Here is a 57,671-nt window from a genome sequence, read left to right as displayed (position 1 = left end):
TTGATAGCCATCATCACGTGCATATGATTGAAGGAATTTTCCCAATAGTCGTGGGTTTTGCACAAGAACAGGGAGTTGCATTGCGTGTAGACCGCCAATTAGAAAAAAATTGGCCGCCATTGTCATATCAAGTGGCAAGCACTGACTGTTTCAGTAGTGAGTTTTATGGTGATGAAATTTCAGAAGCATTGTTTTTGAAGATTATTGATGAAGCCAAAGCACAGGGCCATCATTCTATTGAGGTCATGAGTCATCCCGCTTTTATTGATAATGCGTTATTAAAAAGCAACTACGCTTATCCACGTTTAAATGAGCTAGAAGTATTAACATCGGAAAATTTAAAATCACAAATAATAGCACGTGGTTTTAAAGTTGGTTCCTACCGAGATATTTAAAGAAAAAGGCCCAAATTCAATATGACTGGAATTTGGGCTCTATTTTTTGGCTTTTAACCTAACTTATTTGCCGAGCTTACCTTTAAGGAAACTAACGACATTTTCTAAGCCAACCAATTCTTTATCATCACTGCGGCGTGATTTATATTCAATCTGGTTGTTATCTAAGTTACGGTCACCAATCACGATAGTGTATGGAACGCCAATCAGCTCCATATCCGCAAACATCACACCTGGGCGTTCTTTACGGTCATCAAAAATCACATCAATGCCGTTTGCTTTTAAGTCTGCATACAGTTTTTCAGCGACTTCTTTAACGCGGTAAGATTTGTGCATGTTCATTGGCAAAATTGCAACTTGGAAAGGTGCAATTGCATCTGGCCAAATAATCCCACGTTCATCATGGCTTTGCTCAATAGCTGCGGCGACGATACGTGTTACACCAATACCATAACAACCCATGGTGACGATTTGGTTGTGGCCTTCTTCGTTCTGTACAGATGCTTTCATCGCTTCTGAGTATTTGGTACCTAATTGGAAAATATGACCAACTTCGATACCACGTTTAATTTGTAGTACACCTTTACCGTCTGGGCTTGGATCGCCTTCGACGACATTGCGTAAATCATAAGCTTCAGGCAATGCTAAATCACGTTCCCAGTTGATGCCAAAGTAGTGTTTACCATCAACATTTGCACCTGCACCAAAGTCACTCATTACTGCAACACTGCGATCGATAACAATCGGTAGTGGCATATTGATCGGGCCTAGTGATCCTGGGCCTGCATTCACTGCATTTCTGATCTCAGCTTCTGTTGCAAACTCAAGTGGGCTAGCGACTAAAGGATGTTTTTCAGCTTTAACTTCATTCAGTTCATGATCACCGCGGATTAATAGTGCCACTAACGTATGACCTGAATCTTTTTCGGCATGAACAATGAGAGTCTTAACTGTTTTCTCAACAGGTAAGTTAAATTGCTCAACCAACTCAGCAATTGTTTTTGCATTTGGTGTATCGACTAAACGAAGCTCTTCGGTTGGTGCCCCGCGTGGCGAGGTTGGTGCTAATGCTTCGGCAAATTCGATATTTGCGGCATAGTCAGACTCAGTGGAGAAAATAACGTCATCTTCACCGTTTTTCGCTAACACTTGGAATTCGTGAGATGCACTACCGCCGATTGAGCCAGTGTCCGCTTGAACCGCTCGGAAATCAAAGCCAATACGCGTGAAAATTTTGCTATATGCTTCGTACATTGCATCATAGGTTTCTTGCAATGATTCTTGGCTAATGTGGAAAGAGTATGCATCTTTCATAATAAATTCGCGTGAACGCATGACGCCAAAACGCGGGCGAACTTCATCACGGAATTTGGTTTGAATTTGGAATAAATTCAATGGCAGTTGTTTATAAGATGTGATTTCGTTACGCACTAAATCAGTGATCACTTCTTCATGGGTTGGACCAAGGACAAATGGGCGCTCACCACGGTCAACAAAACGCAGCAACTCAGGGCCATACTGTTCCCAACGTCCACTTTCTTGCCATAAATCTGCGGGCTGAACGACGGGTAAAGATACCTCGATAGCGCCTGCATTTTCCATTTCTTCACGGACGATGTTTTCGACTTTACGCAGAACACGCACGCCTGTGGGTAACCAGTCATACAGACCAGAAGCAAGTTTACGGATCATTCCTGCACGCAGCATCAGCTGGTGGCTGATAACTTCTGCATCCGCAGGGGTCTCTTTTAGAGTTGAGAGCAGATATTTGCTAGTACGCATTGTATAGGTTCCATTAGAACAACAAATTATGGCAAGCCGCTTGCTTACCAAAGTATATAGAGAGCTAGTCTACCAGTGACTGAGACTCGCCAAAAGGGGTTAACACGTTTTTTCATAGGGTTCGATAGCGAATACTTCAGTCACACCATTAAATACTCGCCAACGAATATTAAAATCTAATAAATGAACCGCATAGTCACGAATTTCAGTAGATTGTTTTTTATACGCAGGGCGAGGGTCTTGCATCAAAATTTGTTCAATAAATTGTTTTAGCGCAGGGTATTGGTGTTGATAAGACACTAATTGATTTTCAACGGCTGGCGTGAATATAACCTGCATATTATCTGAAGGTGCAGCCTGTGCATATCCCGCGGTAGCCTCTGGTATTGCCTCAGCAAAAGGTAAATAAGGCTTTATATCAATCACAGGAGTACCATCAACCAAATCCAGGCTACCAAGCTCGAGTATAGCTTGGTTGTTTTTTATAGAAACCCCTTTTAATTCAACAAGGGACATACCAATTGGATTTGGTCTAAATGTTGAACGAGTTGCAAACACACCCATTTTATCATTACCACCGAGACGAGGTGGACGAACTAATGGTTTCCAGCCGCCTTTCATTGTTTGATGAAAAACAAAAATTACCCAGATATGACTAAACTGCATTAAGCCACGAACGGTATTCGCATCATTGAAAGGGGGATGGAGGTGTAGACGTCCTACACCACCTGGAACAAGCCCAGGTTGGCGCGGGATGGCAAACTTTTCTTTATATGGTGATTCGATATGACCAATAGTATCAAATTGAAAAGATTGCATATGACGGTTATTCAACAATTTTTAATGCGCTACCTTCACAAATCGTTGCTTGATAACAACCAGGAGCGGTCATTGTCTGGCATTGGTGCAAAAGGACGGCATCAGCAGCGATAAAAGCAGCTTGTGATAACATACTGTTTTTCGCTGTATTTAGATTTGCAGGGGGGCTTTGAACGCTTTCTCTGCAAGACTCGCCAGAAACAATACCTAAATCTTTGAAAGGCATCCCTAGGAGTTCTTCAGGGCTATTCATTAATTTAACATTTGCTGTTTCTGGTTCTTCAGTCACACTCGGCACAGGCTTAGACAATTTCATACTCGTGAAACCTTTGTTTGCCCCTGGACTCGTGTATTGGTTAATCCCACACCCAGCTAACGTAAACGCTACTAAGGTGAGCAATAACAGTCTCATAAGTTATTACCTTTCTTATATGATTCAATAAAATATCGTTATTTTTATAGTCTATAAATTGCAAAAAATACCAGATGGCACGGAGCCATCTGGTATTTTAATCGTTTTTTTAATAATAAAAAAGATTACCAGCCTTTAACTGCACCACCATCAAAGACTTCGTTAGCTTTGTTAGCAACTTCATCTGATTGATAAGCTTGGATAAATTTCTTTACATTTTCGTTATCTTTATTGTCTTCACGGGCAACAATAATATTCACATACGGAGAATCTTTATCTTCAACAAATAAACCATCTTTTGCTGGCGTCAGTTTAGGTGTAGCGCTGCTTGCCCAAGTGGTGTTGATGATAGCTAAAGCAATTTTTTGGTCGTCAAGTGCGCGTGGTAACTGTGGCGCTTCTAGTTCAACAAATTTCAGATTTTTTGGATTCTCAACAACATCCAGAACAGTAGGCATTAAGCCTGTGCCATCTTTTAGTTTAATTAAACCTTGTTGTTGCAGTAGCAGTAAAGAACGACCTAAGTTTGTTGGGTCATTCGGTAATGCGATTTGTGAGCCATCAGCTAATTCATCAACAGATTTGATTTTTTTAGAATAAGCAGCAATTGGGTAAATAAAAGTATTGCCAACTGGCACTAACTTATAATTACGATCTTTAATTTGTTGATCAAGGTATGGCTTGTGTTGAAAGGCGTTTAAATCGATATCGCCTTTGCTTAATGCTTCGTTTGGCAATACGAAATCATTAAATGAAACTAGCTCAACATCTAAACCGTATTTTTCTTTAGCAACTTTCTGTGCGACTTCAGCAACTTCTAACTCTTTGCCCATGATCACACCAACTTTAATGCTGTTAGCATCTTTTTCTTTTTCGCCACAACCCGCTAAAACGAGTGTGCCTAATAGCGCGCCGACAACTGCGATAGATTTTAACTTAATAGACATTGGTAGTACCCCTTTCATACTGACTTTATAAGCACCCTAATGGCGCCGCTATTTTACTGACTATCGATGTGAAACTTTTTTCATTAAGTACTCGCCACCAAACTGGATTGCGTTTACTAAAATGACAAGAAGAACAATCACGGTATTCATCACAACAGGGTTATAGGTTTGATAACCATACTGCAGCGCGATTTGACCCAAACCACCCGCTCCCACTGCGCCGCCCATTGCTGAATAACCGACTAACATAATTAAGGTAATGGTTGCAGCATTGATCAGGCTTGGCATTGCTTCAGGGATCAATATTTTACGAATGATCTGAAGAGGCGTTGCCCCCATGGCACGTGCTGATTCAATCAAACCACTTGGAATTTCTAATAGCGCATTCTCTACCATACGTGCAATAAATGGCGCAGCACCAATGGTTAAAGGGACGATCGCGGCTTTTAAACCAATGGTTGTACCCACTAAAAATGACGTTAATGGAATAATCCAAACGAGTAAAATAATAAATGGTACTGAACGGAAAATATTAATTATAACGGCAAGTGCACGATATAAACCGACATTTTCCATCACTTGGTCTTTACGCGTAATATAAAGTAAAACACCTAATGGTAAGCCTAAAACAAAGCCTAAAAAGCCAGAAACAAAGGTCATTGTGATAGTGTCGATGGTGCCGTTAATCAGCAAATAAATCATTCTCTCAGACATAACCCAAAACCTCTACTTTCACGTGGTGCTCTTTCAAAAATTCAATTGTGGACTCAACACCACCATTAATGCCATGCAGCTCAGCTAGCATCACACCAAATTTTACGCCGCCTGCGTAATCAATCTGAGAGCTTAAAATATTAATATCAATATCAAACTTACGTACTGCCATCGAAATTAGCGGCGCATCAACGGATTGACCTGTAAATTCTAATTTCACTAATGGCGATAAATCTTTACCTGCCTCTGTACTCATACGCTCTTTATAGTCATCTGGAATATCAATAATTAATGTTGACTGAATAAAAGCCTGTGCAACAGGTGTTTTCGGGTGAGAGAACACTTCGCTCACTTTATCTTGTTCAATTAATTGACCACCACTAATCACTGCGACTTGGTCACAAATACGTTTTACGACATCCATTTCGTGAGTGATTAATAAGATGGTTAACCCTAAACGACGGTTAATGTCTTTTAATAGTTCTAAAATGGAACGCGTTGTTGCAGGGTCTAATGCGCTAGTCGCTTCGTCACACAATAAAACTTTGGGTGAATTAGCTAAAGCACGCGCGATTGCAACACGTTGTTTTTGCCCACCCGATAAATTAGCAGGGTAAGCATCTTTCTTTTCACTTAAACCGACTAACTCTAATAGCTCATCAACACGTTCTTTAATTTTTTCTTTGGGCGTATTGTCGAGTTCCAGTGGCAGTGCCACGTTATCAAAAACAGTGCGCGAAGATAATAAGTTAAAATGTTGGAAAATCATGCCAATACCGCGGCGTGCTCTCGTCAACGCTTTTTCTGTCATTAATGTTAAATCTTGCCCATCAACAACAACTTGGCCTGACGTTGGGCGCTCTAGCATGTTTACGCAACGAATTAACGTACTTTTACCTGCGCCTGAAGCACCAATAACGCCATATATCTGACCAGCAGGTACATGCAAGCTAATATCAGTCAGCGCTTGAATGCTACGGCTTCCTTGCTGGAAAACTTTATTTATATTTGAGAGCTTTATCATTTATGTTTTCTAACTTTTATCTGAATTGTTCTTTAGATAGTGTATCTAATATGGTTGGATGTTAAGGCGTCTAGACGTCTAAGTCAACAAAGATTGTGCGATTTATTCTATTCTCATTTCATTTCTTTTCGTGAGATACTAAAAAGATATTTGGTTTGAGGAGTAAACAGGTGAGTAACGGGATACCAGCAGTCTTTTTAGACAGAGACGGAACAATTAATATCGATCATGGCTATGTACATAAAATAGATGACTTCGAATTTATTGAAGGCGCTATTGAAGCCATGTTGGAATTAAAAAAAATGGGTTATGCATTAGTGGTTGTCACAAATCAATCGGGTATTGGTCGTGGCATTTATACCGAAGACCAGTTTATGCAATTAACCGAATGGATGGACTGGTCACTTGCAGATCGTGGTGTTGACCTAGACGGCATTTATTTCTGCCCACATCACGCTGAGTCAGATGTTGAAGAGTATCAGCAAGACTGCAATTGCCGTAAACCAAAACCTGGCATGCTATTAGATGCTCAGTCTTTCTTAAATATAGATATGGCAGCTTCTATAATGGTCGGTGATAAACTCGCAGATATTTTAGCAGGTAAAGCAGCAAACGTTGGGGCGACAGTGTTAGTTAAAAGTGGCGAACCTGTGACAGAAGAAGCAATGAATAGTGCCGATTTCGTGATTAATAGCATTGCAGACCTGCCAGCAACGCTAAAAAGAATCAAAAATAGTCATTTTGGGTGATAAGCGAGCAGTCAGAAAAAAGTTTTAAAAAAACACTTGCCAGATTTTTCTGACTCCCTATAATGCGCATCCACTGACCGGGAACAAGACAACGCAAAGCGCGGTGAACACTGAAACGGCAGCGAGAGATTCTGAAAAGAAAAAGCAAAAAATTGCTTGACTCTCACGGAGGAAAACGTATTATACGCCTCCTCGCAGCAACGACCCAGAAGGTCAATTTCACGACGAAATGCTGCAACGCTCTTTAACAATTTATCAGACAATCTGTGTGGGCACTCACAGGACACTATCAAAAAAATATTTGATTTTAAGTCTTGAAGAGTGACTAACACGTTAATTCATATATATGAACTAATAGGTAATATGTTTTCGTAAGAAGACATACGACAGTAAACATTCTTTGAGCATCAAGCTTTTTAATTGAAGAGTTTGATCATGGCTCAGATTGAACGCTGGCGGCAGGCCTAACACATGCAAGTCGAGCGGTAACAGGGGAAGCTTGCTTCCCGCTGACGAGCGGCGGACGGGTGAGTAATGTATGGGGATCTGCCCGATAGAGGGGGATAACTACTGGAAACGGTAGCTAATACCGCATAATCTCTAAGGAGCAAAGCAGGGGAACTTCGGTCCTTGCGCTATCGGATGAACCCATATGGGATTAGCTAGTAGGTGAGGTAATGGCTCACCTAGGCGACGATCCCTAGCTGGTCTGAGAGGATGATCAGCCACACTGGGACTGAGACACGGCCCAGACTCCTACGGGAGGCAGCAGTGGGGAATATTGCACAATGGGCGCAAGCCTGATGCAGCCATGCCGCGTGTATGAAGAAGGCCCTAGGGTTGTAAAGTACTTTCAGTCGGGAGGAAGGCGTTGATGCTAATATCATCAACGATTGACGTTACCGACAGAAGAAGCACCGGCTAACTCCGTGCCAGCAGCCGCGGTAATACGGAGGGTGCAAGCGTTAATCGGAATTACTGGGCGTAAAGCGCACGCAGGCGGTTGATTAAGTTAGATGTGAAATCCCCGGGCTTAACCTGGGAATGGCATCTAAGACTGGTCAGCTAGAGTCTTGTAGAGGGGGGTAGAATTCCATGTGTAGCGGTGAAATGCGTAGAGATGTGGAGGAATACCGGTGGCGAAGGCGGCCCCCTGGACAAAGACTGACGCTCAGGTGCGAAAGCGTGGGGAGCAAACAGGATTAGATACCCTGGTAGTCCACGCTGTAAACGATGTCGATTTGAAGGTTGTTCCCTTGAGGAGTGGCTTTCGGAGCTAACGCGTTAAATCGACCGCCTGGGGAGTACGGCCGCAAGGTTAAAACTCAAATGAATTGACGGGGGCCCGCACAAGCGGTGGAGCATGTGGTTTAATTCGATGCAACGCGAAGAACCTTACCTACTCTTGACATCCAGAGAACTTAGCAGAGATGCTTTGGTGCCTTCGGGAACTCTGAGACAGGTGCTGCATGGCTGTCGTCAGCTCGTGTTGTGAAATGTTGGGTTAAGTCCCGCAACGAGCGCAACCCTTATCCTTTGTTGCCAGCGATTCGGTCGGGAACTCAAAGGAGACTGCCGGTGATAAACCGGAGGAAGGTGGGGATGACGTCAAGTCATCATGGCCCTTACGAGTAGGGCTACACACGTGCTACAATGGCGTATACAAAGAGAAGCGACCTCGCGAGAGCAAGCGGAACTCATAAAGTACGTCGTAGTCCGGATTGGAGTCTGCAACTCGACTCCATGAAGTCGGAATCGCTAGTAATCGTAGATCAGAATGCTACGGTGAATACGTTCCCGGGCCTTGTACACACCGCCCGTCACACCATGGGAGTGGGTTGCAAAAGAAGTAGGTAGCTTAACCTTCGGGAGGGCGCTTACCACTTTGTGATTCATGACTGGGGTGAAGTCGTAACAAGGTAACCGTAGGGGAACCTGCGGTTGGATCACCTCCTTACCATTGAAGTGTTTTTGTGAAGTGCTCACACAGATTGTCTGATGAAATTAAAGTGCGGTATCGATAGGCTTGTAGCTCAGGTGGTTAGAGCGCACCCCTGATAAGGGTGAGGTCGGTGGTTCAAGTCCACTCAGGCCTACCACTTTTCTCTTATGCTGCGTTATGGTTCAGCTTGTTTACCCAAAAGTAAACGTCGCTAATCCACGCCTTGCCTAAGAAAAAAGACCTCCGAGTAAGAAAGAATCTTATCAGGAGATTAATCGATACTAAAAAAACCTTTATGGGGCTATAGCTCAGCTGGGAGAGCGCCTGCCTTGCACGCAGGAGGTCAGCGGTTCGATCCCGCTTAGCTCCACCATAAATTTTTCTGATTATTCAGAATAGATTAGTCAAATAGTCTATTGCGAATAATTATGCTCTTTAACAATCTGGAACAAGCTGAAAATTGAAAACAACGCACATTGTTTATCGCTTAAACAATGTGAGAGTCTCTCAAAATTTCAGACCTGAAATTTTCGGTCACTAACTCGAGCGGCATGCGCGAGCAGTGTGAAATTCAAGGCGGACAGCGCACAGCCAGCGCAGCGTACATAGGTACGTGAGCATGGCGAGCACTGCCCAACGAAGAAGTTCACCACGCACAGCCATGACAGTAAAGTGAACGTTGAAACAATTTCGGGTTGTGAGGTTAAGCGACTAAGCGTACACGGTGGATGCCTAGGCAATCAGAGGCGATGAAGGACGTGCTAATCTGCGAAAAGCGTCGGTAAGGTGATATGAACCGTTATAACCGACGATATCCGAATGGGGAAACCCAGTGCAATTCGTTGCACTATCGTTTGATGAATACATAGTCAAACGAGGCGAACCGAGGGAACTGAAACATCTCAGTACCTCGAGGAAAAGAAATCAACCGAGATTCCCCTAGTAGCGGCGAGCGAACGGGGAGCAGCCCAGAGTCTTAATCAGCATTAGCATCAGGAGAACAGTCTGGAAAGGCTGGCAGTAAAGGGTGATAGCCCCGTATCCGAAGGTGTTAGTGTTGTGAACTCGACGAGTAGGGCGGGACACGTGTTATCCTGTCTGAATATGGGGGGACCATCCTCCAAGGCTAAATACTCCTGATTGACCGATAGTGAACCAGTACCGTGAGGGAAAGGCGAAAAGAACCCCGGCGAGGGGAGTGAAATAGAACCTGAAACCGTGTACGTACAAGCAGTGGGAGCACCCTTTAGGGTGTGACTGCGTACCTTTTGTATAATGGGTCAGCGACTTATATTCTGTAGCAAGGTTAACCGTATAGGGGAGCCGTAGGGAAACCGAGTCTTAACTGGGCGAATGAGTTGCAGGGTATAGACCCGAAACCCGGTGATCTAGCCATGGGCAGGTTGAAGGTTGGGTAACACTAACTGGAGGACCGAACCGACTAATGTTGAAAAATTAGCGGATGACTTGTGGCTGGGGGTGAAAGGCCAATCAAACCGGGAGATAGCTGGTTCTCCCCGAAAGCTATTTAGGTAGCGCCTCGTGAACTCATCTTCGGGGGTAGAGCACTGTTTCGACTAGGGGGTCATCCCGACTTACCAACTCGATGCAAACTACGAATACCGAAGAATGTTATCACGGGAGACACACGGCGGGTGCTAACGTTCGTCGTGAAGAGGGAAACAACCCAGACCGCCAGCTAAGGTCCCAAAGTCATAGTTAAGTGGGAAACGAAGTGGGAAGGCTCAGACAGCCAGGATGTTGGCTTAGAAGCAGCCATCATTTAAAGAAAGCGTAATAGCTCACTGGTCGAGTCGGCCTGCGCGGAAGATGTAACGGGGCTAAACTATGCACCGAAGCTGCGGCAGCGACATTTAGATGTTGTTGGGTAGGGGAGCGTTCTGTAAGCCTGTGAAGGTGTACTGTGAGGTATGCTGGAGGTATCAGAAGTGCGAATGCTGACATAAGTAACGATAATGCGGGTGAAAAACCCGCACGCCGGAAGACCAAGGGTTCCTGTCCAACGTTAATCGGGGCAGGGTGAGTCGACCCCTAAGGCGAGGCAGAAATGCGTAGTCGATGGGAAACGGGTTAATATTCCCGTACTGGTGATAATTGCGATGGGGGGACGGAGAAGGTTAGGCTGGCCGGGCGACGGTTGTCCCGGTTTAAGGATGTAGGCAGGTGAATTAGGCAAATCCGGTTCACTATATGCTGAGGTCTGATGACGAGTCACTACGGTGGCGAAGTAGCTCATACCCCGCTTCCAGGAAAAGCCTCTAAGCTCTAGATTATCATTAATCGTACCCCAAACCGACACAGGTGGTCAGGTAGAGAATACTCAGGCGCTTGAGAGAACTCGGGTGAAGGAACTAGGCAAAATGGTGCCGTAACTTCGGGAGAAGGCACGCTGGCATTAGGTGAAGTGGTTTACCCATGGAGCTGAAGCCAGTCGCAGATACCAGCTGGCTGCAACTGTTTATTAAAAACACAGCACTGTGCAAACACGAAAGTGGACGTATACGGTGTGACGCCTGCCCGGTGCTGGAAGGTTAATTGATGGGGTTATCCGTAAGGAGAAGCTCTTGATCGAAGCCCCAGTAAACGGCGGCCGTAACTATAACGGTCCTAAGGTAGCGAAATTCCTTGTCGGGTAAGTTCCGACCTGCACGAATGGCGTAATGATGGCCAGGCTGTCTCCACCCGAGACTCAGTGAAATTGAACTCGCTGTGAAGATGCAGTGTACCCGCGGCAAGACGGAAAGACCCCGTGAACCTTTACTATAGCTTGACACTGAACATTGAGCCTTGATGTGTAGGATAGGTGGGAGGCTTTGAAGCGTGGACGCCAGTCTGCGTGGAGCCAACCTTGAAATACCACCCTTTAATGTTTGATGTTCTAACGTTGCCCCGTTATCCGGGGTGCGGACAGTGTCTGGTGGGTAGTTTGACTGGGGCGGTCTCCTCCCAAAGAGTAACGGAGGAGCACGAAGGTTGGCTAAGCATGGTCGGACATCATGCGGTTAGTGCAAAGGCATAAGCCAGCTTGACTGCGAGAGTGACGGCTCGAGCAGGTACGAAAGTAGGTCTTAGTGATCCGGTGGTTCTGAATGGAAGGGCCATCGCTCAACGGATAAAAGGTACTCCGGGGATAACAGGCTGATACCGCCCAAGAGTTCATATCGACGGCGGTGTTTGGCACCTCGATGTCGGCTCATCACATCCTGGGGCTGAAGTAGGTCCCAAGGGTACGGCTGTTCGCCGTTTAAAGTGGTACGCGAGCTGGGTTTAGAACGTCGTGAGACAGTTCGGTCCCTATCTGCCGTGGGCGTTGGAAGATTGAAAGGGGCTGCTCCTAGTACGAGAGGACCGGAGTGGACGCACCACTGGTGTTCGGGTTGTCATGCCAATGGCATTGCCCGGTAGCTAAGTGCGGAAAAGATAACCGCTGAAAGCATCTAAGCGGGAAACTTGCCTTGAGATGAGTCTTCCCTGACCCTTTAAGGGTCCTAAAGGAACGTTTAAGACTAAGACGTTGATAGGTTGGGTGTGTAAGCGTAGCGATACGTTGAGCTAACCAATACTAATGAACCGTGAGGCTTAACCTGACAACACCGAAGGTGTTTTAGAGAGACGAGATAGTTTTCGAATATGCGTGAGAAGCCGAAAGGTGACGGACACAGCAGCTTGTTCAAGATTGATGTTCTGGTTTAGCGAAGAAAAGCGCTGAACGGGAACGAACCGAATTTGTCTGGCGGCAATAGCGCGGTGGTCCCACCTGACCCCATGCCGAACTCAGCAGTGAAACGCCGTAGCGCCGATGGTAGTGTGGGGTCTCCCCATGTGAGAGTAGGGAACTGCCAGACATTAATTAAAAGTTTATTGCTCAATAGCAGTAAGCTGCCGAAAGGCAAAAAGAATAAGTGGAGCGGTAGTTCAGTTGGTTAGAATACCTGCCTGTCACGCAGGGGGTCGCGGGTTCGAGTCCCGTCCGTTCCGCCACTTATCGAAACCCCGTGATGAAAATCACGGGGTTTTTGTTTTATATGTTTATTTAAAAATCCTATCTTAAATAGCTTTATATTAGTAATTCCATAATCTTTATCGAACTGTTTCACGATTAAATAAACTGGTCATAAAAATATTCGCTATTAATTTAAAGTAGTGAAAATAGTTCGTGCATTTAATTATGTTAGCGATTTATACCGATCTTTCTAGACCGCCGCAGTTATCGCTATAGTGAATGTAACGACAAGGTATAAAGTAGTGAGTAACAACTCACATCGTTATGGAAACAGTGGGATGACACCAGAGGACAAGGTGTTATAACTAAGCTATTAATTCAGTGAGTGTAATTTCAGATATAAAATACGCGAGTAGCAGCTTGGGACTTTATTTTTTTGGATGACAGTGGGAACGGCTTACTGAATACCGTTTGTTAAGTTTATCATTTAAATGAATACAGTTGAGGAGTACAAAGTAGTGAGCAACGCATAGAATTATGGAAGTATACCCACATCGCATAAGACTGCGAATAATCACTCACCACTTGGTGTATTAGAACAATATAGCGAAACGTAAAAGTTATATACGTCTCTAGTGATGAAGTTTATACGATATCAATGCCAAAAATGCGTTTTAGAGCTTTTTTGCCACTTGTCGTAAACGTAACCTCACGGTAGCCTGCTGTTTTTACTATCCATTCGTTTTGCTCAAAAGCGTGTAATAATGCAGCACCTGCGCTTCCACCTAAGTGCATACGTCTTTCACTCCAATCTAGGCAAGCACACGCCATTTTGCGTTTAGTGTGCATTGGAATATTGATATTGAGGTTGTGAAATTGCTCAATACCAATCATTGATAATTTATTTTCTTTAGATGTAAACCAGCCATTTTTATCCATAAAATCATAAATCTGAACTGCTATTTCCCCCGCTAAGTGGTCATAGCAAGTACGCGCTTTTCTTAAATGAATAGGGGTCGAGATTGGAGCCTGATATTCTAGCTTCATCGAAACCCCCATTAATATTTCCAGCAATTCAGCAATGTCCGATCCTGCAAGCCGGTAATAACGGTGTCTGCCTTGAGACAAACAACTAATTAAGTGGTTATTCAAAAGTTTCGTTAGGTGAGCACTGGTTGTTGAAGGTGCAATGTTTGCTGCAGCGCTTAACTCTGTCGCTGTCCAAGCTCTACCATCCATTAAAGCGCAGAGAATGCTGACCCTTGACGAGTCAGCAATAGCGGAGGCAACTTTTGAAATGGATTTTTCTAAATGCTCATTTTCATCAATGGGTTGGTTAATTTTGTTTTTTATCATTAGGGATATCCCATTTTTTAGTTACTTCTGAGGCTAATTCATTGTTGTCAGTTATAAGTATTAGCCTGTTATGATGATCACTATATTGAATTAGGATATTAATTTGGTGGTTTGCTAGGCACTGTGCTATGTCACCAAGCTCCCCTGGCCGTTCTTGCTTTAGCTTACGAATTACAGGCTGTGAAATGCTTTCTACTTGTATGCCAGCTTTAGCTAGTGCCTTTTTAGCTTCTTCAGGCTGTGTGATTAAAAAATGCGCATGGCTTTTTCCTTCGACAGAAAATACCCCGCCACCTTCTAAACCAACACCATGTTGGCCTAAAGTTGTCGCGAGTAATGCTAATGTACCCACTTGGTTTTCAATAATGACATGAATATCATACATTGTAGTTATCCTCTTTATCGAAGGAATAATCCCTTATGGTCTGTGAAACTCGAATGCGATAATGAGAAAAAACGGATTTTTTCCCTTCATTTTGCGCACTTTGGTGCATAAAATGACGTTTCCATTCCATCACAGCGGCTTCATTTTCCCACCAAGACAGCGATAAAATTTTTCCTTCAGTGGTGATACTTTGAAAACGCTCAACCGAAATAAAACCTTCAATGTTTACTAGTTCAGATTTTAATTCAGCAGCAAGTTCAAAATAACGCGTTTTTTGCTCAGGGATTGGAATAGCTTCAAAGATCACCGCAATCATAGAATTCTCCTTAATGTAGAAAGCGTAAATATAAACTTTTCATTAATTAATACTTCGATGATGGACGAAGTATTAATAGCAATAGAGGGGATGATATTGAGAATAAGGATTACTTAAGAGATTGGTATAAAGTATAACCAGCGACGGATCCTGCTACATCATAGGCAAAGTCGTGCCAGCTCCAACCCGTTCCTTCGGGGCGGCTATCATAGAGTTCTTTCGCAGCACCAAGTGAAATAGAAAATAACAGACCAAATTGAGCGGCATGACGATGTGACATATTTTGTCTGTCTGCATAAGCATTACCTGCCGCAGCCATCGCCGCGGAGAATGCAAAATGCTGCGCTTTGTCTTTACCTTTCCAGTTATCATTAGACCAATGGAAACCACTGCATGCTGTTGTTGATAACATTAGCGAGCAAATGATTAATGTTCTTATGATACTAGGGATCATTACCAGTCACCTAAATTGAAAAGCGCCACTTTAAAGTGACGCTTTGTTGAAAATTTATAAAATACGACTGATGAGCCGATCTACACGTATGCGTCGTAGCCTACGAATTAGCTTCTTCACTTTAACAGGGTAGGTTTGAATGCTATCTAATTCCCTGTAGTGATTAACGACTTTTGTATGAGTGCGGATACATTCTAATTCATGATGGCGTTGATCTTGAAGTTGTTGCTTAGGATCGTGAATTAAGACTGCATTTTCCAGATCTAAGCCCCATGCTCGCGGATTTAAGTTATTACCCGTAATCAATTGCCATTGATTATCGACCCACATACCTTTTAAATGATAAGTATTGTCACCGTCTTTCCAAAGCCTTACTGTCAGCTGTTTGCTATCAATAAAGCGCTGTAAGCGACTAACAAAGCGGCGTAAGTTGATTTCATATAGATAAGGAAGTGCCCCAATAATTTTGAAAGGCTCTTCAGGTGGAATATAGAAATCGTTAGCCGTTTTATCGCCAATAATAATTTCTACATGTTTACCATCACGTAGTAATCGGCTGATGATCCGTACTAATACAGCAGGAAGGTTAAAATACGGCGTACAAATAGTTAGCTTATCGCTGGTTGAGCCCATTAGGTGGGTGATCACTCGGTTGAGATCGTTTTTCTTACCTAAGCCAACAAAAGGTGTTACGGATAATTCATCATTTGATGCATTACCGACAAATTGGTAAGAAGACCCGCGCAGCCCTAAGCGGAATTGTTTTATTAGGTGCTTAAATTCAGCGGTTTTAGGGCGCGTTTCTGTATTTAGACGATGAATGGCATCAGCGGGTAATAAAGAGTCATCAATAAATTTTCGCATTGATGCGGTTAGCTGACTGTTTTTAATAAGGTGATATCGGTCATAACGATATTTTTCATGTCGTTGTAAATACACATCATTGATACTTGCACCGCTATACAATAGGGTATCATCAAAAAGAAAGCCTTTTAGATGTAAGACACCTAAAGCTTCCCGAGTATTGACTGGAATACCATAGATAGGGATGTCGACATTTGGATAATGTTGTGAGACATCGTAATACCAATCTGCATTGGTGGAATTTGCGGTTGCACCAATGCGCCCTCGTTGAGCCCGATGCCAATCGACGAGAATCTTGATATCTAATGATGTATTAGCTTGTTTTGCCGCATACAGCGCATGAAGAATGTCTTTACCTGCGTCATCTTTCTCTAAATACAAAGCCGTAATGTAGATAGTATTTTCAGCGAGAGAAATTTGTTTAAGCAGTTCATCACGAAAATCTTCTGTCTTATATAGCGTTTTGACATCATCAACATCTTGAGAGAGTTTAGGTAAACTTACCAAATATTGTTGATGCTTTGCTTGTTTTAATTTTGACAACATCACAGTGTGAATTTTCTCTTATTAGTCCAATAGCAAATCGCTTTGCGCACATTTTTAAGCGAATGATCTAGGGATGATAGCATATTTAGTCAAACCATTTAGAATAAATTGCATATCTGTTTAATTTCCATACAGGTTATGCGACACATCCCTGCGTTGTTAAAGATGAAGAGTGAGGTTTACAACACCATCTTCAAATAGTACTTCAACCTCAAACCCCAATTTTTTGGCCAAGCTGATCATATTACGATTCTCAGGCATGGTGATTGCGGTTAATTTTTTGATGCCATGACCGCGGGTATAGTTAAGCAGTTTTTGCATCAACTGATAGCCCAGTGTTTGCCCTTTCATATCGGAGCGTACTAATACTGCGAATTCAGCCTCTTGATTATCAGGATCTGCCATTGCACGAACAACACCAATAATTTCAGGGGTGGAACTTTGGCTTTTTACTGCGACAAAGGCCATTTCACGGTCGTAGTCTATTTGGGTCATATTGGCGAGATCGTCATGGGTAAACTCGCTGATTTCACTAAAATACCGATAATAGAGATCTTCTTTTGTGACCTGCTCGATAAAAGACTTCAATAGTGGTTCATCTTCGGGAAGTATTGGGCGTAATAAGCAGCTTAAATCATCTTTTAAATGAATGGTTTCTTCTAATTCACTTGGGTAAGGGCGAATAGCAAGCCTAGAGGTTGTTGCGCTATCACTTGGGCTGAGTGTCATGGAGACATCCAGCAGGGTAAATTCATCGCCAGAGGCGAGTAATGGGTGAATGTCTAAACGTGTAATATTAGGGCAATCGATGATTAAATTTGAGACTCTGACTAATAAGCTTGAGAGCCCTGGGATATTTAACGGTTCTAATGCACTGCGCGATTTAATTTTATAACCTTTGATTGCGTTAATAACAAGATAACGCGCGAGTGCCATATTTAGTGGGGGTAACGCGACAGCAGCTTGGCTTTCTTGTTGCCACTCAATTCCCCCTTCGCCTAGCATTATCAATGGCCCAAATACGGGGTCTAATTCTACAGCAATACGTAATTCTTGGGCGCCAGCACGGTTTGCCATGCTTTGTACTAATAAACCTTCGATGCGAGCGTTTGGAAAATTGGTGGAGACACGTTCAATAATCGCTTTTGCGGCATCTTCAACCTCTTTCGAGTTTCTCAGATATAGCATAACACCTTGAACTTCTGATTTATGCACAATATCGGGAGAACGCAGTTTTAAAGCAACGGGGTAACCAATTTTCTCAGCAATTTCAATCGCTTCATCACTTGAGTGGGCAATCCAAGTGGGTAAGCTATGTAGCCCATAAGCTTTTAAAATAGGTTGAACTTCATGCGTATCTAAATGTAAGTTGTTATTTTTTAATGCTTGTTGAATATATTCATGCGCTTGCTGTGTATTGGCAGTGATGCCCACAGGCAGTGCTGGTGTTTCTTTTAATTGTTTTTGGTTGCGTCGGTATTCCACCATATGCATGTAAGCAGTTATGGCACCTTCAGGAGTGCGGTAAGTTGGGATCCCTGCTTCACTAAACAAACGCCGGGATTCTTGGGATGAATATTCACCACACCAATTGGTTAATATCGTCAGCCATTTTCCTCGAGGGTGTTGCTTGATGGTTTTAATGATTTTTTCTGCCATGGACTTGCTTTCAGTGATCGCGCTGGGGGTATGGATCAATAAAAGAGCATCATGATCATGGCTATCGAGCATTTTGTTTAATACGTTAATGTAGCGATCTACTGTGGAATCATCACCCAAGTCAATCGGATTTTGTGTAGAGAGGTCAAGTGGAAGCAGGGCACTGAGTTCATTTTCGGTTTCAATACTGAGTTTGGCCAGCTTACCATTACGCTGTAAAAGTTCATCCAGTGCCATGGCTGCAGGCGCGGCACCATTGCTCATGATTGATAAACGTTCACCCCGTAGTGGGGTCATATAGCTTAGTGTTTCAACTGCAGAAAACATTTCATGAGTATCTTGCACCCGTAATAGCCCCGCGCGTTGGATAGCGGCATCATAGGCGGCATCCAAGCTGGGTTTTTCCCCTAAAAGCTCTTGGGCTTTGCGTGTTCGACCACTTTTTATGACGAGAATAGGCTTGTTACGTGATGCACTGCGTGATGACGATAAAAAGCGTCGTGCATCACTGATGTTTTCAAGGTAAAGCAAAATTGCACTGGTTTTGCTATCGCGGGCTAAGTAATCCAGTAAGTCATCAATATCAATATCGATACTATCACCCAGAGCGATAAAATAGGAAAAACCGATATCACGATGCCTTGCCCAATCAAGCACAGTATTAGAAACTGCCGCAGATTGGGAAATAAAAGCTAGTTTGCCTTTGAGTATTGGAATAGGAGAAAAACTGGCATTTAAACCTTGCCATGGCGCTAAAAAGCCTAAGCTATTAGGGCCTAAAAGCCGAATTTGGTATTGCTGAGCCACCTTTTTTAATTCATTAAATTGAATGGAAGGGGATGATAAGATAATGACAACTTTGCAGCCAGCTTCACCAAGTTGCTGTAAACAAGTAATATTTCTCGAATGATGTGTACAAATTACCGCAAGGTCAGGTTTGAGTGGAAGCTTGTCAATAGAGGGATAGGCCAGTACCCCCAAGACGGAGCTACGATTTGGATTAACTGGGAGAATCGGCCCTTTAAAGCCGCTGGTGAGAAGGTTTTTCATCATCACCGAACCTGCACGGCTCGGGTTTTCAGAGGCGCCAATGACCACAATTGATTTTGGCCTGAATAAAGATTCTAACTGACTCACTAAACCCATAAAGATAACCCTTCGCTTGGTGAACGGTATAATCGTTCAAGAGATAAAAAGAGGCTGAGTAATACTTATGAATACTATGCCCTATCTTTTATATTGCGCTAGTTTATCTGGTGAATTTAATTAATTTATACAAGCACCTTCACGTTTTATGATGACGTTTATCCGAAAGTTGCTATTTCTTGGAACTGCTTACGAAAAAAATCGTGAAAACAGTCCCTAAAAATAGTTAGGGAACCGCTGCGTTTAACACCATTTGTGCCACAGGGTGATGGGGTTTCCCTTCAAGGTATTTTTGGCGAAACAGGCTAAAATGACTAAATAACTGCTGTGAGGCTTGGATATCACCAGCAAGCTCTAATATGGTTGCGGCAACTTCTGCAGTGCAATGCTGTTCTTCACGGGATGGTGTGCGTAGCAGGTAGTCTGTCCGAGCTTTTGTATTGATGGATAGCATTGGAATGTTATTGAGGTACGGGCTCTTGCGGAACATTTTGCGCGCTTCAGGCCAGGTTCCATCTAATAGAATAAATAAAGCTGGCTTATCAGAGATGTTCGGTTCATTCACGACAACACGGTTTTCTTGTGCATAGCTTTCAGGGAATATGAGATAAGGCTGGCGGGTATCATCCTGTAAGGCTGCTAAAAGTAGTGCATCTGGAGCTGTTCTTGACCACTGAAAAGCAAGGGTGTCAGGCAGAACATCCGCGATCAGTTTTCCCGTGTTGCTAGGTTTAAATACTTCACCATCAAACATGATTAAGCAAAATTGGCTTTTCGCTTGAGCGGACGCTGTTTTTTGACACAGGCATTGCGGAATGGGTAGCAAGCAATATTGGCAGCGTTTTACGCGACAGCCCCTTGCTTTAAAAGGTTTTGTCGATAAGGCGAGGCGTTGCTGGCGGAGGTGATAAACGGCATTAGGTGTCATGTTCGATTACTGTTTTACAGGCTATAAAATAAGCCGCATATTGTACGCAAAACGATTTCTATGCGATAGAGGTATATTCAATAACTTTTCGGTGAGATAATAGCGCGAATCGGTAGCGTAGCCTTGCAACATCATGTAATCTTCGCGCCATAGCTTAGTAGGGGATAGTGATGAACGACTCGAATGATTTTAGTGGTAAAAACGGCAAAGTAAAAGTGATGTATGTCCGCAGCGAAGAGCAGGACAACAAAGGTAACGATAAACGCCGTGGCGGTCGTGACGGTGGTCGCGATGATAGACGTGGTGGTAGCGATAAACGCGGTGGTGATCGACGTGATGGTGGCCGTCAAGAAAGAGGGGGGCGTTCAAATCGCCCTGAAGGTGGCCGCCAAGAACGCCGTTCAGATAACCGCGAGAGTACACCGCGTGAGCGTTCTCCGTGGCGCACTGTTTCTAAACCAGATAGCGAAGAATTTGAAAATGACCATGGTGGGATTGTTGGCAAAAGCCAAATCGACCCTGAGCAACTGCGCAAGCAACGCCAAGAAGAGACCCGAATTTACGGCGAAAATGCGTGCCAAGCGATGTTTAAAAATCGACCAGATGCCATTGTTCGCGCATGGTTCTTGCAATCTGTCACCCCACGTTTTCGTGATGCCCTGAAATGGATGGCAGCAAACCGTAAAGCTTACCATGTTGTTGATGATGAAGAGTTATCGAAAGCCTCTGGAACAGAACACCATGGCGGCGTGTGCTTTATTATCAAAAAACGAGGCGGCATGAGCGCAGATGCATATTTAGCACAAGCCGCAGAAAAAGATTGTGTATTAGCGCTGGAAGATGTTGGTAACCCACATAATTTAGGCGGGATCATGCGTAGTTGCGCCCACTTTGGTGTGCAAGGTGTGATTTTACAAGATGCGGGCATGTTGGAATCTGGTGCGGCAATTCGTACCGCAGAGGGTGGTGCTGAGCACATTAAAGCTATTGATGCTGACGGTCTAACGTCCACATTAGAGAAATTCCGCAAAGCGGGTTACACCATCGTGACCACGTCAAGCCATAAAGGCAGCCAAGATTTAGCAAAAGCAAAATTGCCAGCCAAAATGGTGCTTGTTTTAGGCCAAGAAAGTGATGGTTTGAGCGATAGTACGTGGGATCAAGGGGATATGAGCCTGTTTATCGGCGGAACGGGCAAAGTTGAAAGCCTGAATGTCTCTGTTGCTACAGGGGTGATGTTGGCACAATGGTGGCAGCAAAACCAAGTTAAATAATTGTCTTATCGATATGATTCCTAAGGCCATACGTTTTCACGTATGGCTTTTTTCTATCTACTATTTGGTTAGTGAGTAAATAAATCTGCAAACTCAGCAAGTTTCGGCACGAGAAATTCATTTTCTGGATAATTACATGAATAAGCTTCTAATAAGTGATTAGTGAACTGAATGAGATCTAAACGCGTTAATGGTGTGGATTTAGTTACTATCATATATGCCGCAGATATTTCGTTTAAACTGATGCAGTATTCGTAATAACCTTCTGTAAGAGCCTGCTTAATTTCATCGGGGACTGTATTAAAATTCAAGTCATCAGCCTCTAACTTTAACTGCATATAGGCTTGAACATCGTCCAAAATATCGAATGGATAAACCTCTTGGTATTGGTTGACATAGCAAATAAGTTTTCTGCGGAATTGCTCCGCCTGAATATCACTTATTGTATTAATCAATGCTAATACCTGACTGTTTTCAATCCATGATTTCATGAGCGTTTACCTAAGCAGATTAATGGTTGAACTAGTGTATTTGATGGGAAAAAATGAAGCAAAATTAACCCTACACGGAAATGTAGGGTTAATTTGAAGTTAGTGAGCGCCACCACCGTCTTTCGACCCAGCGCCAAATGGTGGTTTAGCGAACCAGACGATCACCATCAACAAAATAAAGATCCCTGCGGATAACCAGAAAATTTCATTAGCTGATAAGATTAAGCCTTGATCTGTAATGGTTTTGGCTAAGTAAGCTGCACTTTGCTGCTCATTCATGCCAATCTGAGCCAATTCACTGTACATATGCTGCGCATTTGGATTGTATGGATTGACAAATTCTGCAAGATTTTCATGGTGCATGGATTCTCTTTGTGTCCACATTGTCGTGGTAATCGAGGTACCAATTGCCCCCGCTAGCGTTCGGGTAAAGTTAGATAAGCTAGATGCCGATGCCATTTTTTCAGGGGGTAACCCCGATAAGGTAATGGTGGTTAATGGCATAAAGAAGCAGGCAATCGCGAGGCCTTGAACAAATTGCGGCCAGGCAGCTGCTGCAAAGCCCATACCTGGTTCAAAGGTATAAGCACGCCAGTAGTAACAGACAGCATAGATAATAAAGCTGAATGTCACTAAATAACGCATATCAATGCGGTTACCAAATTTACCGATAATTGGCGTGATCAGTAGCGGCAATAACCCAACGGGTGCAGAGGCTAAGCCCGCCCATGTTGCAGTATAACCATAGACCTCTTGCAACAACTGCGGGAGCAAGACGATGGTACCAAAGTACAGCATATAGGCGAGGCTGAGTGATAAGCAGCCGATGGTAAAATTACGTTCCTTAAATAGAGAGAGGTCAATGACAGGGTGGTCGTCAGTTAACTCCCAGACAATTAAGAAGGCTATCGCCACAACGGCGATCACCGTCAAGACAATGATTTCGGTTGAGTTAAACCAATCCAGCTCTTTCCCTTGGTCGAGCATGATTTGCAGTGCACCAATCCCGACAACCAGTAAGACTAAACCAATAGTATCAATGCGTTGGATGGAAACTTTTGTTTCACGGCCTTTTAAAGTGCGCATGATGGCAAAGATAATCGCCACACTGAATGGGACGTTGATAAAGAATATCCATCCCCAATGGTAGTTGTCACTAATATAGCCCCCAAGAATGGGCCCGCAAATTGGAGCCACAACAATGGTCATTGACCAAAGTGCCAGTGCCATGCTGCGCTTGGCAGGGGGGTAGTTGTTCAGAAGTAGGCTTTGGGATAGAGGGATCAGTGGCCCTGCGACTAAACCTTGAAGTACACGGAATAAAATTAGCATTTCTAAGCTGCCAGAAATGCCGCATAACCAAGATGTTAAGGCAAAGAGACCCGTTGACCATAGAAATAGTCGAACTTCACCAATACGCCGTGCTAGCCAGCCAGTAACGGGAATAGAGATTGCATTTGCTACACCAAACGAGGTAATCACCCACGTTCCTTGGGAGTTAGATGCTCCTAAATTACCCGCAATCGTTGGGATAGCAACGTTAGCAATGGTTGAGTCAAGTACTTGCATAAAGGTCGCCAAGGAAAGGGCGATAGTCATCCAAGCCAGTTTTGAACCAGTGAGCGGTGCTGTCATGTCAGTTGCGCCCCCAATTATTTGTTCCCAGCGTTATTATTAATTATCTCAGTAACTATTTTGTCCGCAGGAGACATATCCACCGCTAATGCAGATGTATGGTAAGCTGGCGCATCGCGCATGCCTTTTGACAGTACTTTGCCATCTTTATTGAGAGTATCAATCGTCACTTCAGTGGATAAACCGATACGCAATGGGCGTTCTTCAAGTTGCGCAGGGTCTAACGCGATACGCACGGGCAGGCGCTGTACTACTTTTATCCAGTTTCCACTGGCGTTTTGTGCAGGTAATAATGAAAATGCACTTCCCGTTCCCATGTCTAAACCGACCACTGTACCGTTAAAGACCACGTCCTTGCCGTAGAAGTCGGCTGTTACTTTCGCTGGTTGGCCGATACGCATATCTGCAAGTTGCGTTTCTTTAAAGTTTGCATCAATCCACATGCCACTCGATGGAACGATAGCCATTAATGGTGTTGATGGGGTGATTTGTGAGCCAATTTGCACACTACGGCGAGAGACATAACCGTCTACTGGGCTAACAATTTTGGTGCGTTGTAAGGCTAGCCATGCATTACGAACTTGAGTCGCAGCCTGTTCTACTGCGGGTTGTTTTTCAATGGGCGAGTTAAGCACGATCGCTTGGTTAGCATTATATTGTTCAACTGCCATGTCCAATGCGGCTTTTGCGCTGACGACTGATTCACGGGCGTGTTGTAGCTCTTCTTTACCAATTAAATTACTACTACCTAGCACTTCACGGCGTTTTAGGTCGTTTTGTAAACGCCCTAATTCAGAACGTTTAACATCAATATTAGCTTGCAGCTGGCGGCTATTAATAATGTGCTGGCGGGTTTGGCGTACACTATTTGCCAGTTCGGTTTTGGCTTTATCCAGTGCAAGTTCAGCATCTCGAGGGTCAAGTTCAACTAGCACAGTACCGCTTTGTACGAAGTCAGTATTATCAACGTTAACGGTCATGACGCTCCCTGATACTTGGGATTGAATTTGCACTTGGTTACCAGCAACGTAAGCGTTATCCGTTGACTCATAATGGCGAAGGACTAAATACCAGTAAACGCCCCAACCCACGCCAATAGCGATAAAAATAAACGTTAAAAACATTAAGGCATTTTTGCGCTGTCTTTTTTTATTTCGTTGGGGAGCTTGCGTTTGTTGCATTTCCTCAGGGGAACTCATACTGGTATTACTCCATTTTTGATGGATAAGGATCACGGTTGTTTCCAGTAGCTAGTAATAACCACTGGAAACTGAGACTACAAATGATTTTGTTGCTTGATGGGAATATCGTAAAGCACAAGGTTGAAAGGATAATGAAATATTGTAGGCTGAAAAGTTTTTTTTTGCTTTTAAGCCTTCGAATGCCTCAAATACATTAACCTTACAAAAATAATGGTTAATCTTTTATAGTATCCAGTTTTGTCAGTAATTTACGCATTAGTTTATCAAGCTGTTGTTTTTCATCAGCTTCTAAAACTGACCAGATATCGATTAACGCTCGATGTTGTGGCGGTAACAAACCACTTAAAAACTCTGAGCCTTTTTCGGTGAGGTGCAAATGTAGACAACGTCTATCATTGTGACTTTCTTTACGTTCAATCCAACCATTCTTTTCGAGTTCATCAGCGATGCGTGTCGCATTGGTGCGAGATGAACCAAGCGCTGCACTGAGCTCAGAAGGTTGGATACTGCGTGAATCTTTTGTATCTAAGATCATTAAGGCCATGAAAAGTGTTTCATTAATTCCTTGAGCTCGTAGCATATTATTACGAGATTCAAGTAATTTTCCATGAACATGCATACATAAGCGTGTTAAGAGTATCTCTTGATACGGGATCGGTTTTTCGTGTGTATCTTGTTGCGCGACACGAGCATTTAAAAGCTCTTCTGTCGGTGTAAATGAACTTTCCATTATTTGGATACCTTATTAGTTTCAGTTGGTAAGATTACAACTGTCATCAACCATCTAAATGGTATATTAAAAGATAGAATTAGCAATTATACTTAATTAATATCGATGATTTTATTTTGATAATGATACATGATTCATAAATATTATGAATGTAATTTATGGGTTTCAGTATAGCGCAAAGTGCATTTCTAGCCTATTTAAGTTTATTTGGCTATAATTTAACCAAAATAAATGCAATTTATACGTCAAACAAAACCATATAAAACAATATATAATCACATCGTATTAACTCAATACCATTTTTTTTATTACCCAATAATTACAAGTTAGATAGATATTGTGATCATCTAAGTGTAAGTACCTATTTTTTAATTTTGTATAATTATTATTACCAGTAATTACTTATTGAATTAACAATAATTATACCTTACTGAAGAGCTATAGTATTTGTTTAACAGTGTCATTTGTTAACTTTTGCCATGGTAATAATAACAACATATAACTATTATCTTGAATTATTGATGGTAATTTATTGATTATGCATAAATATGAGTAAGAAAAGTGATGATTCCACTCTGAATATATTATGTATTTTTAAGTATTAACGTGCGGCTGATAACATTTAAAACAAAATGTTAACAGCCGCAGAAAAGAAAACGCATTATTCATCTGAAGCAGCGATAGTTGGATCAAATCGGATACCAATGACCCAAATAATTAAGCTTAAGGCCGTTAAACTAACGCCTGCAATTGCGACTCCTTCCCAGCCTGCGCGCTCATAGGCATAACCTGATAATAACGAGCCGAGTGCGCCACCAATAAAATAACTGGTCATATACCCTGCAGTGAGGCGGTTACGCGCTTCAGGCATAATTCGATATAAGGTGCTTTGGCTGGTAACGTGGACAGCTTGAACGGCAAGGTCAAGAACTAAAATGCCAATAATAAAGGCGATCAAGGAGTGTTTTGCTAAGCCAATGGGTAACCAGGAGAGCAGTAATAAAACGAGTCCAATTGTGGTGATTATCTTGCCTTTACCTTTATCCACAAGGTGCCCTGCTTGAGATGCCATCAATGCGCCCGCTGCACCAACAAGGCCAAACAAACCGATAGTTCCTTCAGAGTAGTTAAATGGGGGGCTCGCTAATAAAAATGCCATTGCTGTCCACAGTAAACCAAAATTGGCAAAAGAAAGTGCACCCAGTGAGGCTCGGACAGCTAAAACAGGTGTACTAAAAAATAAGCGACCAATAGAGCAAAGTAATTGAAAGTAGTTAAGATTGGCTTTTTGATGATAGCGAGGTAATTTAATCGCTAATACAATTAATAAGATAATTAATAAAACAAATGCGACCCAATAAATCGCTCGCCAGCCTCCGACCATTGCCACTGCGCCAGATACCGTTCTCGCCAGTAAAATCCCCAGCAGTAAGCCACTCATAATAATTCCAACGGCTTTCCCCCGTTTATTGGGGTGTGCAATGGAGGCTGCCATTGGAATAAGTACTTGAGCAACAACAGAAAATAGTCCTGTGAGTGCCGTTCCTAATAGGATTTGCCAAATATTGGTTGAAAGAGCAGTAATGAGTAAGCCTGAAGCGGAAAGAAACGTCATAAATAATATTAGACGTTTTCGTTCAAATAAGTCCCCTAGAGGAACTAAAAACAGTAAACCGACTGCGTAGCCAAGCTGTGCGGCTGTGACAATAAACCCTGCCATATTAGTTGTCAGGTTAAATTGAGCAGCAATGGTATCTAACAGTGGTTGGGCATAATAGTTGCTGGCAACGACAAGGCCTGTCGCAATGGCCATCAAAATTGTGAGGCCCGTTGTTAGCTCAGCAGTTTGGGTCTGTTTCATGTGGGTTACCTAATATTAGCTAGGCGACTACTATAAACAAAATTCATTACCTTGGTTTATTTCTTTTTGCCATTGATACAAAAAACCACCCAGATTAGCGGGTGGCTTTAGGCATTTTATTATGTGATTTATGCTTACTTAGCGGCTTCCTTCGCTGTTTTCACCCAGCCATCAAATGTCGATTGGTGAGCTTTTATCCAAGCATTTGTGTGACGTTGAATATCCGCTTGTGAGGCTTCCCCGTTATGCATTCTTAAATTCTGCGCATTGATATCCGCAATAGGCAGCTTCATCACTTCAAATAATTTTGCTGCTGAAGGGTTATCCGCAGCCCATTTTTTGTTAGCCACGATATGCATGGTATTCGGTGGGAAACCATAGTTTTTTCCATTAGGTAACGTCGTGTCTGTTTTTTCACCGTTTGGCATTGAAGAGAAAGGCACTTCTAGCCAGACCACATCACGACCAGGCTTGAGCACATCACTGATCCAGTAAGGTGTCCATGTATAGTATAAAATAGGCTTACCTTCTTTATATCGGGTAATGGTATCTGCCATCATTGCCGCGTAGTTACCTTGGTTGTGATCAACTGTTTTTTCGAGATCATAGGCTTTTAAATGATTATTAATGGCGGCTTCACAACCCCAGCCTGGGTTACAGCCTGTTAAATCGGCTTTACCATTGCCATTTGAATCAAAGAGTTTGGCAATTTTAGGATCTTTGAGTTGTTCCACATTGGTAATATTGTATTTTTCAGCCGTTTTTTTGTCGATGAGGTAGCCTTGAGCCGCATTGACGACATAATTCCCTTGACGATAGAACACGTTATCACCGCCAGCAGCATCATACTGGGCATTATGCAAAGGAACCCAGCTGGTGGCTAAGTAAGTTGCATCACCATTCGCAATGGATGCATAAGCTACGTTATAGTCGACCTCTTTGATAGGCTGAACATCATAGCCGAGTTCCTCAAGGGCTTTTGCAACGATCAGTGTTTGGAATGTTTCTTCACTGATTGTACTTTGTACAGGATTAATTTTTATTCCTTTACCAGGTAGGTCGTTAGCGGTTGCCAATGGAACGGTAAATATGGCTGTCAGTGCAGATGCAAGAATGATTTTACGTTTCATTATATTGTTCCCTCTGTTTTATTTCGCAGCGAGCTTGGCTGTAATGGGAAGAGCCAAGTTAAGTGCCAAGTGAATGGCACTCAGGTGAATGGAGGATGTTTTAATTAATTGTTTTTTTGCAAAATGGGCGTACGACCAGTCCTATAGGGCCTTTCTGATACCAACGAGTCGGTGTTTTACCACGAGTATCTTGCCCTAAAGATTGGGTAAGGCGGTCTAAAATGATGGCGAGGATCACAATACCGACACCCCCGACGGATGCGAGGCCCATATCAAGGCGGCCTATCCCCCTTAAGACCATTTGGCCTAAGCCCCCGACTGCAATCATTGATGCGATAACCACCATTGACAGTGCTAACATTAAGGTTTGGTTAACCCCAGCCATAATGGTTGGCATAGCGAGTGGTAATTGCACTTTAAACAACATTTGACGAGGGCTTGCGCCGAATGATTCCGCGGCTTCAATTAAATCGGCAGGGACTTGCTTGATCCCTAAAATGGTCAAACGAATGATCGGCGGTAATGCAAATATAATGGTGACGACGACGCCTGGCACATTACCGATACCAAATAACATGACGATCGGCACTAAATAGACGAATGCAGGGGTGGTTTGCATTGCATCAAGTAATGGGCGAATGATTCTGGAGGCTCTATCACTGCGCGCTAGCCAAATCCCCAACGGTAGCCCTATCACAATACAAAACATCAATGAGGTGAGTACCAGCGATAACGTCACCATCGCTTCCGACCATGCACCAATTGCTCCAATGGCTATCATCGAAACAAAGGTGGCAACTCCCATTGCTCGTCCTGCAAATTGCCAAGCAAGTAATGCAAAAATGATAATGGCTACGGGAGACGGTAGCGAGGTGAGAAATTGTTCAAACCCACTAAGAATAAAATCGATGGGCGCTCGTATTCCTTGAAATACAGGGCGGAAGTTGAGAACAACCCAATCGATGGCATGGGCAACCCATGAATCAAGGGGGATAAGCGTATGCTGGAAAGGATCCATAATATTAAACTGATCGGGTACGATGCTATCTGTTGGAGCTGCATTAAGCCAATCACTGGATCCTGAATCTGTTGTGGGTGAGCCACCCCATGGATCATCTGAAGCACTTTGGTCTGGCGTGGAGCTTGTTACCCATGGATCGTCTGATGAGGTTGTTTCAGGCGTTTGTTCTGGCGTTTGCTCAACTTGAGTATCGGCCCATGGATCCTGTTGGTCGATGGTATTTTCTTGATTTTGCTTACTCATTTGGCGTCTCCTTATCCAGTGCTTGTAGTAGCATGCCTTTCGAAATCACCCCTAAATAACGATTTTTTTCGTTGACGACAGGGACCGCACAAGGTGCTTGTGCAATCGTCGAGATGACTTCATTTAAGGAGGTATCACCTTGAATCGGCTCGATATCTGGCAAAATGGCAGCTTCAATTCCGGCTTTGTCATGCAGCGCTTTTTCTAAGGATTCAATGGATACAACACCAGCAAAAGTATGGCCGCGTGAGAGCAAATAGCCATGGTAGCGGTCTTCATCATTAAGCACTTTTAAGGCTGAACGAGGCCCAAAGCCAGGCGCGATATGCAACAATGCATTAGGGCGTCTTCGCGCTATATCTTTGGCACTGAATACTTGGCTAATATCAACTCCACGGAAGAAAGTTCTGACGTAGTCATTGGCAGGGTTATTCAGTATTTCATCGGGTGTTCCGACTTGAACGACCACGCCACCTTGCATAATGGCAATGCGGTCACCAATTCGCATAGCTTCATCGAGGTCATGGGAGATAAAAACGATAGTGCGTTGTTTATCACCTTGTAAAGAAAGCAATTCATCTTGCATTTCTGTTCGAATGAGTGGGTCAAGAGCAGAAAAGGCTTCATCCATTAAAAGAATATCAGGGTCATTAGCGAGTGCTCGCGCTAAGCCAATGCGTTGGCGCATTCCGCCAGAAAGCTCATCAGGGAATGAGTTAGCCCATTTATCGAGGTTAACTTGATTCAGTGCATCCATTGCTTTTTTATAGCGTTCTTCTTTCGAAATGCCAGAAAGTTCCATGCCAAAAGCTGTATTATCAATCACATTCATGTGTGGCATTAACGCAAAGGATTGGAATACCATACTGATTTTAGTTCGACGTACTTCACGCAGCGCTTTGTCGGAAATATTAGAGATATCTTGCCCATCAATCAGCACCTGGCCGCTGGTAGGTTCAATCAGGCGATTGAGGAGGCGCACCAAAGTGGACTTCCCTGAACCCGAAAGCCCCATGACTACGAAGATTTCGCCTTCTTCAATCGCCAGATTCACATCTTGAACACCGACCGTGAGGCCCGTTTTTTCAAAGATAGCATCTTTGTCCATTCCTGATTCTAAAAGCTTAAATGCGGAGTCAGGATTTTCCCCAAATATTTTATATAAATTTTTAACTTCTAATTTTATTGCCATATATTATTTACCCAATTTTCAATCAACAAAAGAGTTGGAGCCCAAATGAATAATGTTGATTCAATGATGATAGTCGAGCCTATTGAGACCTAAACGTAGGCTATCGCTTGAAAATTATTAGGGCAGAAATTCCTATTTTAATTTAATGGGTTTATTCATTATGGTTTAAATTCAAATGCTCCTGATTAGATTATTAGTAAAAATTGCAAGCAATAAACCCTAGCATAATAAAAACTCCTGACAACCCTTGGTTAAGCAGAATTAATCAAAAAAATGAGTGTCAAAAATGCTGAATATCATTCAAATAATCAAAAGAAAGTAGCGAGTATGAGCAATAATATGAAAATTAATAGAGATAGTTAACTTGCTGGTGAGACTGTATTTATTTTGACAGAATTAAAAATAATCAAATGAGATTTAGTGAATTAATGATGATAATTTTTAGACAACAATAATGTAATAATTAGCGAATGAAAATAAATAAGATAAAACACCATAATCATTAATTTTATTAACTTATTTTCGGGTTTTAAAATAGAGAAATGAAAAAAATGCCTGATTAATTCATTAAAAATGAGCAATCAAACAGATATCCCTATAAAAAACGAACTGATTTGAGTATTTTTTAGTCTAAAAAATACCCTAAAAAATAAAGTTATTATTATTCATCAGGGTATGTTTGGTGTTGATGCTTTAAGTTAAATGTAAAATAAATTAATCAATTGATTAAAAGTTCCAGTCATCATCCTCTGTGCTGACAGCTTTGCCAATAATATAAGAAGAACCTGAACCTGAGAAGAAATCATGATTTTCATTCGCGTCAGGGGATAATGCAGATAATATTGCCGCACTCACATCTGTGACTGTATCAGGGAATAAGGCTTCATAACCTAAATTCATTAAAGCCTTGTTGGCATTATAGTGTAAGAACTTTTTAACATCTTCTGTCCAGCCTACGGGGTCATATAACTCTTGGGTATATTTTACTTCATTTTCATATAAATCGAATAATAATGAGAAAGTAAAATTCTTTATTTCTGATTGTGTTTTTTCATCATAATTCAATAATGATTTTTGGAATTTATAGCCAATATAATAACCATGAATCGCCTCATCTCGAATGATTAATCGAATTAAGTCAGCAGTATTTGTGAGTTTGCCACGGCTTGACCAATACATAGGTAAATAAAACCCAGAATAGAATAAGAAAGATTCCAAAAAGACACTCGCCACTTTTTTCTTTAATGGATGTGAATCACAATAATAAGAAAGAATGATTTTAGCTTTATTCTGTAATGCATTATTCTCCTCACTCCAACGAAAAGCTTCATCGACATCGCTGGTGGAACATAAGGTGGAGAAAATAGAACTGTAAGAGCGCGCATGTACCGCTTCCATAAAGCTAATATTGGATAAAACGGCTTCTTCGTGGGGCGTTTGTGAGTCAGGCATCAAACAAGGCGCACCAACCGTATTTTGAATGGTGTCAAGCAGTGTTAGACCGGTAAAGACACGTATAGTCAGCTTTTTTTCTGCTTCAGTGAGGGTATTCCACGATGGGATATCGTTGGATAGCGGGACTTTTTCGGGTAACCAGAAGTTAGAGGTGAGGCGGTTCCAAACCTCAAGGTCTTTATCATCTTGAATGCGGTTCCAGTTGATTGCCTTCACAGGGGCTGCGGATGTATTGGTGGTCATATTCTGATTCCTATTACAGAGTGCAAGATACGCAGCCGTCAACTTCAGTACCTTCCAAAGCGGTTTGACGTAATCGTATGTAATACAAAGTTTTTATGCCTTTTTTCCATGCGTAGATTTGTGCTCGGTTAATATCTCGCGTTGTGGCATCATCTTTGAAAAAGAGCGTTAACGATAAGCCCTGGTCAACGTGTTGGGTGGCCATCGCATAGGTATCAATAATTTTTTCAGGGCCGATTTGATAGGCATCTTGGTAATACTCGAGATTCTCGTTATCCATAAATGGGGCCGGATAATAGACTCGACCAATCTTCCCTTCCTTACGGATCTCTATACGAGAAACAATTGGATGAATGCTAGATGTGGAATTATTGATATAGGAAATAGACCCTGTGGGGGGGATGGCTTGCAAGTTTTGGTTGTAAATACCATAGGTGATCACTGATTGTCTTAAGGCTTGCCAGTCTTCTCGTGTGGGAATTTCGATACCCGAACGTCGGAATAATTCCTGCACGGTTTGTGTCTTTGGTAACCAAATATCGTTGATATATTTATCAAAATAGTCACCTGAGCCATAAGTGGAGTGCTCAAAGCCAACAAAGGCGGTTTTGCGCTCAATCGCTAATTGGTTTGATGTTTTTAGGGCGTAATAAGTCACTGTATAAAAATAGATATTGGTAAAATCAAGTGCTTCTTCACTACCATAATGAATATGTTCACGGGCTAAATAGCCATGTAAGTTCATTTGCCCAAGGCCAATAGCGTGGGATTGACGGTTTCCTTGTGCAATAGACGGTACAGAACGAATATCGCTCATATCGGACACGGCACTAAGTGCTCTGACAGCAGCTTCGATGGATCGTGCAAAGTTCGGTGAATCCATGGTTTTGGCAATATTCATAGACCCTAAATTGCAGCTGATATCTTTACCAATTTCTTGGTAACTTAAATCCTCTTCATACAGGCTAGGGCGATTAACTTGCAGAATTTCTGAGCACAAGTTGCTCATATTAATTCGCCCTGCAATAGGATTGGCTCTATTGGCGGTATCTTCAAATAAAATATACGGGTAGCCCGATTCAAATTGAATTTCAGCTAACGTTTGGAAAAATTCCCGGGCATTAATTTTGTATTTTTTTATAGCTTTGTTATCCACCATTTCAGCGTATTTTTCAGAGACGCTGATTTCAGACATGGGAACGCCATAAATACGTTGTACATCGTAAGGTGAGAATAAGTACATATCTTCGTTATTTTTGGCTAACTGAAAAGTAATGTCTGGGATCACCACGCCAAGGGATAAAGTTTTTATGCGTATTTTTTCATCTGCATTTTCCCGTTTTGTGTCGAGAAAACGCATAATGTCAGGGTGATGCGCATGTAAATACACGGCTCCTGCACCTTGACGAGCGCCCAATTGATTCGCGTAGGAAAAGGCGTCTTCCAACATTTTCATCACAGGAACCACACCAGAAGATTGGTTTTCAATCAATTTTATTGGGGCGCCTTGTTCGCGTAAGTTGGTCATCATAAAGGCAACTCCGCCACCCCGTTTGGATAGTTGGAGTGCGGAATTGACAGAACGCCCGATAGACTCCATATTGTCTTCTATACGCAATAGAAAACAGGATATTAATTCGCCTCGCTGTTTTTTCCCGCAATTGAGAAATGTTGGCGTAGCGGGTTGGAAACGGCCCGTAATAATTTCATCGACATACAATTTAGCCAGTGATTCTGAGCCTTGTGCTAAAGTTAATGCCACCATGCAAACACGGTCTTCATAGCGTTCTAAATAGCGCTTTCCATCAAAAGTTTTCAGCGTATAGCTGGTGTAGTATTTGAATGCGCCAAGAAAGGTTTGGAAACGAAATTTATGCGCATAGGCTTGCTGAAACAGTGACTTAATAAAGTCAAAACGGTATTGCTGCAATATATCGTTTTCGTAGTAATTTTCTTGAACAAGAAAATCTAGTTTTTCTTTTAAATCATGGAAAAATACAGTGTTTTGATTAACATGCTGGCGGAAATAATGGTGTGCAGCTTCTTTATCTTTATCAAACTGAATATGACCTTCGCTGTTATATAAATTCAGCATGGCATTCAGGGCATGGTAATCAACTTCAGTATTATTTTGTATTGTATCCATTATGAAAAGCTCTCGTTGTGGGCATGTTGCCAGAACGTTTGTAGGCCATCTTTAACCGACTGAACATCTTTTGCAGTACCTAAGAGTTCAAAGCGATAGAGGTAAGGCACACGGCATTTTTGTGCGACGATATCCCCCGCAATTGCGTAAGCATCGCCAAAGTTAGTATTCCCTGCAGCAATCACACCACGAAGGAATAAACGGTTTTCCTCGATATTTAAAAACTGAATCACTTCTTTTGGCACCGCGCCTTTTGTGCCACCGCCACCGTAGGTTGGAAGCAGTAGAACATAAGGTTTTGTGGCAATAGGGCTCATTTCTTGTGGCCCGATTGGGAGGCGCGTTGCAGGCAAGCCCAATTTTTCAACAAACCGATGGCAATTGCCTGAGCGGCTTGAAAAATAGATGAGTGATTCCGTTTTCATGGGATTTCCTATGCGGCAAGAAGGCTTATCATATCGGGACGAAAACCAGCCCAATGTTTGTCACCCGCAACAACAACTGGTACCTGTTGGTAACCTAACTTTCTAACTAATTCAAGCGCTTGGGTATCTTTTGTTAAGTCAATTATCTGATAAGCGATTTGCTTGCGGTCTAAGGCTTGATAGGTGGCATTACATTGAACGCAGTTGGGCTTACTATAAATGGTAATCTTATTCATCATATTCACCTTTTAAATTTCTAAGAGCATCTTGGCATGTGATACCCAAAGACTATATATAGATTGAAAATTTATCAACCACACAATATATAGTGAATAGTGAATATTGAATGATAATTATTCTAATTATCTGCTAGGTTGTTATTTATATTGAAAATAAAAAAAATGGGGTATTTGATGATTCCGTTTGCCACACTAAGAAAAAATAGCATTGCAATGTAGAAATAATTTACTCTATAACTGTATATACAATCAGGTAAATGAATCCTTTTAAGGAGATACTATGTACCATCAATATTTAGCGACACCAGATAAATTTCCTAAGCCGTGGGTCCATATTACGGCGGATGACGAAGGGATCACGAGCCTCTATTTTGTTGATGAAAAAACAGAAAAAGAGAGTAAAAACGAGCACTCCAAACTGTGTGCTAAAGAATTAAAAGAATATTTTAACCACAAAAGAAAAACGTTTACGGTGGCGTTAAACCCCCATGGCACAGAGTTCCAAAAGAAAGTATGGAAGCATCTATGTGGGATCCCTTATGGGGAGCGTTGGAGTTATAAGGATTTAGCGTTGAAGTTAGGCTCTGCCAATTATTGCCGTGCGGTGGGAATGGCAAATTCACGTAATCCCATTTCATTAATCGTGCCCTGTCACCGTGTGTTAGGCCATGATGGTAAGTTAGTGGGATACACGGGGGGATTAGATATTAAAGATTGGCTGCTATTACATGAGAAGTAAAATCTAAATAATTCGCTATAGGTGATACTATTAGTTGGATTAATTGCTATTGATAAGAATAATTGGCGAAAGTAGAGCGGAAATAACCAATAAATAATATATTTTTATCATTTTAGTTGGTTTTCGTGATCTAGGTTGTAGACAAGTAACTCAGAGATCTGATGTACTGAGCTTGATACAGATGGTGTGTCTATTTTATTTTAAAGGTAATAATTTGATGTCTAAAGTTAAAGGTAACGTTAAGTGGTTCAACGAATCTAAAGGTTTTGGTTTTATCACTCCAGAAGATGGCAGCAAAGATGTTTTTGTTCACTTTTCTGCGATTGCTAGCGACGGTTTCAAAACCCTAGCGGAAGGCCAGAAAGTTGAATTTGAAATCACTGAAGGTGCTAAAGGCCCATCTGCTGTTAACGTTGTCTCTCTGTAATTTAAACAATTAACAATCAGAAACGAACAGCTGTAAACTCGCTCTAGTTAACTGGAGCGAGTTTTTTTATGGAAAAAACTGAGGAATGATTGGCAATAAAAAACCTGACTCGGTTTCCCAAATCAGGTCTCTAGGTGACTAAATGAATAAATTGAGTACTTATTTCACTTCTTCGCCTTTAGCTTGCAAGTCAGCATGGTAAGATGAGCGTACAAAAGGCCCACAAGCTGCATGGGTAAAGCCCATTGCCATCGCTTCTTCTTTCATCTCATCGAACTCAGCAGGGCTTACGTAGCGTTTTACAGGTAAATGGTGACGGCTCGGCTGCAAGTATTGCCCAAGGGTCAGCATGGTTACGCCATGGCGACGTAAATCCCGCATAACCTCAATGATTTCAGCATTAGTCTCACCAAGGCCAACCATCAAACCTGATTTGGTTGGGATATCAGGATGAGCTTCTTTGAATTTTTCGAGTAATTTCAGTGACCATTCATAATTTGCACCAGGGCGAACTTGGCGATAAACACGTGGCACGTTTTCAAGGTTGTGGTTAAACACATCAGGTGGTGTTGCCGTTAAGATTTCTAATGCGCGATCCATACGGCCACGGAAATCGGGGACTAGGGTTTCGATTTTAATCGATGGGCTTTTCTCGCGAATAGCACTGATACAATCCGCAAAATGTTGTGCGCCACCATCACGCAGATCGTCGCGGTCAACAGAGGTGATCACCACATAACGTAATGCCATGTCTTTGATCGTTTGCGCTAATTTTTCAGGCTCATTTGCATCGGGTGCGTTAGGACGGCCGTGGGCAACATCACAGAATGGACAGCGTCTGGTACAAATAGCCCCTAAGATCATAAAGGTAGCTGTACCATGATTAAAGCATTCAGATAGATTTGGGCAGGAGGCTTCTTCACATACGGAGTGAAGGCCATTTTTGCGCATCGCTGCTTTGATACCTTGTATACGTGTTGAGTCAGCGGGAAGCCGAATTTTCATCCAGTCAGGTTTGCGTAGAATTTCTTCGCGTTCAGTCACCACATTTTTGACAGGGATCAGCGCCATTTTGTCGGCGTCACGATATTTAATTCCGCGTTCTATCTGAATTGGTTTACTCATAATATGACGGTTCCAGTTATCTTTTATGCTGATGGATAAGTTCTAATTCTAAACAAAATACAGGGAGCGCCGTAACTCACCCATTAAAAAATTTTTTAAAAATGTTAAAAAATTATAGCATTATTATTGAACAATATGAAATCCCAGTGTGTCACAGAATTGGCTAATTAGCACAGGCTGAACATCAGATAATGACACTTTGGGGGCGAGGTCACAGACTTGAGTCATTTTCAACTCACTGTAACCACACGGGTTTATACGGTTAAACGGCTCAAGATCCATATCAATATTTAATGCTAACCCGTGGAATGAGCAACCTTGGCGAATGCGTAACCCAAGAGAGCAAATTTTTTCCCCATTAACATAAACACCAGGGGCATCAGGGCGAGGGTAAGCTTCAATATTAAAATGGGCTAGAGTGTTTACCACCGTGTTTTCCAGCGCAGTGACTAGTTCACGTACGCCAATTTTATTGCGCTTTAAATCAAGCATAACATACATGACTTGCTGACCAGGGCCATGATAGGTGACTTGGCCGCCTCTATCGCTTTGAATGACAGGGATATCTCCAGGAGCTAAAACATGTTCAGCTTTCCCTGCTTGCCCCTGAGTGAAAACACGCGGGTGCTCAACAAGCCAAATTTCATCAAGGGTTTTTGCGGTGCGACACTCAGTAAATTGGTGCATGGCATCAGAAACCGTTTGATAAGGTGCATGGCCAAGTTGGCGAATGATGATGCTTCTGTCTGACAAAATTTTGTGTCCAACGGTTCAAATGAAGGCAGTATAACTCCGCAAAAAGCATATCTCCAGTTTGCTTTGTTATTAATTTGTTATTTATCTAACCCATAAAACAAAAAAGCCGAACAGCAGTGATGCTATTCGGCTTGTCAGTTAAGCGTTCATTAAAGAACAACTTTCACTAATTCTAATGCACCTAATTCACTATACAAGGTTTCAACTTGTTCAATATGGGTGGCATTAATGGTAATCGACACTGAGTGATAATTACCTTTGCTGCTTGGTTTGACATCAGGGGCATAATCACCTGGTGCGTGGCGTTGAACCACTTCAATCACTTGATCAACCAGTTCAGGCTGTGCCAAGCCCATTACTTTGTAAGTTAATGGACATGGGAACTCAAGCAGTTCACCTAATTTCGTTTTCATGGGCACTCCTAATTTTTTTTAAATTGTGTCGCTGGTTGAAAAAGATTGGCTGGTATCAAACCAGCCAATGAGTTGTCTTCATCCAACAAACATATTGATACTTACTATATGGGGATGACTTATTTTCGTTTCAAGGGCTAGCCGAACCAGCGATGGAATAACAGTTTAATATAGTCGATTAGGCGACTGAAAAAACCACCTTCTTCAACATCTTTCAGCACCGCTAATGGGTGCTGCTCGATAGTTTTGCCATCTAGTTGGAAGCTAATTGTCCCCACCTGCTGGCCCTTTGTTAATGGGGCCTGCAGCTCTGTAGTGGATAGTTCATAGCTGGCTTTCAAGTCTTTTAAACGACCACGCGGTATAGTCAGGTAGAGATCTTCGACAACACCGAGTTTGACCTCGTTTTCATCACCAAACCAGACGGGTGCACTGGCAAAATCGACCCCTGCTTGCAGTGGTTTTACTGTTTCATAGAAACGGAAGCCATAAGTTAATAATTTTTTACTTTCTGCATCACGACCTTTGCTACTTTTGCCGCCCATAACGACAGAAATTAAACGCATGTCACCTTCAGTTGCAGAGGCAACTAGGTTGTACCCTGCGGCATTAGTGTGACCCGTTTTGATCCCATCAACTGCGAGGCTCTTATCCCATAACAGGCCATTACGGTTTGTTTGGCGGATATTGTTAAAGGTAAACTCTTTTTCTTTGTAGATAGCATATTCTTCAGGGACATCACGTACGAGTGCTTGGCCAATCAGTGCCATGTCTCGTGCTGAACTATACTGCCCATCGGCATCCAAACCATGAACCGTTTGGAAATGGGTATTTTTCAAGCCCAGTTTATTCACATAGCCATTCATTAGCTGAACGAAATTGGTTTGATCACCCGCGATATGATCCGCCATCGCGACACAGGCATCGTTACCTGATTGCAGGTTAATACCGCGCGTTAACTGAGAAACACTGACGCGATCGCCTGGTTTTAAAAACATCAATGAGGAGCCTTTAAATACAGGATTTCCTGTTGCCCATGCATCTTCACCTACCGTGACCATGTCATTCGCACCAATTTTACCTGATTTAATCGCTTGACCAATCACGTAGCTCGTCATCATTTTGGTTAAACTAGCAGGATCACGGCGCTGATCTGCATTACTTTCAGCGAGGACTTTTCCTGAATTATAATCAATCAGAATATAAGCTTCTGCATCAATTGGCGGTGCCGCAGGAATTGAGGTATTTGGAAAAGTTTCATTAGCAGTTGCAATATTGGCAGTCAAAAGCAGCAGTGCAGAACCCAGCACAGTGTGACGCACAATGCGTGATGGAGCGACATTATTCATGGTTGTACCATTACATCCGAAATTCGGTTAACACAAGGAGGCGCAGTGTAGCAAAAGAGTGAGTGAACAAAAAAGCCCCTTTTACATTGCGCCAATCATTTTATTGCATTTTATCTTTTTCATATGTGAAGTGGTGTTATCTCTTTCCTCTTCACATATTTGAAGCCTTAAGGTGCGATAACCATCGAAGCTTGGTTGCGTTCGGACTGCAAACGCCCTTGAACCTCGACAGCTTGTTGTCTTGTACTAAATGGCCCTAATTGTACGCGGTAAATTCCATTGTAAGGTTGGAGACGACCAGGCACATTAAACTGGTTTTTTAACTCATTTAGCATCGATTGTGCATTGGTTTGGCTACTAATTGCCCCTGCTTGAACTAAAAAGCCGCGTTCAGGTACCGCTTCTTCACTCGCAGCTTGAGGCGCAGGTGTAGGCGTTGGTGTTTGCAAGCTCATGTCAGGCATGGTGGGCTGCATTGGTTCTTTAGGTTGTTGAACTGGCAGTGCATTTTCTGGCGTTGGTAAATTTTCCATTACAGGTGTGCCCATTGGGCCTGAACCTAATTGTGGACGTCCTGGCAGGGCATAGCTTTGTTTGACAAAGTTGGAGCCAACGGTACCTGCACCAGATAAACTGCCATCTTGTGCAACTGAAATTGCATCAATTTTGATTTTTGTTGTCGGCATTAAATTTAAGCGATCTGCCGTTGCGCGGGAAACTGCAATACTTTTACCTGGGATGTAAGGGCCACGGTCATTAACACGAACGACCATCATACGGCCATTCATCATATTGGTAATGCGAACATAGCTTGGGATTGGTAGCGTAGGATGTGCAGCCGTTAATTCAACGGGGTTTACGCGCTCACCAATTGCGGTCATATTGCCAGTCGATTCAGCACCGTAAATTGATGCATAACCGACTTGTGAAAACTGAGCTGGATCGCGAACAATTTGATATTGTTGCCCATTACGGGAATAGTCGTTATTTGCCGTCGGATGATATGGCTCATAATGAGGCTCTGCACCTAATACATCTTGTGTTGGCACATTTGTCGGCACTTGTGGTGCCTGCTTAACGTCTTCTGTCACACAGCCACTGAGTAGCGCGGCAGTGATGCCAAGCATTATCCATTGTAAACGCATACTAAGCCTCATTTTATAAACTTTTGGATAGAAATTTTCGGTGTGTATGTATCGACATGATAATACCGAACCCAGCCATTAATACAATTAAGGCAGACCCCCCATAACTCACCAAGGGGAGGGGGACGCCAACAACGGGTAATATACCACTTACCATGCCGATATTAACAAATACATAAACAAAAAGGATTAAGATCAAACCGCCAACCATCACTCGGCCAAACGTATTCTGTGCACTCGCGGCGATATACAGCCCACGAATGATTAGCAGTATATAGAGACCTAAAAGAATAAGAACACCAACCAAACCCAGTTCTTCTGCCAGTACAGCAAAAATAAAGTCGGTATGCCTTTCTGGTAAGAACTCCAGTTGAGATTGCGTACCATGTAACCAACCTTTGCCCATGAGCCCACCAGAGCCAATGGCGATTTTAGATTGAATGATATGGTAGCCAGCACCTAACGGGTCTGTTTCAGGATCGAGTAGCATCATCACGCGAGCTCTTTGATAATCATGCATCAAGAAGAACCATAACAGCGGGATAAAGGCGGCAAGTGCGATGGCTGCAACGGCGATAAGCCGCCAGCTCATCCCCGCAAGAAAGAGAACAAACAGCCCTGAAGCCGCGACTAAAATAGAGGTTCCAAGGTCAGGCTGTGCGGCAACGAGTAGTGTTGGAACAAAAATCAGTATTAAGGCAATCAGTGTATTTTTAAATGAAGGCGGGCACGAATCGCGGTTCATAAAGCGCGCTACCATCAGAGGAACGGCTATTTTAGCGATTTCAGATGGCTGAAAACGTACAAAGCCTAAATCTAACCAACGTTGAGCCCCTTTACTTATTTGCCCGAACACATCTACAAAAATCAGTAAAATCACGCAAAAAATAAATAAGTGCGGCGCCCAACTTTCATACATCCGAGGAGGAATTTGTGCCATCACAATCATGACAATAAAACCTGTGGCAATTTGCCCAAGTTTTCTTTCCATCATTTCAGGGTCTTGCCCACTAGCGCTCCACATGATAAACGCGCTGTAAGCAAGTAATGCAATAATGATCAATAACATAGGTACATCTATGTGCAGACGCGTTGATAATGAATTTTTTCTCTTATCGTCAGTCATAATCTTTATTGCTCATAAAAAAGGTTCTTAAAACACGCATTAGCGATCTTCCCCCACACCTGCTGCTGATGAGACAACTTCAGTTCGGTTATCGCCAAGCAGGACATGGTCAAATATTTGGCGAACAATATCACCAACTGCTGGACCTGCACCGCCGTTTTCTAAAATAATCGCGACAGCAATTGTTGGCTTATCATAAGGTGCATAAGCAATCATTAATTTGTGGTCACGTAAATGTTCTGCCAGCTTACTTGCATTATAGGTTTCATAGCTGAAAACCTGTGCTGTTCCTGATTTGGCGGCCACTTTATAGGGGGTGCCAATAAAGCTGCGACGACCCGTACCGTTCGGCGCATTTGCGACACCATACATACCGTGTTTAGCCAGTTCCCAATATCCCGAATGAATGTCACCAATTTGCTTGGTTTCCTTATCTTCATAAGGCACCATTGCGTTACCCAGTTTCGTGCCATACAGCAGGTGAGGGGTTTTGACTTGGCCATCATTGATTAACGTCATCAATGCTTTAGACATTTGGATTGGTGTTGCTGTCCAGTAGCCTTGTCCTATTCCAACAGGAATTGTATCCCCTTGATACCAGGGTTTTTTATAACGCTTTTGTTTCCATTCTCGGGTTGGCATGATACCTGAACGTTCTTCCGCAAGGTCAATGCCTGTGTATTCTCCGAAACCAAAACGCGTCATCCACGCAGAAAGACGGTCTATCCCCATATCATAAGCGACTTGATAGAAGAAAGTATCCGCTGATTCAACAATCGATTTAACAACATTTAATTTACCGTGCCCCCAACGTTTCCAGTCACGGTAACGTTTTTCTGAGCCAGGAAGTTGCCACCAGCCAGGGTCAAAAATGGTGGTATTCGGTGTGATCACTTTTTCGCTTAGGGCAGCAACCGAAATAAATGGTTTTACCGTTGATGCAGGAGGATAGAGCCCCTGAGTGGTGCGGTTAATAAGCGGTCTATCTGGGTTATTTAGCAACGCCTGATAATCTTTGTTCGAGATACCATTAACAAACAAGTTTGAGTCATAACTCGGGTTTGATACCAAAGCCAGTATTTCGCCATTGCGAGGGTCGGTTACGACGACAGCGGCGCGGCTGGTGGTTAACAGTTTTTCGATATAAGTTTGTAGTTCTAGGTCGATAGTGAGATAGATATCACGCCCTGCTTGAGGCGGTTGCTCATGTAACTGGCGGATCACGCGACCGCGGCTATTGACCTCGACTTCTTCATAGCCTGTTTTACCGTGCAAGATATCTTCGTAAAAGCGTTCAATGCCTAATTTTCCAATATCGTGGCTCGCAGCATAGTTTGGCAATACGCCTTCTTTATCCAAGCGTTCTACGTCTTTATCGTTAATTTTTGCGACGTAGCCAATCACGTGAGTTAATGCGGATCCATAAGGGTAAGAACGGCGCTGGTAGCTTTTGACCTCTAAACCAGGAAAGCGGTATTGATTAACTGCAAAGCGCGCTACTTGTACTTCATTAAGTTGAGTTTTCAGTGCAATAGAGGTAAAACGGCGTGAACGTTTACGCTCTTTTTCAAAGTTAGTGATATCTTCATCGGTTAAATCGACAACATTGCGTAATTTTTCAAGTGTTTCTTTTAAATCATCGACTTTTTCAGGAATGATTTCTAGTTGATAGAATGTGCTGTTAAGCGCAAGTTGTGTTCCTCGTCGGTCATAAATAATTCCGCGGCTTGGCGCAATAGGGACTAATTTGATTCGGTTATCATTTGAACGAGTTTGATAATCTTCATGACGAACAATTTGCAGATGATACAAATTAGTGACAAGAATGGCAGTCAAAATAACAATCACGCCGAAGGCAATAAGCGCTCGGCGAATAAATAAGACAGATTCAGCGGTATGGTCGCGAAAAGGGGTGCGTTGTGTTTTCATCCCATTGCCATTTTGAACATATTAAAACCTGACTATTCCCTGTGGTAAGGGTGATTAGTCGTAATACTCCATGCCCGATAAAGACTTTCGGCAACAAGGACTCGAACTAAAGGGTGTGGTAGCGTAAGTGGTGACAATGACCAACTTTGCTCCGCTGCTTCTTTGCAAGCAGGGGCAAGGCCTTCGGGACCACCAATCAACAAGCTGACATTTCGACCATCTTGTTTCCATTTATCAAGTTGGACAGCGAGTTTGGGGGTATCCCAGCGGTCACCTGGAATATCCAGTGTGACAATGCGATTACCTTTCCCTACTGCGGCAAGCATTAACTCGCCTTCTTTTTCCAAAATACGCTTGATATCGGCATTTTTTCCACGTTTTCCTGCCGGAATTTCCGTTAGTTCAAACGGCATATCTTTAGGAAATCGGTGGAGATAATCCATAAAGCCGGTCTGAACCCAGTCCGGCATTTTTGTTCCAACGGCAATGAGCTGTAATTTCAACCTCAGCTCCAGAGTTTTTCTAATTCATACATACGGCGACTTTCATCTTGCATGATGTGAACGATGGCATCGCCAAGATCAACAACAATCCAATCAGAAATTCCTTGCCCTTCAACACCTAACGGCATTAACCCGTTTTTACGGCAAGCGTCAATCAACCTGTCAGCAACGGACATCAAATGGCGGCTTGAGGTTCCTGTACAGATGATCATCTGATCGGTAATACTTGATTTCCCTTGAACATCGATAGTGATGATATCTTCGGCTTTCGCATCATCGAGACTTTCGATAATAAATTTTTGGAGTTCAGTTCCTTGCAAAAGGTTCACCTTTTATTCAAACAAACAGAATATGATGTTAAATACTGTTTGTAGTTTATAGACAAATAGTTTGCTGCCAATAAACGAATTAGACTCATTTTCAGCAGAGTCATTTTACCCTAGATTTTAAGAAAAATCGGCTAAATTCTTTTTTATTCATTTTGAAGTGAAATTTATAGGGATATCTGCTCATTTGGGCAAGAAGTTTGTGTTAACTTTACAAAATAACAAAAGAAATTTTTACCCTAACAAATATTTTAGAATGGGATGAACAGAGTGCAAATAATTAAGCCTCAAGTGTTTATGTTTGAAGGGATTAATCACCTCCCGATAGAAATACAGGATGACATCGCTCCTATTGTGGAATCCATAACCAATCTATCGAGTATTTCTTGTACAGCGGGGGCGTTGGGAGTGGTCTGTTCATTATCGAATCTATCCGAATTAATCGGGTTATTTCCTGCGAATATACCTATTTTAACGGGAGATAAATTGCAAGATATACCCCACTGGGATGCTTTTTTAACGCAATTATATACCTTGCAACGGCTTGAATATTTGCAACAGCGGTTAACTCATCATGAAATAATTCAATTTCATAGTCGTCATAAATATTTGATTATGGCGTACTCCCCTGTGGGGTATCAATTAACAGGCCGTCTAGTGGCGACTATTCGCAAAGGTAGTAATTTGACGTTATTTTTTAATCAATATAAAGCGAGCTTGATGGAAATATTTGCAACCGTAGCGCCTAAAAATATTCAAGTAAATGCACTTAGCCATATGCAAGGCTATTTTAAACATAAAGCAACTCAAGACGAGAAAAAACGATTGTTGTGGTTAATTAATGATTATCGAGAAGGTTATTTGCCCATTAATCGGCCATTAATGATGATGCAGCAATTACTACGGCAATATCCCGATGATTACCTCAAGGGGCAATATTTCTTTGTGCCTTACCCTAACTGTAATGTATTAAGAGAAAGGCCTTATCGTTGGTAAAGACCTTGCTGGTGAATATACTGTAAAACAGCTTCAGGAATTAAATCACGGCAGCTATCACCTGCAATTAATTTTTGGCGTATCTCTGTAGCGGAAATATTAATAAGCGGTGTATCCCCTAAAAAAATATAACCGTGGGGTGTACTGCGCAATTTTTCGGGCTGGGCTGTTTTATGTTGTGAAAGCCATGCTTGCATTTTCGGGTCAGTAAATTGTGTTGCATACCCTGGACGTGAGCAAACCAGTAAATGGCAGTTATCTAATATTTTATCCCACCCGTGCCAGGTATTAATGGAAAGTAATGAGTCTTGCCCAATAATAAACGCTAAAGGTTGCGTCGAGCCCTTTTCTTGGCGTAATTCTGTCAATGTTTCAATGGTATAAGATGGCGAATTTTTTTCGAGTTCCCGTGTATCAATTGTAAATAACGGATTACCTTGAATGGCTAATTTTACCATTTCTAATCGTTGGGATGGGCTTGCTTCAGGCTGCGGGCGATGAGGCGGAACGTGGTTTGGTAGCAAAAGAACCTTTTGTAACCCAACTTGCTTTGCGAGTGCTTGAACAGGGCGCAAATGACCATAATGGATGGGGTCGAATGTTCCGCCAAATAAGGCTTGCAGACCCGTATTTTTTTTTGGAAAAGCAAACTGATTAACCATGAATAAAATTCTCTGCAAATGATTTGCCACACAGCAACATAGACAGGGATTGAAGATCGGGCCATGCAGAATGGCTAAAGTCTTGTTTAATGTGAACCTCTGCTTGAGTTAATAACATGAGTGCAGATTGTAATTGATGTAAACTTAAACGCTGCAAAGCTTCAGTCATCACGCCACGGCGGTTCTGCCAGACCTTGTGTTGGTCAAATAAGGTTTTTAAAGGTGTAGTCGCTGATTGGCGTTTTAAGGTGATCAACAGCATTAATTCTCGTTGGATTGAGCGCAATAAAATAACAGGTTCAACATCTTCATGTTGAAGTTGCTCAAGAATATGCCATGAGCGGCGAGATTTCCCCGCTAATAGGGCATCAACCCAATGAAAAGGGGTGAAATGTGCGGAATCATTCACCGCGCTTTCAACTCGTGGGTAGGTCAATTTGCCATCGGGGTAGAGTAATGAAAGTCGCTCAAGAGCTTGAGCTAACCCCAATAGATTCCCTTCATAACAATAGCAAAGCAATTGGTTTGCTTCAGCTTCGAGGGATAACCGCATATTGTATGCGCGCTTAGACACCCATTGAGGCAAGCGTTGGTATTCAGGCGTTAAACAGCTGACATAAATCGCATCTTGGCTAATAGCTTTAAACCAAGCACTGTTTTCTTGGGCTTTGGTTAACTTGTGCCCACGCAGCACCAACAGTAAATCGGCGTGCAATAATTGAGAAAGCTGGTTTAATTTTTCCGCCATTGCCGCATTTGGGCCATTTTCGGGGAGCAGTAAAGTGAGTGTTTGACGGCTGGCGAATAAGCTCAGTGCTTGGCACAAGCTAAAAATTTCATCCCAATCCGTGTTTTGCTCAAGGGCAAAAGTAAAATGCTCTTCGAACCCTTGCTCAATAGCGGCTTTACGAATCGCATCCTGACTTTCTTGAAGAAGAAGGGGCTCATTGCCCCAAATTAAATAGCGGCCTCTTAGAGACTCTTGTAACGAAGAGGCCAACTGTTCAGGGTAAATACGCGTCATTATGGTTGCGTGTTAGCTTCAGCGGCTTGAGCTTTCGCTTTTTCAAGTTCAGCTGAGTGAACCAACAGTAACTTGCGGACGATATTGCGTGCCGCCTGCTCTTGCATTTCTTGCTTAACAATCTCTTTTTCCGCATCTTTTGCAAGTGCTTCTAATGGGTTGTCAAAGAAAGTACGTTCTACACGGCTTTGCAGCGGGTATATTGCACCATCTGGCATTAAAACCTGCGCATTCATCGTGAACGTTAATTGTTTCTCAGCAGCTTTACCATCTTGATAAATCGATACAGTTTCAGTGTTTTCACTGGAACTTGTGATTTTCAAAATAGGGACGCTCGCGTTGCCTGTTTCGAGGATCGTCACGTTATTGAGTCGCAATTGTTCCCGAAGGGCACGTGTCAGGTAGCCGTATGGATCGTTTGAACTCAGCTGCAATGTTTTCAATTCTTCAGGAATTTGCGTTGTTCCTTGTAAACGAAAACCGCAACCTGCGGTAACGAGTACCGCAAGACTCAAAAATAAAGTTATTAGATAACGCACCTGGCCTCCTTATCAGCCAACAGCCTAATATCAACCTACAACAAGGTTAAGCAATTTGCCTGGAACATAGATTACTTTGCGAATACTCACCTCTTCAAGGTATTTTGACACGCTAGGCTCTTGTTGCGCCATTTCTAAGACAAATTCTTGTGTCGCATCGGCTGGAACGGTAATACGACCACGCACCTTGCCATTGACTTGAACGACAACCAACTTAGTGTCATCAATCATGGCTTTTTCATCAGCAACAGGCCACTGTGCGAAATCGATGTCTGTTTGATGCCCCAAAGCTTTCCACATTTCAAAGCAAGCATGTGGGATAATAGGTGACAGCATCAGTGTAATGGCTTCGAGAGACTCTTGGACTAATGCACGGTCTTGCTCGGTTTCTTGTGGAGCACGGACTAATTTATTCAAGAACTCCATGATCGCGGCAATTGCCGTGTTAAATGCATAACGGCGACTAAAATCATCAGAGACTTTAGCGATTGTTTTGTGCAGATCACGGCGTAAGTCTTTTTGCTCTGTCGTTAATGCACTGATATCTAAAGGAGATGTTGCGCCTTTTTGAGAATGTTCATGCACTAAACGCCAAACACGGCGAACGAAGCGGTTGGCGCCTTCAACGCTAGACTCTTGCCATTCAAGGGTTAGCTCAGGCGGTGCTGCAAACATCATGAATAAACGAACCGTATCTGCGCCGTATTTTTCGACCATTAATTGTGGGTCAATACCGTTATTTTTAGACTTAGACATTTTGCTCATACCAGTATAAACCAGTTCATGGCCTTCATTGTCTACAGCTTTAGTAATACGGTTTTTGTCATCACGTTCAACAATGGCATCAGCAGGGGAAACCCAAACACGTTGCCCATCGCTTCCCGTGTAATAGAATGCATCAGCAAGTACCATGCCTTGGCACAGTAAGCGTTTTGCGGGTTCATCGGAGTTGACCAGCCCTGCATCACGCATCAATTTGTGGAAGAAACGGAAATACATTAAGTGCATGATAGCGTGTTCAATACCGCCAATATATTGGTCTACAGGTAACCAGTAGTTAGCTGCGGCTGGGTCTAACATACCGTCATCATATTGAGGGCAAGTATAACGTGCGTAGTACCAAGAAGATTCCATAAAGGTATCGAAGGTATCTGTTTCACGTAGTGCAGGTTGACCATTAATGGTCATTTTCGCCCACTCAGGATCTGCTTTAATCGGGCTGGTAATGCCGTTCATCACAACATCTTCAGGCAAAATCACAGGCAGTTGATCTTCTGGAACAGGAACGACAGTGCCGTCTTCCAATGTTGCCATTGGGATTGGCGCGCCCCAGTAACGTTGACGTGAAACACCCCAGTCACGTAAGCGATAGTTGACTTTACGTTGGCCTGCACCCAGTGCAACAAGTTTGTCTGAAATCGCATTGAAACCAGCTTGATGGTCTAACCCGCTGAATTCACCTGAATTAATCAGTGCGTTTTTCTCCGTCATGGCTTCTTGGGATAAATCAGGCTCGTTGCCTTCTGCATCAGCAATGACGGCTTTAATTGGCAGATTGTATTTGTGAGCAAACTCCCAGTCACGTTGGTCGTGAGCAGGGACGGCCATAACCGCGCCAGTACCGTATTCCATTAATACAAAGTTTGCGACCCAAATTGGCAGTTTTTCTTGAGTCAATGGATGTACAACGAATAAGCCTGTTGCCATCCCTTTTTTATCCATCGTTGCCATATCCGCTTCTGCGGTTTTGGTGTTACGGCATTCATCAATAAATTGCGCTAATTCAGGATTATTCGTAGCGGCTTCTTTTGCTAAAGGGTGACCTGCGGCAACGGCAACATAAGTTGCACCCATAAAGGTATCAGGGCGAGTGGTATAAACCGTTAAGGTTTCATCGCGGTCAGCAACATTAAAGGTGATCTCAGTCCCCTCGGAGCGGCCGATCCAGTTGCGTTGCATCGTTTTAACTTGCTCAGGCCAATCGTCCAATTTGTCCAGATCGTTGAGCAACTCTTCTGCGTAGTCAGTAATCTTGATGAACCATTGTGGGATTTCTTTGCGCTCAACTGGGGTATCACAACGCCAGCAGCACCCATCAATGACTTGTTCATTAGCCAGAACGGTTAAGTCATGTGGACACCAGTTGACCGCTGAGGTTTTTTTATACACTAAACCCTTTTCATACAGCTTAGTGAAGAACCATTGTTCCCAACGGTAATATTCAGGGGTACAAGTCGTGACTTCGCGATCCCAATCGTAACCGAAGCCGAGCATTTTAAGCTGGCTTTTCATGTAATCAATATTGGCATAAGTCCATGGCGCAGGAGCAGTGTTATTTTTAACCGCAGCACCTTCAGCAGGTAGACCAAACGCATCCCAACCAATTGGTTGGAGAACGTTTTTCCCCAACAAACGTTGGTAACGAGAGATAACGTCACCCATGGTGTAGTTACGTACATGGCCCATGTGTAGTCGACCAGAAGGGTAAGGTAGCATGGACAGGCAGTAGTATTTTTCTTTGCTGTTGTCTTCAGTCACTTTGAAAGTTGCTTTTTCATCCCAGTGACGCTGTACTTTAGGCTCTATATCTTCTGGACGATATTGTTCTTGCATGGCACCGATAATCCTATGGTGAATAAATGCTACATTTGTAGCGTGAATGTCTTTCTTAATTAAGATCCGCATAGCATAGCGGATCCTCACCGAAAACAACAATAGTTGATTAGCTGAACCTACGGGGGAAGCTGGATATTGCTTTTCGGGGAACGGAGTCAGAATATTTTACTCTGATAACCAAACAACTTAACTAAAAAGTCAGGCAAATGGTAGTGGTTTCTTGAACTATTTCAAATTCAGCGAGTTGTTGTGGATTTTTATTCGCGGATAATCGCAATTTGGTGTGTGAATCGGTGTGAAATTGCAATCTGAAGAGGAGGGAGCCAAGTGGCTCCCTGTAAAAAATTAATGCAAAATTTTCGCTAAGAAATCTTTGGCGCGGTCGGATTGCGGGTTAGCAAAGAACTCTTCTTTTTTACTATCCTCAACAATCTTCCCTTCATCCATAAAAATCACGCGATTAGCCACTTTTTTGGCGAAGCCCATTTCGTGCGTGACCACCATCATGGTCATGCCTTCATTGGCGAGTTCCACCATGACATCTAGCACTTCGTTGATCATTTCTGGGTCAAGTGCTGATGTGGGTTCATCGAACAGCATTGCGATTGGATCCATACAAAGTGCGCGAGCGATAGCAACGCGCTGTTGTTGGCCACCAGATAATTGCGCTGGGAACTTATTTGCATGACTTGCTAAGCCAACTCGTTCTAAGAGCTTAAGTCCTTTTGCTTCTGCTTCCTTTTTATCGCGATTTAACACTTTAACTTGCGCCAGTGTTAAGTTTTCAATAATGGATAAATGTGGAAATAATTCAAAGTGTTGGAATACCATCCCCACTTTAGAACGTAGTTTTGCAAGGTCTGTTTTTTTGCTATTGACTTGAATATCATTCACAAAAATCTCACCCTGCTGAATAGGTTCTAAGCCATTCACTGTTTTTATTAATGTGGATTTACCCGAACCAGATGGCCCACATACGACGACAACTTCACCTTTTTTAACTTCAGTTGTGCAGTCTGTGAGCACCTGAAATTGGCCATACCATTTGGATACATTTTTCAGGGTAATCATGAAACAGTCCTTTTCTTAAGATAATTCACTAACATTGAAGCGCCAAAACTGATAATAAAGTACACCAGACCTGCAAACAGTACCATCTCTACCTGTGTGCCATCTCGCTCACCAATATTTGTGGCGGTACGGAAGAAGTCGGTTAAGCTCAGGACATACACAAGGGATGAGTCCTGAAATAACACAATACCTTGTGTTAATAACAGTGGTACCATCGCTTTAAACGCTTGCGGTAACACGACGAGTCTCATGGTTTGCATTTGTGTCATGCCTAGCGCTAACGCAGCAGAGGCTTGTCCACGGGAAATGCTTTGAATACCCGCACGAATGATTTCGGAGTAATAAGCCGCTTCAAAAAGAGAGAAGGCTATCATTGCTGAAATCAAACGAATATCATTTTTTGGTGATAAGCCTAGAACATTTTGTAATAAGCTTGGAACGATTAAATAGAACCATAACAAGACCATAACGAGTGGAATGGAACGGAACGTATTCACGTAAAGCGCAGCAAACCAGCTAATTGGCTTGAAAGTTGATAAACGCATGACCGCCAAGACGGTTCCCCATAAAATCCCTACTACAATAGCGGTTAATGTGATTTTAGCCGTTACAATAAAGCCATCAATTAAGAAGGGCATGCTTGGGGCAATTGAGCTCCAATCAAAATCATAAATCATTTTATCGCCCTCCTAATGTGCCAGGTAAGCGAACTTTACGCTCTAATAGCGCCATCAAAATCATAATGATGACGTTAATACCTACATAAGCTAATGTAATTGCAGTGAATGATTCCCATGCGTGAGCTGAGTAATCGAGCAGCTTACCTGCTTGTGCCGCCATATCGACTAAGCCGATGGTGGAGGCAATGGCAGAGTTTTTCACCAAGTTCAACATTTCTGAGGTCATTGGAGGCAAGATCACGCGATACGCATTTGGCAATAATACGTAACGATAGGTTTGTGGCAAGGTTAAGCCCATCGCTAACGCTGCGCTTTTTTGCCCTCTAGGCAGTGATTGTATTGCGGCGCGTACCTGTTCGGTCATACGTGCTGCGGTAAATAACCCCAGACATAACATTGAAGAAATAAAAAATTGATAGTTAGGATCTAACTCCATTTTAAACCAATCGCCAATTGAGCGGGGAAGCAGCTCAGGGATCACTAAATACCACGTGAAGAATTGCACGATGAGTGGCACGTTACGGAATAATTCCACATAAGCGGTACCTAAAAAGGCTAAAAAGCGGTTAGGGACTGTACGTAAAATACCGAAAAATGAACCGACTAAGAATGCGATAATCCATGCGCAAATAGAAAGTGTGACAGTGACTTCTAGGCCAGATATTAACCACCCTAAATAAGTGGTATTCCCAAACGGGGCTTCCTGAAGGAATATTCCCCAATTCCAATTAATTGACATAATTTTGACTTCCTGTGGGCAATTAGATTGTCCCGAATACTGTGAAGAGTGAGCAAGGCGGGGAACGACCGCCTTGCAACCCTTACTTCCAGTAACACCCTGTTTGTCTTTTTTATTAGTTTAGTGCTTTGTCATTTGGCGCTTTAAACAGTGCTTTCATTTCATCGGACAACGTAAACTTCAGATTCAGATTTTTTGGTGGGATAGGTTGGTTAAACCAACGATCAAAGGATTTTTCAGCTTTGCCTGAGGTTTGTGCGGTTGCGATAGTTTCGTCAACCAGTGCTTTGAATTGCGGGTCGTCTTTACGCAACATACAGCCATAGGCTTCTTCAGTTTGTGGCTTACCAACGATTTCCCAAATTTCAGGTTTTTTCGCTTTAGCACGTTCACCCGCTAGCAGTGCGTCATCCATCATAAAGGCAACGGCACGGCCAGATTCTAAAGTACGGAATGAATCACCATGGTCTTTGGCGCTGATAATGCGCATTTTCATGTTTTTTTCGTCATTTAATTGATTTAACAGGATTTCAGACGTTGTACCAGAGGTTACAACAACGTTTTTCCCTGCTAAGTCCGCAAAATCTTTGACGCCAGAATCGTTCTTAGTCAGTAAGCGTGTACCAACCACGAAAATTGTGTTGGAGAACGCCGCTTGTTTTTGTCTTTCTATATTATTGGTGGTTGAGCCACACTCGAAGTCAAAGGTGCCATTTTGTAACAATGGGATACGGTTTTGCGACGTAATTGGGATTAATTTCACTTGCAGATCTGGCATATTTAATTTTTTCTTCACGGCATCAACGATTTCGTTTGAGTAATCCTGTGAATAACCAACGACTTTCTGGTTATTGTCATAGTAGGAAAACGGTACAGAAGATTCACGGTGACCAACAACAATGACACCGTTATCTTTGATTTTTTTCAGAGTCCCGTTTAGCTCGTCTGCTTGAACTGCGCAGGTCGCACCTAAAATCATCATTGATAATACAAGCTTACTTATACGCATAATTACAGCTCCTTTAGAACATCGGTGTAAACCCGTCATATTTCAAAGGTGACCTGTCATGGAACGAGGTTACACTTGAATGACGTTAGTTTTGTTGTGTTATGTTTGCTGATGTGTCGAGGATTTCGATAACGCCACGATCATCGGCTGTATGTTTTATTATTGTTAAAAAGTAATTAAATTTGTTAACTAATGAAAATGGATTGTTTCAATTTCGGGAGCTATCTCGCATATTATTTGGTGCATTCTTGAATCAGCGCACTAATATGGTGAATAACGACTAAAAATTGTTTAAAACTGATAATCGCGCACTGTTAGGGTGCAAACTATCGCCACTTTCATTCCTGTATAAGATGTAGCAATTTCTGTGCCGAGTTTTAGAGATAGGTAAGTTTTTGTTTATCGAAAAGGGAAATGTATTTGTAAAGTTAGATGATGCTACTTGTACGGAATGTTTTGCTGTGTAAGATGTAACCTCCATTTAACTTATAGATGGCATAACGGTTTTAGTCAAAGTTAGATTTCTACCGTTATTATTGCTAAAGTTGTTTAATTGGTGTTATTTCAGGAAGATATACCGAGAAACGCATGAACAGGCATTTAAAATTAGGTAAAGGATTAGTGATATTCGCCTGTCTGATGGTATTGATTTGTATGAATCAGCGCGCCGTCGGAGAGCGTCTATTTGCCAATTTTTTTGTGCCGAACGTTTTAGTTCACGCACAAAGTCATGCTGGATCTAACCTTACCTATACCGATAAATCTCAATTAGAACAAAGTGATAGCAGTACGCATCTTTCTAGTTGTGAGCTTAGTGCTAAATCATTAATCACTTTGCTACCTGCTGTTATCGAGCCTTTCTTCTTTATGTTTCTTGCTTTAGCTGCATTAATGGTATTTTGCACTAATCTATTTATATCTAGAGCAAACAATGAAGAAAAGCATGCCCCTCCAAGAGTCAGACGACACTTACAGTTTTGTAATCTTCGGAATTAGCGCACAACGAATTTCAATTCGTTGGTGTAATTTATTCTGGAGGAAACAATGCGTTTTTTAATTAATTCATTTTTGATTTTATTTGCTCTATTTTCGAGCAGTTTACAGGCTGCTGATACGGGGTGGCTGCAACCTGCAAAAACTGGGTGGATGAGTGATAACACCCCAATGCATGCACAAGTGCGTTTGCTGAGTTCGACTCAACAGGACGATGGCAAAATTGATATTTTGCTGGATGTGAAACTCGATGATGGTTGGAAGACCTATTGGCGCTCACCGGGAGAAGGGGGCGTCGCACCTGAAATCGTTTGGTCAACACCCGTCGATACAATAGATTGGCAATGGCCCGCACCTGGGCGTTTTGATGTGGCTGGGGTGTCAACTCAAGGCTATATGGGCGATATTATTTTCCCCATTACAGTCTCTAGCAAAGACAAACTCGATAAATTAACAGGTGTTTTAACGTTATCGACCTGTAGCAATGTCTGTATTTTAACTGATTATCCTTTTGAGCTTGATTTAACGGAGCCAGCCCCCGCTGATTTTACGTGGGCTTTTAACCAAGCCAAAGGGGCGGTGCCACCAACGAGTGGTTTGGTTGAGCAAGCAAAAGCGGGTTTTGCCAATGAAAAATTGGTTATTGAGCTGCAAAAAAATTCAGGTAGTGCATGGATTAAACCAAATATTTTCACTGATGTAGTCGATGGCGCTGTTTTAGGGGTGCCAGTGATTAAAACATCAGGGAATAGCCTTACCGCAATCATTGATGTAAGTGATGATTGGGGGGAGGAATCACCAAACTTAACAGGAAAAACCGTATCATTTGTGGTCACTGATGGTGACATTTCCCAGCAAATTAGCAGTGAAGTGACGCCATTTACTGGCACAATTAGCCCAAATGGAGCGGGAAGCGCAATTTCGTTGTGGCAAGTGGTCTTGTTCGCTGTCGTTGGCGGACTAATTCTTAATTTGATGCCATGCGTTCTTCCTGTGCTTGCAATGAAACTCGGCTCCGTATTGATGGTGCCACAGGGTGAACAAAAAACCATTCGTCGTCAATTTTTACTCTCTTCCTCTGGGATCTTAGTTTCTTTCTGGTTACTCGCTCTGTTGATGACGCTGTTACGTGTTGGCCAGCAAGCAGTTGGTTGGGGAATTCAATTCCAAAACCCGTGGTTTATTGGTTTTATGGTTCTAGTTACCGCATTGTTTACAGCAAATTTATTCGGTTTATTCGAAATTAACCTTGGCAGTAAAGCGAATACACGCCTCGCGACAGCGGGGGGACAGGGGAATAGTGGGCATTTCTGGCAAGGCGTATTTGCAACGTTATTAGCCACTCCGTGTTCTGCACCATTTTTGGGCACCGCTGTAGCCTTTGCGCTCGCCGCGCCAATGAGTGAGTTATGGTTAATTTTCACTGCATTAGGTATTGGAATGAGTTTACCTTGGTTACTGATTGCCGCTTTCCCTGCTATTGCAAAATTACTTCCGAAACCTGGCACATGGATGCTGAAATTACGCGCGGTGCTTGGCTTGATGATGTTAGTGTCTAGCCTTTGGTTAATTAGCTTATTAATTCCTCATTTTGGTGCAACCTACTCCACCGCGATTGCCATGATATTCTTAGTCTTGCTGGTGGTCTTTATTGCTATCAAAAAAGGGATAAAAGCGGCTATTTTCCCCTTAGTATTATTTACATTGTTTGCGGGCACTTTTGTTTGGATGACCCAAGGACAGCAGGCAGGAAGTCGCTCATTAGTCAAAGATACAGTGAATTGGCAACCTTTAACTGAGCAGGCAATTACCGAT

The 57,671-nt window shown here is 42.6% G+C and carries 50 protein-coding genes, 3 tRNA genes and 3 rRNA genes (2 of these 56 running past the window's edge); 14 read left to right on the top strand and 42 right to left on the bottom strand.

Features of this window, described 5'->3' with window-relative positions:
- Positions 1 to 395: the 3' portion of a chitin disaccharide deacetylase gene (gene chbG, locus ACE2AL_RS15595; protein ID WP_272539780.1), read on the top strand. It extends 361 nt beyond the left edge of the window; the window shows 395 of its 756 coding nt (coding positions 362–756); its start codon lies beyond the left edge, outside the window; the stop codon is at positions 393 to 395.
- A gap of 63 nt (positions 396 to 458) precedes the next feature.
- On the opposite strand, the gene proS is transcribed toward chbG, so the two are convergent.
- From proS to metN, 6 genes are all read right to left on the bottom strand, one after another.
- On the bottom strand, positions 459 to 2,177 hold the full coding sequence (gene proS / locus ACE2AL_RS15590; RefSeq protein WP_206083770.1) for a proline--tRNA ligase: 1,719 nt from the start codon (positions 2,175 to 2,177) through the stop codon (positions 459 to 461).
- A 99-nt stretch (positions 2,178 to 2,276) separates the two neighbouring features.
- Positions 2,277 to 2,996 carry a tRNA (N6-threonylcarbamoyladenosine(37)-N6)-methyltransferase TrmO gene (gene tsaA / locus ACE2AL_RS15585; RefSeq protein ID WP_206083771.1) on the bottom strand — a complete coding sequence of 240 codons (720 nt, stop codon included), beginning with the start codon at positions 2,994 to 2,996 and terminating at the stop codon, positions 2,277 to 2,279.
- 7 nt (positions 2,997 to 3,003) lie between these two features.
- Positions 3,004 to 3,408 carry an Rcs stress response system protein RcsF gene (rcsF, locus tag ACE2AL_RS15580; protein WP_206083772.1) on the bottom strand — a complete coding sequence of 135 codons (405 nt, stop codon included), beginning with the start codon at positions 3,406 to 3,408 and terminating at the stop codon, positions 3,004 to 3,006.
- Between the two features lie 125 nt (positions 3,409 to 3,533).
- On the bottom strand, positions 3,534 to 4,355 hold the full coding sequence (locus ACE2AL_RS15575) for a MetQ/NlpA family lipoprotein (protein ID WP_206083773.1): 822 nt from the start codon (positions 4,353 to 4,355) through the stop codon (positions 3,534 to 3,536).
- Between the two features lie 60 nt (positions 4,356 to 4,415).
- The gene (gene metI / locus ACE2AL_RS15570; protein WP_206083774.1) at positions 4,416 to 5,069 is read right to left on the bottom strand and encodes a methionine ABC transporter permease MetI; all 654 of its coding nucleotides are present in this window, start codon (positions 5,067 to 5,069) and stop codon (positions 4,416 to 4,418) included.
- The gene (metN, locus tag ACE2AL_RS15565) at positions 5,062 to 6,093 is read right to left on the bottom strand and encodes a methionine ABC transporter ATP-binding protein MetN (RefSeq protein WP_206083775.1); all 1,032 of its coding nucleotides are present in this window, start codon (positions 6,091 to 6,093) and stop codon (positions 5,062 to 5,064) included. Before metN ends, metI begins: the two co-directional genes overlap by 8 nt.
- Positions 6,094 to 6,263: 170 nt before the next feature.
- Between metN and gmhB the strand changes: the two genes are divergently transcribed.
- The 7 genes from gmhB to ACE2AL_RS15530 all read left to right on the top strand — a co-directional run bounded on the left by gmhB (position 6,264) and on the right by ACE2AL_RS15530 (position 12,786).
- Complete coding sequence (gene gmhB / locus ACE2AL_RS15560) at positions 6,264 to 6,842, top strand: D-glycero-beta-D-manno-heptose 1,7-bisphosphate 7-phosphatase (protein ID WP_375083666.1); 579 nt, start codon at positions 6,264 to 6,266, stop codon at positions 6,840 to 6,842.
- Positions 6,843 to 7,259: 417 nt separating this feature from the next.
- Positions 7,260 to 8,799, top strand: a 16S ribosomal RNA gene (locus ACE2AL_RS15555).
- Between the two features lie 65 nt (positions 8,800 to 8,864).
- Positions 8,865 to 8,941: transfer RNA gene (locus tag ACE2AL_RS15550), tRNA-Ile, on the top strand.
- 140 nt (positions 8,942 to 9,081) lie between these two features.
- Positions 9,082 to 9,157, top strand: a tRNA-Ala gene (locus ACE2AL_RS15545).
- Between the two features lie 328 nt (positions 9,158 to 9,485).
- Positions 9,486 to 12,392: ribosomal RNA gene (locus tag ACE2AL_RS15540) — 23S ribosomal RNA — on the top strand.
- Between the two features lie 142 nt (positions 12,393 to 12,534).
- Positions 12,535 to 12,650 (top strand): 5S ribosomal RNA (rrf, locus tag ACE2AL_RS15535).
- The 16S, 23S and 5S rRNA genes sit together here with 3 tRNA genes alongside, the layout of an rRNA operon.
- 59 nt (positions 12,651 to 12,709) lie before the next feature.
- A tRNA-Asp gene (locus tag ACE2AL_RS15530) sits at positions 12,710 to 12,786 on the top strand.
- Between the two features lie 607 nt (positions 12,787 to 13,393).
- On the opposite strand, the gene ACE2AL_RS15525 is transcribed toward ACE2AL_RS15530, so the two are convergent.
- The 7 genes from ACE2AL_RS15525 to ACE2AL_RS15495 all read right to left on the bottom strand — a co-directional run bounded on the left by ACE2AL_RS15525 (position 13,394) and on the right by ACE2AL_RS15495 (position 20,402).
- Positions 13,394 to 14,104, bottom strand: a complete 711-nt coding sequence (locus ACE2AL_RS15525; protein ID WP_272574306.1) for a helix-turn-helix transcriptional regulator — start codon at positions 14,102 to 14,104, stop codon at positions 13,394 to 13,396.
- On the bottom strand, positions 14,085 to 14,489 hold the full coding sequence (locus ACE2AL_RS15520) for an amino acid-binding protein (protein ID WP_206085235.1): 405 nt from the start codon (positions 14,487 to 14,489) through the stop codon (positions 14,085 to 14,087). The genes ACE2AL_RS15525 and ACE2AL_RS15520 overlap by 20 nt, the downstream gene beginning before the upstream one ends.
- The gene (locus tag ACE2AL_RS15515) at positions 14,482 to 14,805 is read right to left on the bottom strand and encodes an antibiotic biosynthesis monooxygenase (RefSeq protein WP_206085236.1); all 324 of its coding nucleotides are present in this window, start codon (positions 14,803 to 14,805) and stop codon (positions 14,482 to 14,484) included. Before ACE2AL_RS15515 ends, ACE2AL_RS15520 begins: the two co-directional genes overlap by 8 nt.
- Before the next feature lie 109 nt (positions 14,806 to 14,914).
- Positions 14,915 to 15,259 carry a YfiM family lipoprotein gene (locus ACE2AL_RS15510; protein ID WP_272539834.1) on the bottom strand — a complete coding sequence of 115 codons (345 nt, stop codon included), beginning with the start codon at positions 15,257 to 15,259 and terminating at the stop codon, positions 14,915 to 14,917.
- 54 nt (positions 15,260 to 15,313) lie between these two features.
- Positions 15,314 to 16,669 (bottom strand): CDP-diacylglycerol--serine O-phosphatidyltransferase, encoded by a 1,356-nt coding sequence (pssA, locus tag ACE2AL_RS15505; protein ID WP_272539835.1) that lies wholly within the window; start codon positions 16,667 to 16,669, stop codon positions 15,314 to 15,316.
- A 159-nt stretch (positions 16,670 to 16,828) separates the two neighbouring features.
- A complete protein-coding gene (locus tag ACE2AL_RS15500) occupies positions 16,829 to 19,465 on the bottom strand; it encodes a bifunctional acetate--CoA ligase family protein/GNAT family N-acetyltransferase (protein ID WP_206085471.1) in 2,637 nt (878 codons plus the stop codon).
- A gap of 235 nt (positions 19,466 to 19,700) precedes the next feature.
- Positions 19,701 to 20,402: a tRNA-uridine aminocarboxypropyltransferase gene (locus tag ACE2AL_RS15495; protein WP_206085238.1), complete on the bottom strand. Its 702-nt coding sequence runs from the start codon at positions 20,400 to 20,402 to the stop codon at positions 19,701 to 19,703.
- 170 nt (positions 20,403 to 20,572) lie between these two features.
- On the opposite strand from ACE2AL_RS15495, the gene ACE2AL_RS15490 reads away from it, so the two are divergent.
- Positions 20,573 to 21,676 (top strand): tRNA/rRNA methyltransferase, encoded by a 1,104-nt coding sequence (locus ACE2AL_RS15490; RefSeq protein WP_206085239.1) that lies wholly within the window; start codon positions 20,573 to 20,575, stop codon positions 21,674 to 21,676.
- A gap of 68 nt (positions 21,677 to 21,744) precedes the next feature.
- On the opposite strand, the gene ACE2AL_RS15485 is transcribed toward ACE2AL_RS15490, so the two are convergent.
- The 12 genes from ACE2AL_RS15485 to nrdH form a co-directional block, all read right to left on the bottom strand.
- Positions 21,745 to 22,167 (bottom strand): hypothetical protein, encoded by a 423-nt coding sequence (locus ACE2AL_RS15485; protein WP_206085240.1) that lies wholly within the window; start codon positions 22,165 to 22,167, stop codon positions 21,745 to 21,747.
- A 99-nt stretch (positions 22,168 to 22,266) separates the two neighbouring features.
- On the bottom strand, positions 22,267 to 23,802 hold the full coding sequence (gene emrB / locus ACE2AL_RS15480; protein WP_206085241.1) for a multidrug efflux MFS transporter permease subunit EmrB: 1,536 nt from the start codon (positions 23,800 to 23,802) through the stop codon (positions 22,267 to 22,269).
- A 17-nt stretch (positions 23,803 to 23,819) separates the two neighbouring features.
- Positions 23,820 to 25,001, bottom strand: a complete 1,182-nt coding sequence (gene emrA, locus ACE2AL_RS15475; protein WP_206085242.1) for a multidrug efflux MFS transporter periplasmic adaptor subunit EmrA — start codon at positions 24,999 to 25,001, stop codon at positions 23,820 to 23,822.
- Positions 25,002 to 25,218: 217 nt separating this feature from the next.
- Positions 25,219 to 25,734 carry a transcriptional repressor MprA gene (gene mprA / locus ACE2AL_RS15470; RefSeq protein WP_206085243.1) on the bottom strand — a complete coding sequence of 172 codons (516 nt, stop codon included), beginning with the start codon at positions 25,732 to 25,734 and terminating at the stop codon, positions 25,219 to 25,221.
- Positions 25,735 to 26,395: 661 nt separating this feature from the next.
- Positions 26,396 to 27,595, bottom strand: coding sequence for an MFS transporter (locus tag ACE2AL_RS15465; protein WP_206085244.1), 1,200 nt, complete (start codon positions 27,593 to 27,595; stop codon positions 26,396 to 26,398).
- A 134-nt stretch (positions 27,596 to 27,729) separates the two neighbouring features.
- Positions 27,730 to 28,725, bottom strand: coding sequence for a glycine betaine/L-proline ABC transporter substrate-binding protein ProX (proX, locus tag ACE2AL_RS15460; protein WP_375083665.1), 996 nt, complete (start codon positions 28,723 to 28,725; stop codon positions 27,730 to 27,732).
- A 100-nt stretch (positions 28,726 to 28,825) separates the two neighbouring features.
- Complete coding sequence (gene proW / locus ACE2AL_RS15455; RefSeq protein ID WP_375083664.1) at positions 28,826 to 29,989, bottom strand: glycine betaine/L-proline ABC transporter permease ProW; 1,164 nt, start codon at positions 29,987 to 29,989, stop codon at positions 28,826 to 28,828.
- Positions 29,982 to 31,181: a glycine betaine/L-proline ABC transporter ATP-binding protein ProV gene (gene proV, locus ACE2AL_RS15450; RefSeq protein WP_206085247.1), complete on the bottom strand. Its 1,200-nt coding sequence runs from the start codon at positions 31,179 to 31,181 to the stop codon at positions 29,982 to 29,984. Before proV ends, proW begins: the two co-directional genes overlap by 8 nt.
- A gap of 726 nt (positions 31,182 to 31,907) precedes the next feature.
- Positions 31,908 to 32,879 (bottom strand): class 1b ribonucleoside-diphosphate reductase subunit beta, encoded by a 972-nt coding sequence (gene nrdF / locus ACE2AL_RS15445; RefSeq protein WP_206085248.1) that lies wholly within the window; start codon positions 32,877 to 32,879, stop codon positions 31,908 to 31,910.
- Between the two features lie 13 nt (positions 32,880 to 32,892).
- A complete protein-coding gene (gene nrdE, locus ACE2AL_RS15440; RefSeq protein ID WP_375083663.1) occupies positions 32,893 to 35,025 on the bottom strand; it encodes a class 1b ribonucleoside-diphosphate reductase subunit alpha in 2,133 nt (710 codons plus the stop codon).
- Positions 35,025 to 35,450 carry a class Ib ribonucleoside-diphosphate reductase assembly flavoprotein NrdI gene (nrdI, locus tag ACE2AL_RS15435; protein ID WP_206085250.1) on the bottom strand — a complete coding sequence of 142 codons (426 nt, stop codon included), beginning with the start codon at positions 35,448 to 35,450 and terminating at the stop codon, positions 35,025 to 35,027. The genes nrdE and nrdI overlap by 1 nt, the downstream gene beginning before the upstream one ends.
- Before the next feature lie 8 nt (positions 35,451 to 35,458).
- Positions 35,459 to 35,686, bottom strand: coding sequence for a glutaredoxin-like protein NrdH (nrdH, locus tag ACE2AL_RS15430; protein ID WP_206085251.1), 228 nt, complete (start codon positions 35,684 to 35,686; stop codon positions 35,459 to 35,461).
- Positions 35,687 to 35,969: 283 nt separating this feature from the next.
- On the opposite strand from nrdH, the gene ACE2AL_RS15425 reads away from it, so the two are divergent.
- Entirely contained in the window at positions 35,970 to 36,428 is a 459-nt protein-coding gene (locus ACE2AL_RS15425; protein WP_206085252.1) for a methylated-DNA--[protein]-cysteine S-methyltransferase, read from the top strand.
- A 217-nt stretch (positions 36,429 to 36,645) separates the two neighbouring features.
- Positions 36,646 to 36,855 (top strand): transcription antiterminator/RNA stability regulator CspE, encoded by a 210-nt coding sequence (gene cspE / locus ACE2AL_RS15420; RefSeq protein ID WP_206085253.1) that lies wholly within the window; start codon positions 36,646 to 36,648, stop codon positions 36,853 to 36,855.
- Between the two features lie 159 nt (positions 36,856 to 37,014).
- Here the strand turns inward: cspE and lipA are convergent, their stop codons facing one another.
- From lipA to rsfS, 9 genes are all read right to left on the bottom strand, one after another.
- A complete protein-coding gene (lipA, locus tag ACE2AL_RS15415) occupies positions 37,015 to 37,980 on the bottom strand; it encodes a lipoyl synthase (RefSeq protein WP_206085254.1) in 966 nt (321 codons plus the stop codon).
- Between the two features lie 123 nt (positions 37,981 to 38,103).
- Positions 38,104 to 38,667: a lipoyl(octanoyl) transferase LipB gene (gene lipB / locus ACE2AL_RS15410; protein WP_241016873.1), complete on the bottom strand. Its 564-nt coding sequence runs from the start codon at positions 38,665 to 38,667 to the stop codon at positions 38,104 to 38,106.
- Between the two features lie 218 nt (positions 38,668 to 38,885).
- Positions 38,886 to 39,149 (bottom strand): DUF493 family protein YbeD, encoded by a 264-nt coding sequence (gene ybeD, locus ACE2AL_RS15405; protein WP_047756149.1) that lies wholly within the window; start codon positions 39,147 to 39,149, stop codon positions 38,886 to 38,888.
- 137 nt (positions 39,150 to 39,286) lie between these two features.
- Positions 39,287 to 40,498, bottom strand: a complete 1,212-nt coding sequence (dacA, locus tag ACE2AL_RS15400; RefSeq protein ID WP_206085256.1) for a D-alanyl-D-alanine carboxypeptidase DacA — start codon at positions 40,496 to 40,498, stop codon at positions 39,287 to 39,289.
- Between the two features lie 167 nt (positions 40,499 to 40,665).
- Entirely contained in the window at positions 40,666 to 41,643 is a 978-nt protein-coding gene (gene rlpA, locus ACE2AL_RS15395; protein ID WP_206085257.1) for an endolytic peptidoglycan transglycosylase RlpA, read from the bottom strand.
- A 13-nt stretch (positions 41,644 to 41,656) separates the two neighbouring features.
- Positions 41,657 to 42,769: a peptidoglycan glycosyltransferase MrdB gene (gene mrdB / locus ACE2AL_RS15390; protein ID WP_272539839.1), complete on the bottom strand. Its 1,113-nt coding sequence runs from the start codon at positions 42,767 to 42,769 to the stop codon at positions 41,657 to 41,659.
- 39 nt (positions 42,770 to 42,808) lie between these two features.
- Positions 42,809 to 44,698, bottom strand: coding sequence for a peptidoglycan DD-transpeptidase MrdA (mrdA, locus tag ACE2AL_RS15385; RefSeq protein WP_206085259.1), 1,890 nt, complete (start codon positions 44,696 to 44,698; stop codon positions 42,809 to 42,811).
- A 32-nt stretch (positions 44,699 to 44,730) separates the two neighbouring features.
- The gene (gene rlmH, locus ACE2AL_RS15380; RefSeq protein ID WP_206085260.1) at positions 44,731 to 45,201 is read right to left on the bottom strand and encodes a 23S rRNA (pseudouridine(1915)-N(3))-methyltransferase RlmH; all 471 of its coding nucleotides are present in this window, start codon (positions 45,199 to 45,201) and stop codon (positions 44,731 to 44,733) included.
- A gap of 2 nt (positions 45,202 to 45,203) precedes the next feature.
- On the bottom strand, positions 45,204 to 45,530 hold the full coding sequence (gene rsfS, locus ACE2AL_RS15375; RefSeq protein WP_206085261.1) for a ribosome silencing factor: 327 nt from the start codon (positions 45,528 to 45,530) through the stop codon (positions 45,204 to 45,206).
- 267 nt (positions 45,531 to 45,797) lie between these two features.
- Between rsfS and ACE2AL_RS15370 the strand changes: the two genes are divergently transcribed.
- Positions 45,798 to 46,523: a YbgA family protein gene (locus ACE2AL_RS15370; RefSeq protein ID WP_375083662.1), complete on the top strand. Its 726-nt coding sequence runs from the start codon at positions 45,798 to 45,800 to the stop codon at positions 46,521 to 46,523.
- On the opposite strand, the gene nadD is transcribed toward ACE2AL_RS15370, so the two are convergent.
- The 8 genes from nadD to ACE2AL_RS15330 all read right to left on the bottom strand — a co-directional run bounded on the left by nadD (position 46,511) and on the right by ACE2AL_RS15330 (position 54,863).
- Complete coding sequence (gene nadD / locus ACE2AL_RS15365) at positions 46,511 to 47,185, bottom strand: nicotinate-nucleotide adenylyltransferase (RefSeq protein WP_206085263.1); 675 nt, start codon at positions 47,183 to 47,185, stop codon at positions 46,511 to 46,513. The genes ACE2AL_RS15370 and nadD overlap by 13 nt on opposite strands.
- Positions 47,178 to 48,209 carry a DNA polymerase III subunit delta gene (holA, locus tag ACE2AL_RS15360; protein WP_206085264.1) on the bottom strand — a complete coding sequence of 344 codons (1,032 nt, stop codon included), beginning with the start codon at positions 48,207 to 48,209 and terminating at the stop codon, positions 47,178 to 47,180. Before holA ends, nadD begins: the two co-directional genes overlap by 8 nt.
- Positions 48,209 to 48,748: an LPS assembly lipoprotein LptE gene (gene lptE, locus ACE2AL_RS15355; protein WP_206085265.1), complete on the bottom strand. Its 540-nt coding sequence runs from the start codon at positions 48,746 to 48,748 to the stop codon at positions 48,209 to 48,211. Before lptE ends, holA begins: the two co-directional genes overlap by 1 nt.
- Positions 48,749 to 48,778: 30 nt before the next feature.
- The gene (leuS, locus tag ACE2AL_RS15350; RefSeq protein WP_375083661.1) at positions 48,779 to 51,361 is read right to left on the bottom strand and encodes a leucine--tRNA ligase; all 2,583 of its coding nucleotides are present in this window, start codon (positions 51,359 to 51,361) and stop codon (positions 48,779 to 48,781) included.
- Between the two features lie 348 nt (positions 51,362 to 51,709).
- Positions 51,710 to 52,435, bottom strand: coding sequence for an amino acid ABC transporter ATP-binding protein (locus ACE2AL_RS15345; RefSeq protein WP_206085267.1), 726 nt, complete (start codon positions 52,433 to 52,435; stop codon positions 51,710 to 51,712).
- Entirely contained in the window at positions 52,432 to 53,109 is a 678-nt protein-coding gene (gene gltK / locus ACE2AL_RS15340; protein ID WP_206085472.1) for a glutamate/aspartate ABC transporter permease GltK, read from the bottom strand. Before gltK ends, ACE2AL_RS15345 begins: the two co-directional genes overlap by 4 nt.
- Before the next feature lie 4 nt (positions 53,110 to 53,113).
- On the bottom strand, positions 53,114 to 53,854 hold the full coding sequence (locus tag ACE2AL_RS15335; RefSeq protein ID WP_272574312.1) for an amino acid ABC transporter permease: 741 nt from the start codon (positions 53,852 to 53,854) through the stop codon (positions 53,114 to 53,116).
- A 115-nt stretch (positions 53,855 to 53,969) separates the two neighbouring features.
- Positions 53,970 to 54,863 (bottom strand): amino acid ABC transporter substrate-binding protein, encoded by an 894-nt coding sequence (locus tag ACE2AL_RS15330; protein ID WP_206085269.1) that lies wholly within the window; start codon positions 54,861 to 54,863, stop codon positions 53,970 to 53,972.
- Positions 54,864 to 55,451: 588 nt separating this feature from the next.
- Here ACE2AL_RS15330 and ACE2AL_RS15325 point away from each other — a divergent pair.
- Together ACE2AL_RS15325 and ACE2AL_RS15320 are read left to right on the top strand one after the other, a co-directional pair.
- On the top strand, positions 55,452 to 55,859 hold the full coding sequence (locus tag ACE2AL_RS15325; protein ID WP_206085270.1) for a metal resistance protein: 408 nt from the start codon (positions 55,452 to 55,454) through the stop codon (positions 55,857 to 55,859).
- 48 nt (positions 55,860 to 55,907) lie between these two features.
- On the top strand, positions 55,908 to 57,671 hold the 5' portion of the coding sequence (locus tag ACE2AL_RS15320; RefSeq protein WP_349416012.1) for a protein-disulfide reductase DsbD domain-containing protein. It continues 318 nt past the right edge of the window; only the first 1,764 of its 2,082 coding nucleotides appear in the window; its start codon is at positions 55,908 to 55,910; its stop codon lies beyond the right edge, outside the window.

Origin of the sequence: Providencia xihuensis, from assembly GCF_041953405.1 — a bacterium.
Lineage (GTDB): Bacteria > Pseudomonadota > Gammaproteobacteria > Enterobacterales > Enterobacteriaceae > Providencia > Providencia vermicola.
This window is presented reverse-complemented; position numbering and strand designations above follow the sequence as displayed.

Excerpts from the sequence above, each read along its gene's own strand:
- proS (WP_206083770.1), bottom strand. The coding sequence starts at position 2,177 with ATGCGTACTAGCAAATATCTGCTCTCAACTCTAAAAGAGACCCCTGCG.
- tsaA (WP_206083771.1), bottom strand. The coding sequence starts at position 2,996 with ATGCAATCTTTTCAATTTGATACTATTGGTCATATCGAATCACCATAT.
- rcsF (WP_206083772.1), bottom strand. The coding sequence starts at position 3,408 with ATGAGACTGTTATTGCTCACCTTAGTAGCGTTTACGTTAGCTGGGTGT.
- ACE2AL_RS15575 (WP_206083773.1), bottom strand. The coding sequence starts at position 4,355 with ATGTCTATTAAGTTAAAATCTATCGCAGTTGTCGGCGCGCTATTAGGC.
- metI (WP_206083774.1), bottom strand. The coding sequence starts at position 5,069 with ATGTCTGAGAGAATGATTTATTTGCTGATTAACGGCACCATCGACACT.
- metN (WP_206083775.1), bottom strand. The coding sequence starts at position 6,093 with ATGATAAAGCTCTCAAATATAAATAAAGTTTTCCAGCAAGGAAGCCGT.
- ACE2AL_RS15525 (WP_272574306.1), bottom strand. The coding sequence starts at position 14,104 with ATGATAAAAAACAAAATTAACCAACCCATTGATGAAAATGAGCATTTA.
- ACE2AL_RS15520 (WP_206085235.1), bottom strand. The coding sequence starts at position 14,489 with ATGTATGATATTCATGTCATTATTGAAAACCAAGTGGGTACATTAGCA.
- ACE2AL_RS15515 (WP_206085236.1), bottom strand. The coding sequence starts at position 14,805 with ATGATTGCGGTGATCTTTGAAGCTATTCCAATCCCTGAGCAAAAAACG.
- ACE2AL_RS15510 (WP_272539834.1), bottom strand. The coding sequence starts at position 15,259 with ATGATCCCTAGTATCATAAGAACATTAATCATTTGCTCGCTAATGTTA.
- pssA (WP_272539835.1), bottom strand. The coding sequence starts at position 16,669 with ATGTTGTCAAAATTAAAACAAGCAAAGCATCAACAATATTTGGTAAGT.
- ACE2AL_RS15495 (WP_206085238.1), bottom strand. The coding sequence starts at position 20,402 with ATGACACCTAATGCCGTTTATCACCTCCGCCAGCAACGCCTCGCCTTA.
- ACE2AL_RS15490 (WP_206085239.1), top strand. The coding sequence starts at position 20,573 with ATGAACGACTCGAATGATTTTAGTGGTAAAAACGGCAAAGTAAAAGTG.
- ACE2AL_RS15485 (WP_206085240.1), bottom strand. The coding sequence starts at position 22,167 with ATGAAATCATGGATTGAAAACAGTCAGGTATTAGCATTGATTAATACA.
- emrB (WP_206085241.1), bottom strand. The coding sequence starts at position 23,802 with ATGACAGCACCGCTCACTGGTTCAAAACTGGCTTGGATGACTATCGCC.
- emrA (WP_206085242.1), bottom strand. The coding sequence starts at position 25,001 with ATGAGTTCCCCTGAGGAAATGCAACAAACGCAAGCTCCCCAACGAAAT.
- mprA (WP_206085243.1), bottom strand. The coding sequence starts at position 25,734 with ATGGAAAGTTCATTTACACCGACAGAAGAGCTTTTAAATGCTCGTGTC.
- ACE2AL_RS15465 (WP_206085244.1), bottom strand. The coding sequence starts at position 27,595 with ATGAAACAGACCCAAACTGCTGAGCTAACAACGGGCCTCACAATTTTG.
- proX (WP_375083665.1), bottom strand. The coding sequence starts at position 28,725 with ATGAAACGTAAAATCATTCTTGCATCTGCACTGACAGCCATATTTACC.
- proW (WP_375083664.1), bottom strand. The coding sequence starts at position 29,989 with ATGAGTAAGCAAAATCAAGAAAATACCATCGACCAACAGGATCCATGG.
- proV (WP_206085247.1), bottom strand. The coding sequence starts at position 31,181 with ATGGCAATAAAATTAGAAGTTAAAAATTTATATAAAATATTTGGGGAA.
- nrdF (WP_206085248.1), bottom strand. The coding sequence starts at position 32,879 with ATGACCACCAATACATCCGCAGCCCCTGTGAAGGCAATCAACTGGAAC.
- nrdE (WP_375083663.1), bottom strand. The coding sequence starts at position 35,025 with ATGGATACAATACAAAATAATACTGAAGTTGATTACCATGCCCTGAAT.
- nrdI (WP_206085250.1), bottom strand. The coding sequence starts at position 35,450 with ATGAAAACGGAATCACTCATCTATTTTTCAAGCCGCTCAGGCAATTGC.
- nrdH (WP_206085251.1), bottom strand. The coding sequence starts at position 35,686 with ATGAATAAGATTACCATTTATAGTAAGCCCAACTGCGTTCAATGTAAT.
- ACE2AL_RS15425 (WP_206085252.1), top strand. The coding sequence starts at position 35,970 with ATGTACCATCAATATTTAGCGACACCAGATAAATTTCCTAAGCCGTGG.
- cspE (WP_206085253.1), top strand. The coding sequence starts at position 36,646 with ATGTCTAAAGTTAAAGGTAACGTTAAGTGGTTCAACGAATCTAAAGGT.
- lipA (WP_206085254.1), bottom strand. The coding sequence starts at position 37,980 with ATGAGTAAACCAATTCAGATAGAACGCGGAATTAAATATCGTGACGCC.
- lipB (WP_241016873.1), bottom strand. The coding sequence starts at position 38,667 with ATGCACCAATTTACTGAGTGTCGCACCGCAAAAACCCTTGATGAAATT.
- ybeD (WP_047756149.1), bottom strand. The coding sequence starts at position 39,149 with ATGAAAACGAAATTAGGTGAACTGCTTGAGTTCCCATGTCCATTAACT.
- dacA (WP_206085256.1), bottom strand. The coding sequence starts at position 40,498 with ATGAATAATGTCGCTCCATCACGCATTGTGCGTCACACTGTGCTGGGT.
- rlpA (WP_206085257.1), bottom strand. The coding sequence starts at position 41,643 with ATGCGTTTACAATGGATAATGCTTGGCATCACTGCCGCGCTACTCAGT.
- mrdB (WP_272539839.1), bottom strand. The coding sequence starts at position 42,769 with ATGACTGACGATAAGAGAAAAAATTCATTATCAACGCGTCTGCACATA.
- mrdA (WP_206085259.1), bottom strand. The coding sequence starts at position 44,698 with ATGAAAACACAACGCACCCCTTTTCGCGACCATACCGCTGAATCTGTC.
- nadD (WP_206085263.1), bottom strand. The coding sequence starts at position 47,185 with ATGGTTAATCAGTTTGCTTTTCCAAAAAAAAATACGGGTCTGCAAGCC.
- holA (WP_206085264.1), bottom strand. The coding sequence starts at position 48,209 with ATGACGCGTATTTACCCTGAACAGTTGGCCTCTTCGTTACAAGAGTCT.
- leuS (WP_375083661.1), bottom strand. The coding sequence starts at position 51,361 with ATGCAAGAACAATATCGTCCAGAAGATATAGAGCCTAAAGTACAGCGT.
- ACE2AL_RS15345 (WP_206085267.1), bottom strand. The coding sequence starts at position 52,435 with ATGATTACCCTGAAAAATGTATCCAAATGGTATGGCCAATTTCAGGTG.
- ACE2AL_RS15335 (WP_272574312.1), bottom strand. The coding sequence starts at position 53,854 with ATGTCAATTAATTGGAATTGGGGAATATTCCTTCAGGAAGCCCCGTTT.
- ACE2AL_RS15330 (WP_206085269.1), bottom strand. The coding sequence starts at position 54,863 with ATGCGTATAAGTAAGCTTGTATTATCAATGATGATTTTAGGTGCGACC.
- ACE2AL_RS15325 (WP_206085270.1), top strand. The coding sequence starts at position 55,452 with ATGAACAGGCATTTAAAATTAGGTAAAGGATTAGTGATATTCGCCTGT.